The sequence below is a fragment of the Cupriavidus necator A5-1 genome, from assembly GCF_000744095.1.
Classification (GTDB): domain Bacteria; phylum Pseudomonadota; class Gammaproteobacteria; order Burkholderiales; family Burkholderiaceae; genus Cupriavidus; species Cupriavidus necator_A.
Window position 1 is genome coordinate 4,639,445 of sequence record NZ_JQLI01000001.1, and the last position, 46,246, is coordinate 4,685,690.

Consider the following 46,246-nt stretch of genomic DNA (forward strand, 5'->3'; position numbering starts at 1 on the left):
ATCCGGATCAGTGGCTTTTTCCCAACCGCGCTGGCGGCCAGATGACCCGCTCCGGCGTGACAGACAGACTTAGGCTCGCCGCAGCCAGCGCTTCGACGCGCTGTCCGCAGCTTAAGACGAGACGCGTCTCTCCGCACATCATGAGGCACGCCACTGCCATGCATATGCTTCAGGCTGGCGTAGACCTCACGTTGATTGCGTTGTGGCTTGGCCATGAAAGCCCCGCCACCACCCATATGTACGTGGAAGCCGATCTGGCCATGAAACAGCGGGCACTAAACGCCATCCAGGCGCCGCAGTTCAAACAGCGTCGGTATCGTCCTTCAAACAACATTCTGGCCTTCCTCGATGGCCTATGATTATGCTTGCCCCGGGAGTCGCGTTCATCCGCCGCTTCCCATGGGCGTACTGTATTCCTGAACCCCTCTGGTAGCGCACGCTCGGCCCCGACTCGCCGCGGCCGGGCGCGCGACCGGCGGTAAAACACAGAAAGCAAAACTCTGCATAATTCTGTCACGTGGATAAGAAAGACTATGGATTCGAATCCATAGTCTTTCGATGATGTTGTTGTCCAGCGCCGCTCGCCCGTCGGTAACGTAGCGGCTCAGGTACTCCCACTGGTTACGCGTGTAGGCAATCGCCTTGCCCAGCAGGCTCTCGGGCAATACCAGCGGCGCATGTTCGTCCAGCCATGTCTTGAACGCCGCAAGTAGCGGTACGCTGTGCTGTTGGCGCAGTTGGTACGTGTAGTCGACACGCGTTTGACCTTCGGGCAGATCTGCTTTGGCGAGCGCCTCGACCTGGTACAGGGCCTTGAAGTATTCGAGGGCCTGAGCTACACGGCCGCCGGGCTTCTTCTGCCCCTTGAGCGCATCGACAAACGCTCGCCTGGCATGGGCAATGCAACCAAAGTGCTTCGGGCACTCAAGGGTACGCCAGGCGCTGTAGCCGTCGGTCATCAGCATGCCGGCGTAGCCGGCCAGGAATGCCTGCGGGTATTCCTGGCCGCGTCCGGGCTGGTAGTCGAACAGCACAACCGGCTCGTCGCTATCCTCGGCGCTTCGATAGCACCACATGTACGACTTGCTCTGCGCGGCCTTGCCTTCCTCCTTGAGCACCTGCACCGTCGTCTCGTCCGCATGGATCAGTGGTTGCGACAGCAGCGTGCGGCGCAATGCGTCGTACAGCCGGCTGTAGTGCAGTTGCGCGGGCCGGATGATCCAGTTGGCCAGTGTGCCACGGCCGACTGCAATGCCGGCGCGACCCAGCGCGTCTTCCATCCGGTACAGCGGCGTGCCGTCCACGTACTTGCCGGTGGTCACCGTCGCCAGCATTGCCGCGCTCGCATTGCTGCCCGGCAGTGGTTGCGTCGGCATTGGCGCGATCAACACCGGCGTGCGTTCGGCATTGCGCTCGCATTGCCGGCACGCGTATTTGAAGCGGACATGCTGCAGCACGGAGACTTTTGTTTCGATGTGCAACTGCTCGCTAACTTCCTCGCCCAAGCGGTGCATCGCTCCTTGGCAGCACGTGCAGATCTTCTGGTCTTCGGTCAGGTCGTACTCGATGCGCTGGCGTGGCAACTCCGCCGGCAGCGGCTTGCGGCCACGTTTGCGGCCTGCGGGCTTATCAGGCTCTGGCAGCCCCGTGTCCAGCGGCGTGAGCGCGCCATCCTCATCGTCGTCGGCCAGCGCCGCGGTAGCCATCTGCTCCGCCTCATCGAACACGCGGTCCTTGAGCTTCTCGCTGCTTGGTGCGAAGCGCTTGGACTGCGCGAGGCGGAATTGTTCCTCAAGGAGCTTGATGCGCTCGGTCAGCTCAGCGATGTGCTGGGCGTTGGTGGTAGCCTGCGCTTCGAGCTCGCGGATATAGGCCTGGGCGGCCAGCGGCAATCGGGAGAAGTCGTGTTCGTTCATGCTGAACACGATAGTGCAGCCGCGGCGCAATTAGGTATACGTCACACCGAACAACAATCAAGCCGTGTGCTGATATTTGCGCGACGGGTGCCGCTGCATGGCGTCCACGTCGATACCGTCCAGCAGCCAGTGCAACTGCTCGGTCGTCAGTTCGACCACCGTCTGCTGACGCCGTGGCCACACGAAGCGGTCTTCCTCGAGGCGCTTGAGCAGCAACCAGAACCCGTTGCGGTCCCATAGCAACAGCTTGATGCGATTGCGCCGACGGTTATGAAAGGCGTAGACGGCGCGGGCAAAGGGATCAAGCTGCATTGACTGCTCCACCAGGGCAACCAACCCATTGATCCCCAGGCGGAAATCCACCGCATTGCGGTGCAGGTAGACCTGCAGGTCAGCGTCGAGCCGGAACATCAACGCGCTCCCAACGCTTCGATCAGTGCCTTTACCAGCGCAACGTCCTGCCCGCCGCATTCTAGCTCGACCGTCACGCCGTTAGGCAACCGCGCCGTCAGTAGCGCCGGCTGCAGTGGCAGACGCGGCGATGGCTGAGGGGCAGCAGGCGCTTGGGTCCGCAGACGTTCCAGCGCCACCGCCGACTCCGGGACGCGCGTTACGCCGCTAATCTCGACGACCGGTGCGAACGCTGGCAACGCAGATTCAGCACTACCGGCCGCGGCGGCTTCATTTGCCACTTGGTGTAGCTGGATCCACTTGCGCAACTGGTTCGTATTGATGCCGAGCTTGAGGGCCATCCCTGACACCGAGACCCCTGGCCGCAGACACGCCTCGACCAAGCGGCGCTTATCCCCCGGGTCAAAGTCGCGTTTTCCGTTGGAGCGAACACGGATCACCCTCAGCGGCGGAACTTCCCATTCGTTGTCCATCATGCTTGCGTCCGCAAATAGTGGTTGCGGACGCAAGCCTGCCCGCTCTCAGCCGCAAACGCTAGGTGCGGCTAATTTCGCGCTTACAAAGGCTGGGTCATACAACGCCATTGGCATGGCCAGACCGGCAAGCACCCAGGCCGCATAGACGGTCCAGACATTCGTCGCTGACGCCAGCGCAAGCAGGGCCGCTGCGGCGACGACAGAGCCAGCACAGAGAATCCGTTTTCCTCCAAATCGGTCAATCGCCTTGCCCACATTGGGGGAGGTCAGGGAGGACGTCAGCAGGGCTAATGTGAACGCGCCAAAAAGTACCGGCTGGCTAAGCTGCAGTTCGGTTTGTATTGGCTTGGAGAGCACAGCGAAAGCGTAGTACAAACTCCCCCAGGACGCTATTTGAGCGACTCCGAGTGCCGGAATCGTATAGACCAAGCGGGCCGACGAGTCTGACCTCTCCAGCACTTTCCGGTCTCAAGCGCTTCACTCATATAGAAGCGCCCGGTCTGTGGCCGGGCGTTAAGGGTTCGAGTTTCTTACTGCGGTGTCATGCACGGCGCCAGCCTTAATGGCCAAGACGCTGATGAGAGCATCCGCTCTACCGTCTGGTGGCGCTAGCGCCCTTGGCACTTCACGGAGTCCGGCATCGTCATGCTCGGCAATTGCTTCACGACGACGCGCTGCGTCATTTTGTGCCCTGCTCAACTACAGCATCGGTCGCGCTCCTCGGCAAGCTATGCAAGCGCTCGAACCAAAGGAACATGACAACGGCAAGGGCGCCACCCACCAGTTGGCTGAGGATGAATCCAGGTGCATCGACTGGTCGGATGCCTGCAAACGTGTCGGTGAGCGAGCGTGCGATAGTGACCGTGGGGTTAGCGAATGACGTCGATGCCGTGAACCAGTAAGCCGCCGTGATATAGCCGCCGACCGCAACTGGGACAAACTCCAGGCGCCGCTTCGCGACGTTCAGAATGACCGTAAGCAAGCCGAACGAGGCCACAACCTCACTCCACCACTGTGATGGGCCGGTGCGCACATGCCCCGACACTTCTATCAGCGGCAGGTCAAACATGCCATGAGCGGCCACCACGCCGGCAATCGCCCCGAGGCCTTGTGCGACGACATAGGCTCCAGCGTGCTTCCAGCGCAGCTTACCAAGGCAAACCTCGGCAAGCGTCACGATGGGATTGAAGTGTGCGCCTGAGATATTAATGAAGGTGGCGATGAGCGCCACGAGTCCCGCGCCGGTCGCCAGGGTATTGGCGAGCAGTGCAATTCCGACATTGCCGCCGGCGAGCCGCTCGCCCATGATGCCGGAACCGACGACGGTCGCGAGGAGGAGCGCGGAGCCCAGGAACTCCGCGACTACGGCGTGGCGCAATCTCATGGTTTTGCTTTCCCGATGTTGGTCACTTCCTTCTTCACCGCAAGCCGGTCGAGAGATGCGAGGGGCAAGCTCTTGAAGAGGTCAAGCCTCTTGCGAAGTGTGGCTGCGGCGTCTTTGAATGCACGCTTCTTTGTTTCATCCGAGCCCTCAACAGCGGCAGGGTCTGGAACCCCCCAGTGCGCGGTGATGGGTTGCCCTGGCCAGATGGGGCACTGCTCGCCTGCGGCCTGGTCACACACGGTGAACACGAAGTCCATCACGGGCGCATCCGACGTGGCAAACTCACTCCACGACTTGCTTCGAAGGCCCACGGTGGGAAGTCCCATCTGTGTCAGGAGTTGCAGCGTCAAGGGATGGATTTCTCCCTTCGAGTGACTGCCAGCCGAGTAGGCCCTGAATCGCCCGCCCCCGAGGGCATTCAACTGAACCTCGGCCAGCACGCTGCGCGCTGAATTGCCGGTGCAAAGAAACAAAACGTTGTAAACCTTATCACTCATGTCGAACACCGCGTGGGTAGGCAAGTCCCGGTTATCAGGTCGCACCGATGGCAGTGACATCGATGTCGCCAACCCGTTGCAGCTCAGCGCGAATGGCAGTCTCATCGAGGTCCTCAAGTGGCACCTTGAGGAATGCCTCGACGCGGTACTTAATCTGCTGGAATACCTGCTCGAAGGCGGCACGCTTCGCTTCATCAGTGCCCTCGACCGCGGCGGGGTCATAGAAACCCCAATGCGCGGATGATGGGTGTCCAGGCCAGAGCGGGCAGACTTCCCCTGCAGCTTGGTCGCAAACCGTGATGATGAAGTCCATGTGCGGCGCATCGGCCTTGGCGAACTCGTCCCATGACTTGCTGCGCAGATTCGACAGGTCGTACCATGTCTTCTGGACCTGCTCGACAGCGAACGGATTCACCTTGCCCGACGGCTGGCTGCCCGCACTGAACGTCTTGAAGCGGCCATTGCCCATAGTTGCCAGAAGGGCTTCGGCCATGATGCTGCGTGACGTATTGCCAGTGCAGAGGAAGAGGACGTTATAAGTGTCTTTGCTCATTTGTCGCGAGTGCGAAAGGTGATGGTGGCTGGCGTAGGAGCGCAGCAAGCCGAAGCGGATGCGTCGGGGCGCGATTCGCCGAACGTAGGGATTGAGTCAAGCGTGTGGTACGACTCCCACGCGATGCCTTGGGGGTCTACAGTCCAATACTTGTCCGACTTGGCATAGCAACAGTTGGTGCCAATCTGCGCTTCCATCGGAAGCTCCGCATTGGCGAGTCGCGTCTGCATTTCGTTGAGTTCCTCTTCGGACTCGACCTGGACACCGAGGTGGTCCACGCCAGCCTTGCGGCCACGCATGGAAATCGCGAAGTTGACGCGCGGGTCCTCCAGCATCCATTTCGCGTAGTCGTCCTTAGTCACGGTTGGCTCGCTCGCGAAAAGCGCTGAGTAGAAGCGGATGCTCTCCGCCAAGTTATCGACGGATACATGGACGTGCAGTCTCTTCATCATTTGTCCCCACAGGTCGCGCAATCACTATCCGGTATCGCGGCACAGGGCTCCCCCTGGCAGCAGTTCTCGGTCAGAAATGCAATGAGTTCATTCATGGTCGCGTAGTTGGCCGAATAAATAACGTACCGGCTTTCCTGCCGAGAGGTCACCAAGCCCGCATGCGCCAACTCCTTCAGGTGGAAGGAAAGCGATGACGGCGGTGTATCCATCGCTTCGGCGATGCGCCCCGCAGACATTCCCTCAGGCCCAGCACGCATAAGGAGGCGGTAGACCTCAAGACGCGACGCAGCGGCAAGTGCTGCAAGCGCCGCAATAGCTTCGCTCGTTTCCATATTTCCACGATATACGAAATGAAGAGCGGTCGCAAGAGAAGGTTTGATGACGACTCCCGGTAAGAAGTGTTGCCCGAGCGGCCAAGATAGTTGTCGTTCGACCGGTCAAAGTAGTTGACGCTCTACAGGCTCCGAAGCCGCTCAGTGAGCGAGAACTGTGAAGTCATGCGCAGCCGAATTATCACTCGACCTTGAAATGCTCGACGGACTGGCCTGCATTCACCGCGCGCTGTAGCCAGTCGGGTAGCTTTCCGTTGCCATCCCAGACGTGGCCGGCGGCGTCCCTATAGCGAACGCAAGCAGCGGTATTTGCGTCGGAGCGCGAGGGCCGCTCTGAAAAGCATCCGGCCGCGACCAGGTCATCAATGGAGATACCGTTGCGGGCCATTTGCGACTTTACCCAAAGAATGGCGTCCGCACGCTGCCGTAGCTGCTGCATCTCGGAGCCATAGGGAAAGGCGTGAAAGGGTTGGGTGGCGACTTCAGCCACAGGTAAGCGCTTCGTCATTGACTAAAAAGCGTGGACGGCGTGCCTTGATGTGATGGCCCTATCGTAGCGGGCTACCGCTCGCAAAGCCACGGCATGAGAACCTCAAGGCGCCGTGACCCAGCGTGGTTTGGAGTGTGAGAAACCAACGCCGGTTCCGAGCCGCCTTTGCGCTTCGTGTGAAAAAAGCAAGCGAGCAGCGCGCGACTGACGCTGCTCGGCTATCGAATTCGCTGTGGGGGGCGCAGCGAATTCGGTGTATCGGTTTTGGCATCCGCTTAAAGTACGAATCCTGTACGAAAGGGCTGCTTCTTACTCACAGCGGCCTAACGCCTAGAAAGCTTCCGCTTCACTTTGTCAAGCACGTGCTGGTGCTTGTCCGCGGCTTCCTCCCATGTGAGCGAGTCGAACGTCTTGTTAATCGCGCGAGCCCGCAAACTTGTCCGGAACATTGGCGGCTTGTCGTCGTGCTTGCTGGCCCATCCCGAGAAGCAGGTCCAGACCTCGGCATTGTATTCGGGCAGCAAATCCTTTATTTGGTAGGCGTTGCTCTGCCAGGAACTCCAGCGCGCGTGAACGCCATAGTCATAGACGCGAACCGGCCGGCCGACGTCGTCGAGTATGTAGTACCGGTCGTAATCCGGGTCGATGGGACAGGCCTCGTAGCCGCCCGGCGGTGCTGGCGGATGCGGAGGGACTTCCAGTCGTGGCATGGTCGTAGTCGATACTGTACAAATGTACAGTATAACGGCGCCGACACAGGCCGGCAAACTTGGTTCTCCGGATGAGGGCGGGTTCCGTAGGCTGCTCGCATACAAGGCCGAGAAATCGACGATACCCCTAAGTCACGATTTGGCAACGGCGCATGCCGCGCTTTTCCTCGCGGACCGGACCGTATAGCCTCATTCAAGCCTGCGATGTTGTGTGGGGGAGAGAACTGACGATGAAGGCTCTTAAGCGTTCGGCTGGCTTGGTGGTGCTGCGTCGCTTTGCCGACCACTGGCACTGCCTGGTTCTACGCGCGTTTCGGAATTGGGACCTGCCCAAAGGCTTGCCAGAGCTCGAAGAAGGGCCGCTGCAGGCCGCGTTGCGTGAGACCAAAGAGGAGACTGGGTTGTCTGCGCTCGAGCTTCGTTGGGGTGAAGACTATCGGGAAACCGAACCCTATGGCCACGTTAAGATTGCGCGCTTTTATCTTGCCTTGTCGCCAAGCGGAGATGTGAGTTTGCCGATTAGCGCTGAACTCGGCCGTCCAGAGCACCACGAATTTCGCTGGGTTACTTTTGCCGAAGCCCGGCAGCTTCTGCCGGCCCGGTTCGAACCGATTCTCGAATGGGCGCAGAGTACGGTCGGTATGTCGAACTGAGAGGGTGCCCAAGCGTACCCCACCGCCGAAGTCTTCGGTCACCGAACAGGCAAACGCGGGCAAATGAAAGCTGAGGAGACCATTCATGTCGCCACCGGTGGGCCTGCACCACAAAGGCCCGCCGAGACTAATTGAGGTGTGGGCTGGGAGGCATTGCCGGCCGCGCGGCACAGCTATCGGGCCACGGCCAGACGTTCGCATCTACTCTTTCCCTCCGCCGCTATACGCCTGTCCAAAAGGTTAAAGACGGAAGGGCTAAACACAGCGCCTCTCTTCTCAACGTCGTAGAGCAACTCCCGCACCTGTCTCGCATTAAAGTCGTCCCTGGATAGCCGGTTTTGAATACTGGCCATATCGTTAAGCAACGCGGCGAGCCGCTCCCGTTGCTGATTGACTGCATTAGGCCGCAACCAGCGGACGAGCGTAACTGTTGCCATCACCGCCCAAAAGCCGAGACCGCGCTCCGGGTCGATAGCGGAAGCCAGATACGCTGTAAGAAACAACGCCAAGCCCTCTAACAAGACTCGTTTCATTACTTGCCACAACGACTGTTTTACCGCCAGCAACGGTTTGCTCTTTGGCAGCCAAGGAAGCGAACGTGCGAAGGCGATATGTTTGGCTTCGGCGGGCCGGAGGTCATCGGCGCCTTAAGTCTCTCTTGCTGACAGACCCGCAAGCCCGATGGGGCCGACTAGCCAGCGTAGTGCTAGCTATCGGTGTGCTCTATGATCAATATCTGGGTGTTGGCGCAGCGATGTCTCTGGGCCGGATGAGCGATGTCCCAACACGACTTGTGCCGTATATTCTGTAATAAAATCAGTTACTTACTGTTGATATAGAACGACTCAATTGGGCTGATAAAAAACTTTTTCGTCGAATGAACAGATTCATCCTTGCTTGTCTATCTAGTAGTAGATAGTATTCAGGCCATGGACAGCGACGCAGCCGCCACACTAACGGCAGCAACGCAAAGCGGTCCACGCAATACCAAGCACTTTGTCAGTACCGGAGGCGGTCATTTTTTAGGTCTTTGCATCTATCTACTAGAAGATAGATGCATGCGAGGGCGAGGAGAGGACTGCTTACTACGCAGTACAGATATTGGCCCTCGATCAGCTACCCAAACCAGCATCGCCCGGCCCCAACGCAAGGAAAAAATCATGAACGCCAAGACCATCCTGACCGCCGCTGCTATTGCCGCCGCTTTCGTAACGGGCGTTGCCCAGGCTACCCCGCAAAAGGCCGGCGAAGCGTACAGCTACACCTATCGCGTCAACGATCAGCGCAGCTCCTTTACGGATGGCGCTCGCATCACCAGCCGTGACGTCTACACCGACGGCGCCCGCATTAGCAATCGCGACGGCCTGACCGCGAGCATCGGCAACCGTGACGTCTACACCGACGGCGCCCGCATTAGCAATCGCGACGGCCTGACCGCGAGCATCGGCAACCGTGACGTCTACACCGACGGCGCCCGCATCAGCAATCGCGATGGCCTGACAGCGAGCATCGGCAACCGTGACGTCTACACCGACGGCGCCCGCATTAGCAATCGCGACGGCCTGACCGCGAGCATCGGCAACCGTGACGTCTACACCGACGGCGCCCGCATCAGCAATCGCGATGGCCTGACAGCGAGCATCAGCAACCGTGACGTCTACACCGACGGCGCCCGCATCAGCAATCGCGACGGCCTGACAGCGAGCATCGGCAACCGTAACGTCTACACCGACGGCGCGCTGGCCTGATACCGGCTCCGGTCGCCATGGCTTGGCGATGAGCGTATCGCAGACGGTGTCCAATACGAGCACCGCTGCCTATCCACAGGCGAGCCACCGTGAAATCGATCCGGCAGCCTTGAACGGGCCGCTTTATTGCACTCGCTTTCCCAACTACATTCCTACTGTCGGATGCGCGAGGTGGATGCGGGGCACGACACAGGCGACGAGTAAGAGAACCCTCATAGGAGAGCACCATGGGCAAGCTCACGGGTAAGGCAGCGGTCGTCACTGGGGCGTCAAAAGGCATCGGCGCTGCGATAGCGAAGGCGCTCGCGGCCGAAGGCGCGACCGTCGTCGTGAATTACTCCAGGGGAAAGGCAGATGCCGATAAAGTCGTTGCCGCTATCACGGCCGCAGGCGGGAAGGCGGTCGCAGTCGGCGGCGACGTAACTAAACGTGCTGACGCGGAAGCCATAGTCGACACTGCGATCAAGCATTTCGGTCGCCTCGACATCGTCGTCAACAATGCCGGAATTTATGAATTTGCCACGATAGAGGAAGTGACGGAAGAGCATTTTCATAAACATTTCGATATTAACGTGTTGGGCACGCTGCTCGTGACCCAGGCGGCAGCCAGGCATCTTGGAGAGGGCGGCAGCATCATCAACATGGGTTCCGTTGTGAGCCGTACTACTCCTGCGGCAAGTGCCGTCTACAGCGGCACGAAGGGCGCAGTCGATGCGATCACGGGCGCGCTTGCGCGCGAGCTAGGGCCGCGCAAGATTCGCGTCAATTCCATCAATCCTGGGGTGGTCGTGACCGAAGGTACACATAGTGCGGGAATCATCGGTTCCGACTTTGATGCTGCAGCCGTTAGCCAGACACCGCTAGGCCGGCTCGGACAGCCGGATGACGTTGCGGCGGTGGCGGTGTTCCTCGCATCGGATGATGCGCGGTGGCTCACCGGCGAACATTTGATCACAAGCGGCGGCCTTCGCTAGCAAGCGAGTTTCAAGCTCTCAAGTCGCGAACGCCCTGTCACGGGGCCACTTCGCGAGTTCAATGAGCAGTTGTCCAGCCGTTGAGCTTTTCAAATGTGTACCAAAGAAGATTGGCAAACCGCAAAAAAAAATATGCCCAATTTGACTCGATGGCCCGAGTCACGTTCAGCGAGTGCCTGATGTCCGTCGGACGTCACGGTGGTGCCGTTTTGTCATACGGCGGCCTTGCGTACCCGCTATCGATGACCTGAATGAGTCTCATGAATGCTCCATAGGGGCAATGTGGCCGGATAGACGCGCTCGTCAGCAACGCCAGTATTCTTCATTCCGCCATTGATCGAATACACCGAGGACGAAGTCGATCACCTCGTCAACACGAACCAGCGGGCCTTTGTTTAGATCAGAATAACGTCCTCAATTCAAGGCTGGGAGCTATTTCATAGCTCCGGCGAGCGCCGGTCGATGCCATACATTCGACGAAATCACAGATGACGCGTCACGGGCTTGCAGTTGACTCTGATCCAGGGATGTGACGGGCATGTGCGCCCGGTTCAAGGACGCCGAGGGACATAACCTGGATGGGATGGCGACTTGCCGGCATGCCCGCATCATGCGGAAATCAATGCGCCTGTTACTAACTTAACGAGGCATTTTCGCGTCGACTTCCGTTGGTCTGCACGTCATCAACAGCCGAATTAGCGGGACTGAACACCGCTGGCTGTGCAAGAGCCTGGAACAGGGAAGCATCACACGCGGGCCGCCCGCGAATCACGCCGAATGAAGCACACGTCGCAAGCGGGTGCGGGCAAACGCCGTCTCTCTTTTTGATATTGACTAAAACGTCAGGATGACGATAATGTCGGTAAAACATCGGGTGCCACCTATGGCGGCGCCCGGCCATTCAGGAGACGCCATGACCCGCCCGCCCCGCAGCGTGCTGCGCACGCCGCCGGCTTTCCCCGAAAGCGCGCTGCCCGCCTTCGTCCAGAAGCTCGACCGGCCCGAAGCCCTGGTCAAGGCCCAGACGCTTGCCTTCCTGATGTTCGAGAAGCGCGACCTGCGCGCGACGGAGACCTTCCTGACCGATTTCGGCATGCGCCGCGTGTCGCGCACCGGCAGCCGGCTGTTGATGCGGGGCGCCGGCCCCCAGCCGTGCCTGATGCTGGCGACGCAAGGCCAGCGCTCGCGCTATATCGGCGCGGCCTTTTCGGTGCGCAGCGAGGCAGACCTGCTCCACCTCGAGGCCAACGCGAATGCGCGCCGCCTGCCGGCCGACGAGATTCCGGGCGGCGGCGCCGGTGTTGAACTGACCGACCCCGCCGGGAACTTGCTGTGGCTGGTGACCGGCCAACAGCCGTTCGACCCGCTGCCATTGCGGGACCCGCTGCATTCGCTCACCAATGACCCGGGACAGCTTCGGCGGGTGAACGCTACGGTCCGGCCGCCGCTGGAGCCCGCAGCCGTGGTCAAGCTCGGCCACGTCGTGCTCCAGACCGTCGACTTTCCCGGCATGGCGCGCTGGTATATGCGTCATCTCGGCCTGATCCCGACCGATGTCCAGTATCTGGAGGACGGATCACCCAATCTCTGCTTCTTCCGCCTGGACCTCGGCAGCACGCCCGCGGACCATCACGCCTTCGTGCTCGCCGGCGGCATCGAGGAGAAATACGAGCACAGCGCATACGAAGTGCTTGACCTCGACGCGCTCGGCCAGGGCCACAACGTGCTGCGCGCGAACGGCCACCGCCATATGTGGGGTATTGGGCGCCATGTGCTCGGCAGCCAGCTGTTCGATTACTGGTTCGATCCGGACGGCATGGAATTCGAGCACTACGCCGACGGCGATGTCTTCACCGCCGACCGGGAAACCCACTACGTGCCGCTGGAAATGTCCGGCATCTGGGCATGGGGCGACGACGTCCCCGCCAGCATGGGCGTCAAGCGCAATCTCGCCACGGTGTTCCGGGTTGCGCGGCTGCTGCGCGCCGGCCGGCTCTCGGCCGCGCGGCTGAAGTTGCTTGGGCGCGCGATGATCCAGGCGCGGCCCTGGCTCTGAGCCTGCGCTCCCGCTCCCGTACGAACCCCCCTCACGTCAAGGAAAGCAAATGTCCGTCAAAGTCGTCCGATATCTCCACGGCGGCGAGCCCTGCTGGGGTGTGGTCCACGACCGCCGCATCGCGCCCCTGTCTTGCGGCTCCACCAGCACCGCCGACTTCGTCGCGAACGGCCTCGAAGCTGCGTGGCGCAGCACCCCCGACCAGGCCACGCTGCCGCTCGACGCCGTCACGCTGCTGCCGCCGGTCACGTCTGACCGCCAGTTCCTGTGCCAGGGCATCAACTACGCCAGCCACGTGCGCGAGTCCGGCATGGACCCCGACAAGATCGGCTTCAACACCCTGTTCACCAAGGCGCCGTCCTGCCTTTCGCCCGCCGACGCCGACGTGGTGCGGCCGGCGCATGTGCATCTGCTCGACTACGAAATCGAGCTCGGCCTGGTGGTGCGCAAGCCGCTGAGCGGCGCGGTCCACGTCGGCCCGGACCAGCTGCACGAGTTCCTTGCTGGCGTGACCATCGTCAACGACATTTCGGCGCGCGACGTCCAGCTGCCGCAGGCCCAGTTCTACAAGGGCAAGAGCTACCGCAGCTTCGGCCCGGTCGGGCCCTTCCTGGTGCTGTTGGACGCCGAGGAATGGCGGCGCTGGCCCGAGTTCCGTATGCAGCTGCATGTTAACGGGCAGCCCCGCCAGGACGCCTATTGCGGCGACATGATTTTCAAGCCGCACCAGACGCTTACTGAGATGTCCGCCCTGCACGACCTGCAAGCCGGCGACCTGATCGCCACCGGCACTCCGGCCGGCTGCGCCGCCCGTGCGCCTGGCAAGCTGGCAATGTGGGTGTTCCGGCATGTGCTGTCCGAGAGCGTGAAGTGGCGCCTCTTCATCAAGAAGGGCCTGTCGAACCCGGCTTACCTGCGGCCGGGCGACATCATGACCGCTTCGATCCGCACCGACGACGGCGCCATCGACCTGGGTGAACAGCGCAATCGGGTGGTGGCGTCATGAGCCACAGCTATATCGCCGCCATCGACGGCTTTGGTGATGCCTTCACGTTGCGGCTGCGCGCGGCGCCCTGCCCGCAGCCGCGCCCAGGCGAGATAGTGGTGCAAGTGGAGGCCGCGGCGGTCAATCCCATCGATGTGCGCCGCCGCGGCGGCTACGGCCGCAGACTTTTCTCTCTCATGGGCGCGGCGCGCATGCCGCTTGTGCTCGGTAACGATTTTGTCGGAACGGTTTGCGCGGTGGGTCGGGGTGTGACCGGACTGCGCGAAGGCGATGCCGTGTTCGGCGCCAAGCCGCCATCGAGTGCGGGCACGCATGCTGCCCATGTCACCATGCGCGCCGAACACGCTCGCCTGAGGCCGTCGTCCATCCCGGCCGCCCCCCTGGCGACGCTACCGTACAACTTCCTGACCGTGACGCGCGCGTTCGCCGACGCCGGGATCTGCCGCGAGACCGTGAACGGGCGTCCCGTGCTCGTGCACGGCGCGACCGGTGGCCTGGGCCAGATTGCGGTCTGGTTGCTGCACAGGCTGGGAGCGAGTGTTACCGCCGTCGGCGGAGGTAAAGGGCTCGGTGCTTGCCTGGCCGCTGGCGCTGACGTACTCGTCGATCGTCACCGCCAGTCGCTGGCGAGCCTGCCGCGGCATTTCGCCACCACCCTGAATTTCGCCAGTTGGGACGACGAAGCGGACCTGCTGTACCGGCTGGCGCCCGACGCGGCCGGTCACGCGACCACGGTCCATCCGCTGCTCGGCAACTTCGACCGGCTGGGACTGCTCAGAGGCGGGGTGGCCACGCTGGTCGGCAAGCGTGGCAAACGCGGCCTGATACCGAAGGGCGCGCGCTATGGGTGGACGACCTTCCGCCCGAACCCTTCGGCCTTGCAGGCACTGGCCGATTGCGCCGCGGCGCTGGCGCCTCCCGCGGTGAAGACCTTTACGCTCAGCCAGGCCGGGCAGGCGTTCCTGCACGTCGGGCAAGGCCAACCCGGGCGGGCCGTCCTGCTGCCAGGGGAACTCTAGAAAAAGACAGGGCCACCACAAGGAGACAAGCATGCCCGATAACACAAACGACCGCGGGACGCGTACCGGCGGCATCCGGACCCAGGCCGATATCGACGACTTCGAACGCACGCCCTGGCAGGAAAAGCTGCCGGCGCAGAACACTTACGAACTGCTGTGCCGTGCCTGCGACAGTCATCCGGACAAGACCGCGTTGCGCTTCGTCATGACCGGGGAGGCTGACGCGCCAGACTTTGTCGTCGATTACGCAACCCTCAAGGCGCGCGTGACGCAAGCGGCCAACGCCTTCCACCGCGCCGGCATTACAACCGGCACGGCGGTGGCGTTGCTGCTGCCCAATCTGCCCCAGACCCATTACGCCTTGCTGGGCGCGCAGGCTGCCGGCATCGCCAGTCCCATCAACCCGATGCTGGAGGTCGACTATATCGCCGCCATCGTCAATGAGACAGGGGCGCAAGCGCTGGTCGCCTGCGCCCCTGTCTCTGACAGCGCGCTGTGGGACAAAGCCGTCGCCGTGGCCGACCGTTGCCCATCGGTGCGGACCCTGTTCGTCGTCAGCGCTGCGCCGTACCTTCCTGAAGCGGAGCGTGCGCGGGTTGACGCGGCCTTCGACACGGCGTCAAGGCCGTGCCGCGCGGACGTGAAGATGGTCGGCTTCGACCAGGCGCTGGCGGCCGAGCCGTCGGACACGCTGGTTTCGAAGCGCCGCATCCTGGCGACTGACCTCTGCTCGCATTTCCATACCGGCGGCACGACCGGCCTGCCCAAAGTCGCGACCCACACGCATCTCAATGAAGCCTTCGTCGCGTCGATGCTTCAGGCGCTGATCCCGTCGCCAAACACGATCCTGTGCGGCCTGCCGCTGTTCCACGTGAACGGCGCGATGATCACCGGCCTTGCCGCGTTCCATGGCGGCTGGGAGGTCGTGATGCTTACGCCCGCCGGCTATCGGGGCCCAGGCGTGATGCCGAACTTCTGGAAGCTGGTCGAACGATTCCGCGCCACCAGCTTCAGCGGCGTGCCGACGATCTACGCCGCGCTAGCCGATCTGCCGCGGGAAGGCGCCGACATTGCGTCGTTGCGCTTCGCCTTTTGCGGCGCCGCGCCGCTGCCGGCCGAGGTCGCGCGGCGCTTCGAAGCCGCCGCCGGCATTCCGCTGTACGAGGGCTACGGTCTGACCGAAGGCGCGTGCGTCTCGGCCCTCAATCCGCCGCAGGGCGAACGTCGCCTCGGCACGGTCGGCCTGCGCCTGCCGCACCAGGCAATCGGCGCCTGGAAGGTCGACGGCTCCGGCCGCGCCACCGAGCCGTGCGCGCCGGGCGAAACCGGCGTCATCGGCATCAACGGTCCGAATGTGTTTCCCGGCTATCTGCGCGAGCAAGATAATCGAGGCATCTGGCTCAATCCGGGATGGCTCAATACCGGCGACCTCGGCCATCTCGATGCCGACGGCTATCTGCATCTGACCGGCCGCGCCAAGGAGCTGATCATCCGCGGCGGTCACAACATCGATCCGGCGATGATCGAGGACGCGCTGCTGCAGCATCCGGCCGTGGCGATGGCGGCCGCGGTCGGCCAGCCGGATGCGCACAGCGGGGAATTGCCAGTCGCCTACGTCACGCTCAAGCCAGGCTTCACCCCGGCTGCCGACGAACTGCTGGCGGCGGCGCGCAACCTCGTGCCGGAACGCGCCGCAGTGCCAGTGCGCATCGACATCCTGCAGGAGATGCCGCTGACCTCCATCGGCAAGGTGGCCCGGGCCGAGCTTCGCATGCGCGCTGCCGAGCAAGTGTTCCGAGAGATTTTGGCGCAGGCCGGCATGGCCGCCAGCGTGCGCGTGGGGCCGGATATCCGGCGCGGCACCGTCGCTTTCGTCCAATGCCCCGCCGCGGACGTGGCGCGCGTGCAGGATCTGCTCGGACCGTTTCCGTTTCCTCTCGACTTCAACGGCCCGGTGTGAACGCGCCGAGTCCCCTCCCGTAGAGAAACCGCTCATGAATACCACATTGCCCGAGCAGGTCGACGTCCTCCTAGTGGGCCTGGGTCCGGTCGGCGCCACCGCGGCCAACCTGCTGGGACGCTACGGCGTCCGTACCCTGGCCATCGACAAGGCCGCGGATATTTTCACCGCGCCCCGGGCCATCGCGCTCGATAACGAAGCGCTGCGCATCCTGCAGATGGCAGGGCTCGAGGAAGGCGCGTTCGATACGCTGGCCATTGCCAAGGTGCAGATGCATTCGCCGCTGTTCGGCAGATACGCGCGTGCCAACACAGCGGGCACCATGGACTGCCACCCGCGCCTGGTCACGTTCTATCAGCCAGATCTCGAACGCGCCTTGCGCGCCCGCTTGATCCGCTATCCCAGCGTGAGCATCGCTCTCGGCGCCGACCTCACCGGTTTCGACGACGATGGCGAAGCGGTGCGGGCCACGATGTGCCTTCCCGGCGGTGACACGGCCACCGTGCGCGCGCGCTATATCGTAGGCGCGGACGGCGCCAATTCTTTCGTGCGGCGCCACGCCGGCCTCGCCTTCGAAGGCAAGACCTTCACGCAGGACTGGCTAATCGTCGACGCCTTGAACGTGCCCAACCCAATCGACCATGTCGAATTCCTGTGCGACCCGCGCCGGCCTACGCCGCACATGGTTGCCCCGGGCGGCAGGCAACGCTGGGAGTTCATGCTGCAGCCCGGCGAGACGCGTGAACAGATGGAATCGCCGGACAAGATCCGCGAACTGCTCGCCCCCTGGTGCAAGCCGGAGGACATCACGATCGAGCGCACAGCGGTCTACCGGTTCCATGCGCGCATCGTCGATCGCTTCTCCAAGGGCCGGGCCTTCCTGGTGGGCGACGCCGCGCATATCACGCCACCCTTCGTCGGCCAGGGGCTCGTTGCCGGGCTGCGCGACGTGGCCAACCTGTGCTGGAAGCTCGCCTGGGTCGTGCAGGGAAGGGCGACGCCCGCCATTCTCGAAACCTACGACACCGAGCGGCGCCCACATGCCCGCTCCATCATCAATCTGGCGCTCCTGATGGGCCGGCTGGTGATGCCGCGCAACAGGCTGGCGGCATTCGCCGTCCATGGTGCAATGGCGCTGATGCAGCGCATGCCCTGGGCTCGAGCCTTCTTCGAGGATCTGAAGATCAAGCCTCCCGCGCGTTTCAGGTGCGGCCTGTTCCAGCGCGGCAAGACGCGCGCGAGGCTGCTGCGCGGCGGTCTGCTGCCGCAAGGGCTTGTGCGCCGCGGGCCGGGCGCACCCATCGTGCCGAGCGACGATGCGCTCGGGGCGCGGCTCGTGCTGGCGGGATTCGGCTGCGATCCCGCGCCGCTGCTGGACCGTAGCCTTCTGGCGGCATGGCGACAGGCAGGCGGCGCCATCGTGCAGCTGCGCCATTGCGGGCAAGGCGAGCATGGGCCGCAGGAGGCGCACGAACCGCAGGACGGACATTCCTGGGAGGACATGTCGGACCAGCTCGTGCCCGGGGCCGCACCTGTCGGCTGGATCGCGGTCGTGCGCCCCGATCGCACCGTGCTGCACGATGGCCCGCTCGAGGCCCTCGACGACATCGTGCGCGAATCGCTTGCGATGCTCGGCGCGGACAGCCCTCTGGCCGAAGGCTTGCCTCGCACTTTGCAGGCCGCCGGCTGAGACCGGCTTGCCCTGATCGCTTGGGCGTGCGCCCCCGCGCGCCAGCGATGCGCTGGCGAAGGTACGCCGCCCGACCAGAGGCATCCCGCGATAACCGCGGGCGAACACACCGGCCCCGGTCGAGGCAAGCGTCGGTCCCGGGTCGTCAAAAAAAGCAAAACGGCTTTGATACCGGAGGAGACAAAGATGGCAAGGAGAACAGCGGACGCGCTTCGCTCCGTCGTTTCATGGACCATGCTTGCGTGGTCTTGCACGGGATTGGGGGCGGAGGGCTTCGAGCCACGCTACAACCTTGCCGGAAGCCTGGGCGGCGAGATGTTTGCGCCGCCCAACCAGACCGGTTTTATCAGCGCGCTCGCCGCCACCCACGTCAGTGTTAGCAAGGTGACCGGGGATGATGGTGGGCAGCTGACCCAAGGCATTCCCGGAGGCACGGTTGCCTTGCCCAAGCCGACGCCTTCGGCCCTGTATCCGACCTACTCGCGCAGCACGGCAGAGATTCCAGCCTCCGGCACCATGACGCGCTGGGACCTCGTGCTCGGCTATATCACCAGCGAGCAGTTTGGCGGCGGGCGGCTGGCGTTCGCCGTCGACGTTCCGTTCGCCAGGAAATCGCAATCGATCAGCACAAGCGGCGCCACACCGGTGCTCAACTGGAATCCCGCGGTTCCAGCCGACGTGCAGAGCGCCGTGCAAGGGCAATTCAGCAGCCAGTACCAGGGCGCGCTCAAGGCGCAGGGCGCGAGCGAAAGCGGCGACGTCAGCGGTATCGGGGACGTCGAGCTCATCGCCGGCTGGCACTACCTGGGCGACAAGCTGCGGGTGCTGGGCAGCGCTGCGCTGGTGGTGCCGACGGGGAAGTACAGCGCCGACGCCGGCCCGGATATCGGGAACGGCAACTTCTACACGGTGCGCCCTGCCATCCAGGTGGCCTATCTGCCCACATCGAACCTGGCCTTCGCGGCCAAGGTATCCGCGGGCCTGAACAGCCGCAACAGGGACAACGATGTACGCAGCGGCAACTGGTTCGGCGTGGAGCTCGCTGCCGGGTATAAAACGCCGATCGGGGTGTTGGGCGTGCATGGGATCCGGATCCAGCAGTATCAGGACGACGAGAACAATCCGCTGGGCGCAAGCCGTTTCCGTTCCAACAACCTGGGGGCGTTCTTCACGACGATGATCCCGGTGGTCGATGTGGCATTGACCGTGCAGTACATGGCGACGACATCGTCGCGCAATGCCAAGCACGCAAAGTTCACCCAGGTCCGGCTGATCCGGATGTTCTGACTGCCGCCAAGTGGTTGGGAGCGCCTGCCCGCAGGCACTGCTCAACCGCCTGCGCGAACATGACGAAATCGAAGGGGCCGGGCAAGTAGCCAGCCTCCTGGGGAGGAAAGAGGCTGGCCGCCGAAGGCGCAGGTCAATCCGGCTGGATGCCGGCGGCTTTGATCACCTCAGCCCATTTCACGGTCTCGCCGCGCACGAACGCTGCCAGCTCTTCTGGCGTCGATGGGGAGGGTTGGCCTCCTGTCCGGCTGAAGTGTTCGGTAGCCGCCGGGCTCGTCAGCCCTTGTCGAATCAGATCGCTCATCCGCGCGACGATCGGCTTTGGCGTATTGGCAGGGAAGAAGGCAGCCACCCAGGCCGTCATCTCGTACCCTGGCAGGCCGCTTTCCGCCATGGTCGGGACATTGCCGAGCAGGGGATTGCGCCTGGACGTGGTCACGGCGACTGCGCGCAGCTTGCCGTTCTGGATCAGGGGCAGGGCCGGATTGATATCGGAAATCATGAAGTCGACCTGGTGGCCCATCAAGTCGGTCAGGCCCTGCGGCACGCCCTTGTAGGGCACATGCAGTGCCGGTGCGCCGCTCATCATCTTGTAGAGCTCACTGGCGACCCGGGTGGAGGAACTGCCGCTGGCGAAGGTCATCTTGCCTTGCCGGTATTTCGCCAGCGTGGTCAGTTCTGACACCTTCTGCACCGGGCTGTCGGATGGCACCACCAGGACCAATCCGCTCTTGGCGATCAGCGAAACTGGCGCGTAGTCCTTGATGGGATCATAGGGCAGCTTCCTGAACAGGGACGCATTGGCTGCGTGGGTGGTATTTGTCGTGATGAGCATCGTGTACCCATCTCCGGGCGCTGTCGCGACCGCCGTGGCCGCGATGAACCCGTTGGCACCGGGTCGGTTTTCCACGACGACGGACTGTCCGGTCTGGGCAGTGATGGTCCGCGCGATGTAGCGCGCGATGTTGTCCGTGCCACTGCCTGCAGGGAACGGCACGACGACACGGATCGGTTTGTCCGGATACTCGTTCAGGCCCGCTGCCCACACCAATTGCGGGGCCGCGGCAGCAGCGGCCAGTCCGGACAGCAGGGCGAGCATGCGTCGCCGGGGAAATCGCTGGATCATCTTGTCTCCTCCCGCATCTCGGGATCTGATTGATTGACTTGGCCGAGCTTGCGTCAGGACAGCGGATCGTGTGCGCGAATGACAATCAGCTCGCACGTCCCGTCCGCCGATTCGAAGCTGAGCTCCGCACCGTCGGGAATGTAGACCCACTCCCCAGTCCCGGCGGCGAAGCGCTCGCCTTCGATGCGACCGTGAATCGTGCCGCCACGCACGAAGAGCACCTGCTCGGTCTCGCCAAGCCTGTGCGGCTCGGCGCCGCCATCTGGATCGAGGTCGACCATGTAGATGTCGAGAAAGCGGGAATCGACGGTCTGGCGTGTGATGACCGGCCTGGCGAGCGCGCCACGGTAGTGCGGCAGCGCGATCGGTTCGGTGCTGGCGGGAACGTCGCGGACCTCGGCGGCACCGGCCTGAAGGCGCGGGTCGTCCGGGCCGGTCGCGGTCACTGCTGCGTTCGGGTTTTCGCTGTACGGCGGCGCGTAGACCACCATCACCTGTACCGGTTCGTCGCTGATGACCTCGAAGCGATGGAAGACGCCGGCCGCATTGAAGCTCCAGTCCCCTGCACGCAAGATGCGCTGCTTTCCCGGTAGTTCGCCGAGACCCTCGCCGGCGAGCAGGAGCGATGCCTGCTCGAGGTCCGGGTGTGCATGCGGCAATGCGCCGTGGCCCCGCGAAATCGTGCCCAGCAGGACCTCGAGCCGGCGCGCGCCGACAGTCTCCTTGCCGATGATGCGCTGGTTCGCCGTTCCCGTATGGTTGGCCGGTGCGTACGCGGGCACTTCGGTGGCCCTCCGTACAAAGGATGATGTCATTCGGATGTCTCCTCGCTTGAATGGTGAAGTCTGTCGCGCTCAGCGACGGCTGTCGGGGATGGCGAGCGCGGGGTAGTGTTCGGTCAGCTTGGCTGGCATCTCCACATCCAGGATGAACCGGTCGCCGCGATACCAGAACTCCCCTGCCAGCAGCACATTGCCGTCGACGTCCAGCGTCGACCGGACGATCCTGGCGATTGGCGCCCCGAAGCCATAAGCGAGGTCGCGTGCCAGGATATAGTCGGCCGGCTCAACCGTCATGGTCTGCTGCATCATGCCAAGGCGATCGCCTTCGACCTGGCGCAGCAGGTGACCGAGCTTGTGGTGCTTTTCGCCACCGCGGGGAAAGCGGGCAAAGACTGACGAGGCCACATACACCTCGATCAGGCAGAATGGCGTGCCGCCATGCAAATGCAGTTTGCGGACCATCACATAGCTGTCCAGCGGCGTGCCGCGGCGGGCCAGCCCCGGCCGCAGCGCCACGCCCTCGCGCATTTCTAGGATGCGGATTTCCAGCTCGCTGCCATGGGCCGATTCGTCATTGATGGCGGAGCGCAGGCCTTCTCCGGGTGCTGGCGGCTGCTTCATGACGTGGGTGCCACGACCGCGCTGGCTGCTGACCAGCCCCTCTTCCGTCAGCGCGGCAAAGGCCTGGCGCACGGTGACCTTGGCGATCCCGTAGGTTTGCGCGAGGCTGTCCACGGTTGGCAGCTGCATGCCCACAGGGTACTCGCCCGAAACGATCTTGTGCCGGATGACGCTGGCCAGTTGTCGATATCGCGTCACGCCGCCGATGCCGTCGTCGGCGAGGATGACGCCCTCGTTGGCAGCTGCGTTGGACGCATTGCTCGTCATGACAACAACCCCCGCGGTATGCGCACCGGCATGGTAAGCAGGATCTGCGCCATGCCCTTGCCAAGCGGATCATTGCGCAGCGACGCCATGCCACCGCCATCCAGGGCCGACTCGCAGACAAAGTTCATGGCGTCGAAGCCGGGCAGGTCGTAGCATGTCACCGGCCCCTTCACCAGGTACCCAAGCCAGTCCGCCACGCGCGCCACCGTCACTTCGGCCCGCAGCACGGGCAGGTACGCCGGCCGGCGGGCGATCAGACCGATGTTGGAAGTATCCCCCTTGTCGCCGCTACGGCCATAGGCAAGCCGTATCAGCGGAACTTCGACGGTATCGTGTTCCGCAGGGCCGGCGCCCGTTTGTTCAGCAACTGCAGGTGCCGCGGGCGCGACCGGTGCCGCCGGGCTGCCCGAAGGAACGGTGACGCCGCTGCGTACGCCGTCCATCACCACCGCCGGGGTCAGGGCGCTCTTGTCAAGCAGGAATGCATACTGGCGGATCGATGGCGAGGGACTGGAACGCCCGCCAGCCGAGCCCGTCGTGCCCGGCGCCCAACTGGTCCCCGCCGCGGCAATTTCCCGCGCGAACAGTTCCAGGGCCGCCTTCTCGGGATGCATCACCGCCAGCCGCATCACCGCCTCGCGGGTGTGTCGGACGGCAGCATGTGGCCCAAAGCAGGACTCCGCTCCCAGCACCTCTATGCGGGTGCGACTGTAGTCTCCCCACCCGTTCTCCCCGAACAGCTTACGCGTGCGCGCAAGGATCGCCTCCGCCGTCCGTTCCGCCTTGGCGACCGCGTCGACGCCGACGATGGAAAGCTGCGCGTTGCAGCGAAAGCCGTCGACATAGGTGGCACAGACTTTGTAGGCTTTGCCTGGGGCCCGTCCGCGTGCGCCGCTGACTTCCACCAGGTCCGGTGCGGCCTGCCGAAGGTTTACCTGCGTGAAATCGCAGGTGACGTCTGGCAGCAGGTAGGTGGCCGGGTCGCCGATCTCGTACAGAACCTGCTCGCCGACCGTGGCGGTATTGACCAGTCCGCCGGTAGCGGGCGGCTTGCCGACAAGGAAGGTGCCGTCGGCACGGCACTCGACCACCGGATAGCCGATGTCGTGCCAGTCCGGGACGCTTTCCCAGTCGGTATGCAAGCCTCCCGTGGCCTGGCACCCACACTCGATGATGTGCCCGGCCAGACTGCCTTGCGCCAGGCGGTCATAGTCGTCCGCCTGCCAATCGAACTCGTGCATCAGCACGCCGAGCGTCACGGCACTGTCCACGCAGCGTCCGGTGATGACGATCTGGGCGCCCTGGTCCAGCGCTTGTTTGATCGGCAAGGCCCCCAGGTACGCGTTGGCGCTGACCACTTTCTCCGGCAGGGGGCGGCCTTTCTGCATGTCCTGCACACCGGCTTCGCGCAGCTGTGGAAGCAGGGGCATCACGTCATCGCCTTCCACCACGGCGATGCGCAGCGTCAGGCCCTGTTCCGCGGCCAGGGCGGCAATTGCCTGCGCACACCCGTGCGGGTTCATGCCGCCGGCATTGCTGACCACGCGAATCCCACGCTCGGCAATCTCTCCGAGCAGGGCCTTCATTGTCACCGTCACGAAATCGGTGGCGTAGCCCAGTTCCGGCTTGCGCAATCGGGCGGCGGCGAGAATCGACATGGTCAGTTCGGCCAGGTAGTCGAACACCAGGTAATCGATATCGCCGTGGCGCACAAGCTGTGGCGCACCAACGCTGCTGTCGCCCCAGAACCCGGAAGCCCCGCCAATGCGGACCGTTTTCACGTCCATTCCCATCTCCCTATCTGCCAGTCCACTTGGGCTGGCGCTTCTCGCGGAATGCCAGCTGGCCTTCGCGCGCGTCCTCGGTCAGTGCAAACAGCCCGATCTGGCTTTCCGTGAACGCCATGGACTGCTCGAACGACATGGCTTCCATATGCTTGAGCGTGTACAGCCCCCGCCGGATGGCGGCGGGCGAATTATTCAGCAAGCGGGTCAGCAGCAAGTCCAGCCTGGCGTCGAGATCGTCGCTGACATCGTTGACGAGTCCCGCGGCCAGCGCTTCCCTCGCGGACAGTGGCTCGCCGCACAGGCACAATTCGGTGAGCGTGCGACGTGGCACCAGGTTCTGCAGCACGCTCAGGACCTGCGCCGGGAACAAGCCCAGCTTGACCTCCGGCAGGCCGAAGCGGGCGCCTTCGCTGGCTATCGCCAGATCGCACATCGCCATCAGCCCCATGCCACCCGCCATACAGGCGCCGTTGACACGGGCGATCAGCGGCACCGTCGACTGCCTGGCGCAGCGGAAAAGGTCCGCCATCCCCAGGTAGGGCTCGGCGTAATCGAAGGCAAAGGATTTGCCGGTCTGCAGATCGGCGCCGGCGCAGAACGCCTGCTCGCCCGTTCCGGTAATGACCACGGCGCGGATGTCGGCATCGCGATCGGCGCGCACGATGCCGTCGCGAAGTCCCTGCACCACTCCCGGCGTGATGGCATTGCGGCGCTCCGGGCGGTTGATGGTCAGGTAGAGCACTGCGCCCCGGACCTCGCTCAGCAATTCTTCACTCATGGCTGGATTCTCCTTTGGCGTGGCGCGCTTTCGGCCCATCCCCTAAGATGCCCGACGCGTACAGCGCATCGATGGCGGCGTCGTCGTAGCCGGCCTCACGCAGTACCTCACGGCTGTGCTCACCCAGGCCGGGTGCATGGCGGCGGCTTGTCGGTGGGGTGCCATGCCATTCGCTGGGCACGGCCATCTCCCGGATACGCCCGACGGCCGGGTGGTCCGATTCGCTGAAGAAACCGATGTCCTGCAAATGGGGATCGTCCAGCAGCGACTCGAACGTGTGCATCGGAAAGACCGGAACATCGGCCTCCTTGAGCAGGGTGCGCCATTCCTCGGTGCTGCGCTTGGCCATTTCGTCGCTGACCATGGCATACAGGTCGGTGATGTTGGCGGTGCGGGTGTTGATGTTGGCGAAGCGCGGATCGGTGTCGTACAACTCCGGCTTGCCAACGACCCGGAGGAAGGCCCGCCAATGATGATCGTGATAGATCAGGCAGCAGACATGTCCGTCCTTCGTCTTGTACGGTCGCCGCTCGGGCGAGAGCAGGCGCGGATAGCCGAAGCCGCCCTTTGGCGGGACGAAGGTCTCGCCATACAGGTGGTCTCCCATCACATAGGGAACCATGGTCTCGAACATCGGGACATCAACGCGCTGGCCCTTGCCGGTGCTCGTGCGCGAATACAAGGCGGCACAGATCACGCCGAAAGCATAGAGCCCAACCGAGCGATCCGCGATGGTGATTGGCAGATACCGGGGGCTGTCGCCGCTGCCCAGCGAAACGGCCAGCGGCAGGCCGGTTGCGGCCTGGATCAGGTCATCGAAGGCAGCCTGCGGCGCGTAGCGTCCCCGCTGCGAAAAGCCGAACATGCCGACATAGACTAGGCGCGGATTGATGGCCGACAGCGTTTCATAGTCCAGCCCCAGCCGCTGCATCGCCTGCGGGCGCACGTTGTAGGCCAGTACGTCGGCATCCCGTACCAGGCAAAGCAGGGCCTCCCGCCCCTCGGGCGCTTTCAGGTCAAGCACGATGCTGCGTTTGTTGCGGTTCAGGCCAAGGAATAGCGGGCCCATCTTTTCATCGCCGCAGGGACCTATGCCGCGCGTACTGTCTCCGCTCGGAGGCTCGACCTTGATCACGTCGGCGCCCAGGTCAGCCAGCATCTGGGTGGCAGAAGGCCCCATGAACACTGACGTGATGTCGACGACTTTCACGCCGGCGAGCGGCCCCGTTGTCTGCTCTTTCTTCATTTCCTTTTCATCCCGTTGGGGCAATGTATGACGGCTGGCCCGGAGGCCGCCGTTCCCGGCCGATCGGCCGCGACATCGGGCTTGCAACAACGCATCGGTCATCGGTCGGGCTCCGGCTGGATTAGCTACAGTTGAATTCGTCCACCATCATCGGCTGCAAGCATTCGTCGATCGGTGTCGTGCGTCGTGCGGTCAGCGACCAGGATCTTGTTGACGTGGACCGCGGTCGAGCGCAAGACGTTCTGGTATCGGCCTCTTGATTTTCGAGATGGTGTGGGTCTTCACCTGGCGCGCCCACGGCCCATCGATGGTGCGCAGATTCTTGCCCACAAGATGGGCCAGGCCAAGCTCGTCACTGAGCTGCGAAATGGCCGTCTCGACATCGAGCGAGAGGTTGGTGACAAGAATGTCGTCGCCATGGAAGACGAGGCTGTTCGACCAGAGGAAGCCGATCGGCGTCCCGTTGTGATCGATGCCACCGAAATCGCCGAGCTTGGCAATCACCCGGCCCTGCGTCGGCTCGAGCACGAGAATCTCGTTGGACTGGTTGCACGCGATCCAGAGGTTGTCGTGCTCGTCGATGATCAGGCCGTCGGGTCCGCCGCCGATCCGGTTGACGAAGACTTCCGGCGTGCCGGGCTCGAACGTCGGGCCGGTCACCGGTATCCTGACAACGATGTCGTTCGCCGTATTGGCAACGAACAAGGCCGTCTTCTTGTTGTTGAACGCCAGGCCATTGGCGCCGATGGTCGGTGGTATCCGCGTGGGCTTCAGCAGCGGGGTGGTGACCCATGCCGACGCTTCGCCGCCATCGGGTCCGACTTTCCAGATGATGCCCTGGTGGGCGTCGGTCACGTAGACGTTTCCGGCGGGGTCGAACGTCAACCCGTCGAGGCCGGGGTTCTTGCCGGTGACCGTCATGAACACGGACGAGGCACCCGTCCTGGGATCGACGCTCAGGACCTTCGCGCCCTTGTAGTCGACGACGAGCAACTGGCCCGTCCGGGGATGGAAGCCGAGGTCAAGCAACAATCTGCTCGAGCCCTTGATGGTGACAGTGCGCAGGTGCTTGCCCCGCGGATCGAACACAAGTAGCGTGCCCTCGCTCGTCCTGGGTTTGTTCGCCGCTACCGTGACGACGTAGACGTTGCCCTCGCGGTCCACGGTGATCCCCTCGGGATGCGCCTCACCGGCGGGCAACGTGGCGAATGTCTCAACCTTGCCGCGCTCCCAGGCTCTTGCGGCTAGCGGCGTCGCCAGCAATACGAGCAACATCAGCATCGGCAGTATCGACATCCTCTCGGCTTTGATCATTCTCATCTTGCACTCTCTCAATCTCGCGGATTGATGGATCGTCACTGATTGATCTGATCGGTGTCGTACACGCTGGCCTGTAAGGAGCAGAGGAACGGCACCGCGCAGGCCGGCGAGCGGCCTGCCTTGGTGTCTGTCGCTTTTTATCCCTCGATAACGTCGGCGCCGTTGCCGCGGACATAGGGCACCGGACCGATGCCGCGCGCCGCCGCGAGAGTCTGGATGGCGTACTGGATCGAGAGCGCGTCATTGAGCGAGTGGAAGGTGCCGTCCTCGTTGAAGCTGACTTGCGCGCCTTCGATCCAGGCGATGGTGATGGTGTCCTCGGTGTTGTCCTCGGGGGTGTAGAAGGTGTGCACCGAGCCGCCGGGCTCGTACAGGTAGGAGCCGGCCGTCTGCGGCTGGTCGGGGTACTCGCGATACTTCCAGCAGCCCTGGATGGTCCACACCTGCGCCGTCCCGGTGTGGTAGTGAATCGGCAGGGAACAACCGGGTTCCACGATGGCCATGAAGACCCACTCTCCGCGCTCCGGGTCCAGGCGCAGCGGCTTGATGTGGATGCCCGGAAAGACGTCCTTGATCAGCGGGATCTGCTCGATGTTGACGGTCAGGAGCTTGTCCTGCGGCAGGGCGGGCAGCGGCAGCTTGGCGCCGGTGGACGTGGTGGGCTGCTCGAGAATTCTTGCAGTCATGAGTTGTCTCCGTTTGTTAGAGGATATGAATCAGTGGAAGGAAGCCGTCCTTTGACGACACAGAAGAGGCACGCCGGTCCGGCGGGAAACCCAGAGCTACGGCGGCAACGCGCCGGAGGAATAGAAGCGTCCAGCGCAACGATGAAGCCTGGCTAACCGCCGTCGGGCCTGCATGTCACTGGATACTGCTAAAGTTCTAATGTTGGAATGTTAGGGGCTAAGAAAGGATTTTTCATCCCTTGTTTACCCTAAAGGGCCCTTTAACCTTGCTTGCGCTCGCTAACTGCCCGGCGTTGGGGTTCGGTGATGGCGGGCACCGCCTTCAATGCGCACGCGGGGATGCCGATCTCTGAGACGTAGCGGTCACCCCGATACCATGTGACGCCTGCGTACAGCACGCCATCTAGCGTTTGTAGAGGCCGGTCAGGGTAGCCGTGGCGAGTGTGTTCTGGGAGATGAAGAAGCGCACCACAGCATTGGTCGGGTTGGCCGGCAACTCCAGTTCGGGAACGCCCAGCGCGTGCAAGGTGAAGATGTAGCGGTGCGCGGGCAAGCTCTTGGGCGGGCAGGGACCGCCGTAGCCGATGGCGCCGTAGTCGTTGGCGGCCTGAGTGCCGCTGGCGCCCAGGTCAGTGCCGTTGCTGGAGCCCAGGCCTGCGGCGAGCTGGGTGACGGACGAATTGATGTCGAACAGGATCCAGTGCCAGAAGCCACTGCCGGTGGGCGCGTCCGGGTCGTACAGCGTGAGCGCGAAACTCTTGGTGCCTTCCGGCGCGCCCTGCCATTGCAGCGCGGGCGAACGGTTCTGGCCGGTGCCGTCGTAGCCGTCGAACTCATGCACCAGTTGCAACGGATCCTGATCCTTGAATTCAGGCGATGTTAATGTGAAGTTGCTCATGCCATTTCCTTTCACTTGATTTAGTCACATCCTGCCGACAGGTGCGCCGTAGCCCGGGCATAGGCAGCGCCCATTTCCGTGATTGTCGGATTGCGGCGTAGCGTCAGGCCGCCACTGACCTGCAGGTCCTGTCCTGTCATGAAGCACGCTTCGCTTGCCAACCACAGCGCCGCTTCGGCGACGACGTCCACAGTGCCAATACGTCCGAGCGGATAGCAGGCCACGAAGGCCTGCAATATTTCGGGGGATGTTCAGGGCGTCACCCGACATCGGCGTGCGAGTGATGCCAGGAGAGATCGAATTGGCGCGAATTCCGAATTGGCCGAACTCGTTGGCCACACAGCGCACGACATGGTCGGTGCCAGCCTTGGTGCCCATATAGGCGGCATGGTTCTCGAGCATGATCGTCGCGGTCGCCGACGAGATCATGATGATCGAGCCCCCCGGCGTCGGATTTTCCCTCATGGCTTTCACGAGCGCCTGCATGAACTGAAACGGCGCCTTGAACTGGAGGCCCATGATCGCGTGTAGCTCTTCCTCACTCGTGTCTTCGAACGGCCGGAGAAGTCCCCAGCCTGTGGCGTTGATGCCGACATCGACGCGGCCGTAGCGCTCGCGCGCGAACGCGACTAGCGCATCGATGTCTTCCTTGCGCGTGAAGTCGCAAAGCCGGCTGGCGCCTCCGATTTCGCTGGCCAATTGTGCCAACGGCTCCGCGTGTCGCCCAGCCACAACCACGCTGGCGCCCTCGTCGGCGAAGCGCCGGGCAATGCACTGCCCCATGTTGTCTTTGCCTGCCGCGCCGACCACGATCACGACCTTACCAACCCTCAAACCTTTTCATGAAACTCTCCACTTGGCTGTGTTCATTCTCATGTCGAGAGCAGACGCAGCACGCTTTCGCGCAGGCCGCGCTCGGCGCTCGAGCCAGTAGTCCGCGCCGAAGCCAGCGCAGACCGCCCCGACGGCGTGGCAGTGTCTGCAGCAAGCGGTGGACCGGCTCCCGCACGATGTGTCCGAGGTACGTTGAAGCTGACTTTGACAGAGGTCATGAGCATAGATCCTTGTTCGGGCAGACCAGATACTTCGCGGCAGTGGCGCGCTTGCTGTAGATGGCGATCTCTTCGCGGCTTAACGCCTGCGCCAGCGACACGTCCTTGGTGTACGCGCTCGCGAAGGTCGTCTTCAGGTTCGACGCCACGCGCTGCTTCAGGCGCTGCACGGTCTCGGCGCCCGCCTTTTCCAGGAAATACGTGAGCAGCCAGCCGCAGAAGCTCCAGGCCATGCCGAAGCGGCCGCGCTCCAGGACGGCCGGGCCGCCGTCCAGCAGCCCGTACGAATAGACCTGCTTGTGTCGCGGCGAGCCATAGGGGCTGAAGGCCGTCATCTTGCGCGCGAGCGAGGCTTCCATCGCGGACAGGATCTGCCCGGCGAGCCGGCCGCCGCCCACGGCGTCGAATGCGATCGTCGCTCCGGTGGCGTCGATGGCGGCGAGCAGGGCTTCTTCGAAGTCCGGCGCGCTCGTGTCGACGACGAGCTTCGCGCCCTGCGAACGTAGCAGCGCGGCCTGCTCGGGCTTGCGCACGACGTTGACGAGATCGATGCCGTCTTCGAGGCAGATGCGGTTGAGCATCTGGCCCAGGCTCGACGCCGCCGCGGTGTGCACGAGCGCGCGATGCCCTTCGCTGCGCATCGTCTCGACCAAGCCGAGCGCGGTGAGCGGGTTGACGAAGCTCGAGGCGCCGTCGGCGGGCTCGGTGCCGTCGGGCAGCACCAGGCACATCTCGACGGGCACCGTCCGGTATTGCGAGAACATCGAGCCGCCGATCACGGCCACCGTCTTGCCGAGCAGGGCCTGCGCGGCCGGCGAATGGCCGGCAGCCACGACCACTCCGCAACCCTCGTTGCCGATCGGCAGCGATAGGCCGAGACGCGCGGCCATGTTGCCCAGCGCGCCGGTCGGCACCTGCGCGGTGACCACGGGCCGCGACGCGCTGCCGGTGGCGCGCAACGTATTCAGGTCAAGATCGGCACTGGCGAACAGCAGGACTTGATCGGATGGGTTGATCGGCGCGGCTTCGACGCGCACGAGCACCTCGCCGTCGGCAGGTTGCGGAACCTCGAACTCGGCCAGGGACAGCTCGAGTTCGCCATTCGTCTTCAGGAGCGAGCAGATCTGCAACGCTGTGTGCGGAACGGCTTTCATTCTGTTCTCTCTCATTTTGTTTTCCAAAGGAGGTCCGGACCTTCCGGTATCCGCTTCTTGATTTTCGAGACCGTGTGGACCTTCACCTGCTGAGCCCACGGTCCATCGATCGTCCCCAGATTCATGGTCTTGAGATGCGGCATGCCAAACTCGTCGGCAAGCTCCCTAGCGACTGTGCCAAGATCCATCGACAGGTTGGTGACAAGAATGTCGTCACCGTGCAATGCGAAGGTATTCGGCCAGAGAAGGCCTTTGGGTGCCCCCTTACGATCGATGCCTGCGAAGTCGCCGAGCTTGGCAATCACCCGGCCCTTGGTCGGCTCGAGCACGACAATCTCGTTGGACTGGTTGCACGCAACCCAGAGGTTGTCGCGCTCGTCGATGTGCAGACCGTCGGGCCCGGCGCCGACGCGGTTGACGAAGACTTCCGGCGTGCCGGGTTCGAGCGTCGGGCCGGTCAGCGGTATCTTGACGATGGTGTCATTCGCCGTATTGGCGACGAACAACGCCGTCTTCTTGTTGTTGAACACCAGGCCGTTCGCGCCGATCGCCCCCGCCCTCGGCTTGAGCAGCGGGCTCGTGACCCATGCCGCCCCTTCGCCGCCGTCCGGCCCGACCTTCCAGATGATGCCTTGGTGGGAGTCGGTCACGTACGCGTTGTCGGCGGCGTCGAACGTGATTGAGTTGAGGCCCGGGTTCACGCCCGTCACCGTCATGAACACTGAGGAGTCACCCGTCTTGGTATCAACGCTCAGGACTTTGCCGGCAATGTAATCGGCCACGAGCAACTTGCCCGTCCTGGGGTGGAAGTGGGTGTCGAGCAGCGATCTGCCCGAGCCCTTGACGCCCACAGTGCGCAGGTGCCTGCCCTTGCGGTCGAACACAACGAGCGTTCCCTCGCTCGACTCCGGTTTGTGCAGCGCCACCGTGGTGACGTAGACGTTGCCCTCGCGGTCCACGGTGATGCCCTCGGGATGCGCCTCTCCAGCAGGCAAGGTGGCGAAAGTTTCGACTTTGCCGCGCTCCCAGGCCGTGCTGACGAGTGGCGTCGCCAACAGGGGCAGCAGGACCAGCATCGTCCGGGTGATGTTCATTTTCATTTCGGAGTCTCCAATCTTTGTAGTGGTGGAGCGAGTTCCTGTGTCACCGGCGCGAACAGCACGAGGACGTGCCCGGCTCGCCGACGCTCGCGTAGTGCAGCCCGATGCCGTTCGGCAACGACACGTACTGATCGAGCTCGATATGCTGGCTCTTCAAGAAGCGGTTGCCAGCTTGCCTCCCGGATCGGTCGCAAACGGATCGCCCAGTCCGCCGTCCCCCAACACGGCGTCGAAGCGGGCCTGAACGGCGGGCAGCATCTCCGGGTGCGTGAACACGTAGAAGCGCTCGGTGCGGATCGCATCGAAGGTCAGTTGAGCAACCTCGGCCGCGGTAATCTTGTTGGAAGAGACATCCTTCTCAAACTGCGCCTTGGCCGCCAACTGCAACGCGCTCGGCGCCGCTGCGTTGGCAAGATCGGCCGGGCGATTGCGCTCCGACTGTGCGATCCCCGTGGGCACGAAGCCCGGGCAAAGCACCGACACGCCGATGCTGCTCTTGGCGAGCCGCAGGTCGTGATGCAGCGTTTCGGTCAGCGCCACGACGCCGTGCTTGCTGACGTTGTAGACGCCCAGCAGCGGCGGGCATAGCAAGCCGGCCACCGATGCGGTGTTGACGATATGGCCGGGCTCGCCCTGCGCATTCGCAGCGAGCATGCGCGGCACGAAGTGGCGGACGCCGTTCACCACGCCCGTGAGGTTCACGCTCATTACCCATTGCCAGTCGGCTTCAGTGGTTTCCCACAGCAGTCCGGAGCCGCCGACGCCGGCGTTGTTGAACAGCAGATGCACATTGCCGAACTCGCCGAAAGCGACGTCGGCGAGGCGCTGCACTTGCTCGCTCTTGGCAACATCCACTACCTCGGCGATCGCCCGCGTGCCGGCGGCTTGCATCTCCGCTGCCGTCGCATCGAGAGCATCGCGCTGCACATCGGCGAGCACGAGGTTCATGCCCAGTTGGCTGCCGATGCGCGCGAGTTCGCGGCCGAAGCCGCTGCCCGCGCCGGTGATCACCGCGACCTTACCTGCGAAGTCGTCCATGACTGTTCTCTCTTTCCGGTCAGGAACCGGCCACGTCGGCGCCGTTGCCGCGGACGTAGGGCACCGGACCGATGCCGCGCGCCGCCGCGAGAGTCTGGATGGCGTACTGGATCGAGAGCGCGTCATTGAGCGAGTGGAAGGTGCCGTCCTCGTTGAAGCTGACTTGCGCGCCTTCGATCCAGGCGATGGTGATGGTGTCCTCGGTGTTGTCCTCGGGGGTGTAGAAGGTGTGCACCGAGCCGCCGGGCTCGTACAGGTAGGAGCCGGCCGTCTGCGGCTGGTCGGGGTACTCGCGATACTTCCAGCAGCCCTGGATGGTCCACACCTGCGCCGTCCCGGTGTGGTAGTGAATCGGCAGGGAACAACCGGGTTCCACGATGGCCATGAAGACCCACTCTCCGCGCTCCGGGTCCAGGCGCAGCGGCTTGATGTGGATGCCCGGAAAGACGTCCTTGATCAGCGGGATCTGCTCGATGTTGACGGTCAGGAGCTTGTCCTGCGGCAGGGCGGGCAGCGGCAGCTTGGCGCCGGTGGACGTGGTGGGCTGCTCGAGAATTCTTGCAGTCATGAGTTGTCTCCGTTTGTTAGAGGATGTGAAACAGTGGAAGGAAGCTGCCCTTTGATGAGGAAGCCGGACGCAGGTCGCTCCTGCTGAGAGCGCAGGGAGGCGGCGGCCACGCGCGGAAGAAACAGGAAATCGCCAGGGGCGAGACCGAAGTCCTGCCCGTCGACACGCGCGTCGATCCGTCCGTCTTCGACGTAGAGAACCTGCTCGGCGGCAGGCTCGGTAGTGCAGACCGATGCGCTGCCGGCAGGCATGCGCAGCGCCGAGATGTCGACCCAGCGCGCGCCGGCGGTCTCGCGGTCGATGAGGGGAACCGTGCCGGTGCCGGCGTCGCCGGCGGCATGCACGCGCACCCGGCCTTGAGCGGGCAGGCGGCAGCGCCGTCGGGTTCCGTGATCGTGTGGGCCGGGTTCTCGCCATGAGGCGGCGCATAGACGACCAGCAGTCGCCCGGCTGGTCGCTGGTCACGCGAAACGAATGGAACGCGCCTCTGTCACTGCGTATCTCCTAAAATTCTAATGTTGGAATATTAGTGTCTCAAGAACGATTTTTCTGCCCCTTGTTTACCCTAGAGGCTGGACGAGGGGGCCTTTAGCTCTGCTTGCGCTCGCTAGCGGCCCGGCGTTGAGGTTCGGTAATGGCGGGCACCGCCTTCAATGCTGACGCGGGGATGTCGATTTCGGAGACGTAGCGGTCACCCCGATACCATGTGACGCCTGCGTACAGCACGCAGCCTTTGCCATCAAGAAGACGTCGCGACATCTTCGCGACGGGTGTGGCGAACGGGATTTTCAGCATGTCGCACAGGGGAAAATCCGCCGGCATCACGGTCATGCGTTGTCGCACACGTTTGCCCCGCGAGCCCAGTTCATCGAGCAGCGCGGCGAGCAGCTTTTTCTTCCTGGCGGTGTCCTTGGGCAACGAGTCGAAGACCGGGGTCAACACATAGATCTCCGCGTAGCAGAACGGCTCCCCGGAATAGGTGTGCAGCTTGCGGACACAGACGTATTCGTCGTCCGACCGGTCGCCCGGTCCGAGCAGTTCCTGCGGCACCCCGGTGCGGCGCCGGACTTCGAGTACCTCAAAGGCGAGCGCTTCAGGCGCGGCGAACGGATCGTTGATCGCCAGTTCGAGGTCGCCCGTGGCGGCGGGCAGGGCCGCCACGTGGGTCCCGATGCCTCGCTGGCTACGAATCAGCCCTTCCTTGGAAAGCAGCTCATACGCCTGCCGGACGGTAACGACGGCCACGCCCAAGTCAGCCGCGAGCTGGGTGATTGGCGGCAGCAGCATGCCGAGCGGATACTCGCCTTTTGCGATGCGGTACCTCAGCAACGAAGCCAGCCGCTGATATTGCGCAACGCCCCGTTCAGCCGACAGCTCCGCCCGCTCAATCCCCGTAGTTCGATCGTCCATCATTCCAGTTGCCTGACACTCAGAACATTGGAGTATGCACCAGAAGAACGGACAGGCGCTTAGCTTGCAGCAGTCAGTCGGCTGGAACCGGTAGCGTCGAGACGTGGCGCGGTGGCACCAGGTGCGGCGCGTTTCACTCTAGCGGTTTAGCGATTGCACGCCGACCGCTATATCGGCCGCGGTGGCCGCAAGGATCTCCCGATACGCCTTCACCACGCCCTCCACCTGCCCGGGCGCGGGCACCTCTGCTTCGGTGCGGCCGCTCAGGACCTTCCCGTCCGGCAGCCGCCGCACAGTCCAGGCGATGGTCGCCGCTGCCCGCTTGCCCACGTCGGCGTCGAGGGCTACCACGTCGGTCGTCACGCGGAATGCCGGCTGCGTCGCCGACAGGCCGCGCTGGTAGACATCCACCGCATCGAGGCTCGCCTGCAGTTGCTGCGACAGCGCATCGCGCAGTTCGTTGGGTAATGGCGACGTCCAGCGCGAGGTGTCGTACAGCCTGAGGCCACCGCTGTTGCCGTCACGCACCACCAGCTGAATGCGGTTCAGGCGCTCGGGCACGCGCACCGGCGTGACTTCGATCCATAAGGGGTCGCCGCTACGGCTGGCGCGCCCGGTCACGGGCGGCGCGGCGTCGGAGCGACTGGCCGCCAGCGTGTAGTAGCGCGCCTCGGGCGACGCGCAGCCGTTCATCAGGGTCGTGGCCGCGGCGGCCAGCGTAAGGAGCATCGTCAGGCGTTTCATCATTTCTCTTCCCTCTTGCCTTGCAGGAGCGCTTCGGGATGCCGCTCGAGATAATCGGTGAGCATGCGCAGCGAGACGGCTGTTTGCGTAAGTTCCTGCATCATCCTGCGCGTATCCTGTTGCAGCGATGCGTCGGGGGCCAGCGCGCCATTGGCCGTGGCGAGTGTGCGGCGCATATCCTGCAGCGCGGCGACCACCTGTGGTGCCACATCGCCATTGACCTGTGCCACGAGCTTGTCCGCCTTGACGAGCATCTTGTTCATCGACACCATCGCCGTGCGCGCGTCCTGCCCGATCTGGTCGAACGGCACCTTGCCGATCTTGGTGACGATGTCGCCAAGCTTGGCCTGCAGCTCGTCGAAGGTGCCCGGTGTGGTAGGGAGCTCAGGCACCGGCGCGTTCAGTTCCAGATCAACCGGCGAGGTCGCTTTCGGAAAGAAATCAAGTGCCACATACATCTGGCCGGTCAGCAGGTTGCCGGTGCGCAACTGCGCACGCATGCCGCGCTGTACCATGCTATGCACGATGGCGCGCTTGCGCGTGTCGTCAGCCACGTCCTTCTCGCGCAGACCCATGCGAGACGGATAGAGCTCCACCACGACGGGCATGCGGAAGGCCTTCTTGTCACGCTGGTATTCGATACCGATCGAGCGCACCTGCCCGACGGTCACGCCGCGGAAATCGACCGGCGCACCGGGCGACAGGCCGCGCACGGACTGATCGAAGTTGAGCACTGCCAGCGCGGGGGCGAGCTCGTCCGGTTCCTTCATGGCTTCGGACTGGTCCGCTGCCAGCAGGTACTCGGTGTTCTCCGCGGCCGGGGCATGCGCGGTGGAGTGCTCCGGGGCCTGGAAGGCTACGCCGCCAAGCATCACGGTGGCCAGCGACTGCGTGGACAACTTCAGTCCGTTCGCGTCGAGCTTGAGGTCGACACCGCTGGCGTGCCAGAAGCGCGTATCGGCGGAAACGAGCTTGTCATAGGGCTTGTCGACGAAGACCCGCAGCGTGATGTCGCGGCCGTTCGGTTCGAGCTGGTACGCCACCACATGGCCAACCCGCACGCGACGATAGTAGACCGGTGAGCCGATGTCGAGCGAGCCCAGGTCCTGCGCACGCAGCACGAACTGCCTGCCGGAGGCGTCAGTGGTGATGACCGGCGGATTCTCGAGCCCGGTGAAGCTGTGCGTGGTCTCGCCTGACTTGCCGGCATCCACGCCGATATATGCGCCCGATAGCAGCGTCTCCAGTCCGGACACGCCGCTCATGGCAAAGCGGGGCCGTACCACCCAGAAGCGTGTGTCGGCCACGGCGAAGTTTTTGGCGTCCTTGGTCAGCGCAATCGTCGCGATCACATGCGAACGGTCCGCTGCCAGCCGTGCCGTCTTGACCAGTCCGATATCGACGTCCTTGTAGCGCACGGCGGTCTTGCCTGGCGTCAGGCCTTCGGCAGTGCGGAATGTGACGGTGATCTCGGGCCCGCGCGACGCAAGCGTGCTGACCAGCAGCGAGAGTCCGACCACCGCGGCAACGATCGGGATCACCCAGACGAGGGAGGGTAGCCAGCGCGCGCGGGGCTTGCGTCCTGGCTGCGGTATATCGTTGGGCGGAGGATGGTTAACGTGTTCGGGCATTATCGGAGTGCTGTAATTCGATGGGGGAGGGCGACGTCTCGAGCGCATCCCACAGCAGACGGGGATCAAAGCTCAGTGACGCGAGCATGGTCAGTACGACAACCGAGGCAAAGGCCAGGGCTCCGGCACCGGGCGTAATCGTGGCCAGCGCCCCTGCACGCACCAGCGATGCCAGCAGTGCCACCACGAAGATATCGAGCATGGACCACCGGCCGATGACTTCGACCAGGGTGTAGAGCCTGGTCTGCTCGCGGATGCGCCAGGTCGATCCGCGGCGCACCGATAGCAGCAGCAAGGTCAGGATCATCATCTTCAGCAACGGGACGACGATGCTGGCGATCAGCACCACGATTGCCAGCATGTATGAGCCGGACAACCACAGATAGATCACGCCCGACATGATGGTGTCGCGCTGCGTGCCGAAAATTGACTGCGTCACCATGATCGGCAGCAGATTGGCCGGGATATACAGCAGGTAGGCGGCCAGCAGGAAGGCGCAGGCGCGCGCCAGGCTGGCCGGCTTGCGATGATGCAGTACGGTGCCGCAGCGCGGACACGGTTCGGCCTCGAGCGTCATGGGACTGAGGCGGTCACAGGTGTGGCACGACAGCAGTCCGCGCGAGGTGGCGGTGGGGTGGGGCGAGTGAGGCGCGGTCATGACGCGGCATCCCGCGAGCAGGCCGGTACGTCGGCTGCATCGTGCGCATCGAGGTGGTGCCAGAGTTCACGCGGGTCGAACGACAGGATGACGGCCAGTACGACCACCAGGGCACCGAACGACCAGAGCGCGACGCCAGGCACCACCTGCGCTATGGTCGACAGCTTCACCACCGTAACCAGCACGCCGATCATGAACACTTCGATCATGCCCCACGGCCGCGTCCGGCAAATGCCGCGCAAGATGCGCTCGAACCCGGGTGGCGTGCGCCGCTGCGCCATCGGCACGAGCAGGTAGCACATCATCAGCAACTCGGCCAGCGGAAACAGGATTGTCGTGGCGAACACGAGCATCGCCACCGGCGCCATGTCGTCCGCGTAGAGTGCCTGTACCGCGCTCCATAGCGTGGTCTCCATGCGCGAACCCTTGAGGTCCATGGCGACAATGGGGTACGCGTTGGAAATCAGAAGCAGAATCAAGGCGGTAACCACGAGCGGCAGCAAGCGGCGATAGGCTCGCGAACTGTCGCGATACAGCGCGCCGCCGCAGCGCAGGCACGTGGCACGCTCGTCCTGTTTCAGCGCCGCGCGCGTATGGAGTGCGTCGCAATGCTCGCATGCCACCAGCTTGTCCGGATCCTGCATGGCAACTGGCAGCGAGGCGTGGTTCTGATGCACATGTGTCCTGGGGAAAATGATCGGCCTCGTTGCGTGAGGCAAGCAGCGCGTGCGCGCACCGGAATCTTTCATGAGTTCCGTATTCTTTCACAAAATGACTGACGTGTCATCATGACACGTAGTATGTTATAAGAAGAGCACGGGCGCCGCTGCCGCCAACATGGCGTACGCCATGTTGGCGGCGTTGAAGCGGCGTATTGATATAATCGCCTCGTCACATAAGGTCCTCTAACTGAAGATGCCTGCCGATCCTGATCCCAAAGACCATCGCCCTCGCGTTGCCGCAGAACGTCGTGAACGGATGCGCAAGCGTCTCATTGAAAGCGCGATGATCGTTTTTGCGCAAAGGGGTGTCGGAGCCAGCGTGATCCCGGAAGTCATCGCGTCAGCTGGCGTCTCGCAAGGTTCCTTCTACAACTACTTCCGTACTAACGACGATCTGCTGGCGGCTGTCGGCGACGCGCTCAGTCACGACATGGTGCAAATGATCGAGAGCGTGGTCGGCGATATCGAAGACCCGGCGTTGCGTGTTGCAACGGGTATGCGCTTATACCTGCACCTTGCGCGCTCCTATCCTGTCGTGGCGCAATTTCTTTCCGGTACGGGCCTGCTTTTGGTCGGCAAGAAGAGTGCTGCCGTCTACGAATACCTTCCCTCGGATATCAAGGAAGGCCTGAAGACGGGCACGTTTGACGAGGCTTCGGCCGACGTTGCATTGGACATGGTTGCCGGCGCCGGGCTGATCGCTGTTCACCGCATGGCCAAGGGAAGAACGACCAGGGATTATCCCGAACGGATTGTCCGGGCGGTGTTGCGGTCGCTCGGCGTGCCTGCAGCGAGTGCGGTACGGTTGACCTCCGCGCCTTTGCCAAAGCTGGTGGCTCCGCCGGAGTCATTGCTCGAAAAGGCCCAGGAGAAGCTTGCCGCCAAGGCCGAGCCCTCCAACTAGCAGCCAGCGCTATGGCACATCGCTGATCGTTTCCGCGAGCAAGCCGTCGAATAGCGCTTCGCCCGCATGCAGCGGCGACCTGGATATCGCATCGGCCGCTGATTCCTCCACGCCCAAGGCGCGCAATGCCACGGCAGCGGCGAGCTCCGAAAAATCTTCGCGACATTCGGTGTCAAGCATGCTCTGCATGGCGCTCATTGCGGCTCCGGCAACGATATTGAACCCAAGGGCGATCGGCATGCGCTTGAAGCGATTGCGACGAACACCTTCCTCTATATCCCTGCGGACAAACTCCAGCATATTCGGTGCCTGGTAGCCCGCCCATCCGAGCCGGCCAAGGATGCCAGCCACACCCGGCTGGTGTACCGTAAGTATCGACGCCAGCCGTATTCCCCTGGCGATGTGCTCTGCGGGGTCGTCATGACCGCGCACAATGGGGTCGGCCGCCCGCACCCACTGTTCAGCAATCTTCCCCACAAGCTCCCGCACGATCGCGTCAGACGACGGAAAGTACTTGTAGAACGTTCCGCGTGAAACCCGTGCTGCCGAAATGATGTCGTCGATGGACGGCGTCGCGGCGCTGTTCTCCATCATCAAGCTCATCGCGCTGTTCAGCAACAGCGAGCGCATACGCTGCCGCCGCTTTGCCGCAACTCGCTGACGGTGGTCGCTAGTCTTCCACGGTTCTGTTTCAGCTGCGAATCTCGTCTGCTTCGGGGACATCGATCTGTTCTCTCCTCATGGTCAATGCGTCGACAACGCCGCGCGCGGAGCCTCCCGCGTCTACAGCCTAGGTCCGCCGCATCACTCCGCGCATAGCCATTGTCGTTGCGCACCACATCCTGCCGGCGCGCGCGCTTTCTTCGTCTCATGCGGTCCGGCACGAAAGAAGTAGCCCCGTCCTCACACACAAAATAAATTGTACGTCATCCTGACGTATAAGTCATTATGATGTATATTTCGGGCTCTCAGGAAGGGCGAAAGCCCGAACAGGCCTGCCGTCAATGACGCCAGCACGAGTCCGATTAGAGCGGCTCCGTGGCGTGGATCGCTGATGACTCGCAGGCGAGCGACGGACCTTAGTGGAGCGCAGAAATTGAACAGGAACCTTCGAGCGGCAGCTCTTACTATCATTGCGGCGCACCTGCTGGCCGCGTGTACACCGGGTCCAGAACCCGAACGCAAGGATGTGAGGCCGGTGCGGACAGTGGTCGCCGGACGCACCGCCGAGTCGGTCGGTGCGACCTATTCAGGCGAGATTCGTGCGCGTTACGAAAGTCAGTTGGGCTTCCGCACGGCCGGCAAGATCGTCGCGCGCATGGTGGAAGTCGGGAGCCATGTCAAGCGCGGCCAGCCGTTGTTCCAACTCGATCCCACGCAGGAAACGTTGCAGGTAGCCGCAGCGGGTGCGGAGGCTGATGCGGCAAGAGGCCGGGTAGCCCAGGCGCGGGTGGACGTTAAGCGTACCGAGCAACTGCTCGCCCAGAACTTTGCCTCGCAAGCCGAGCTGGACCAGCAGCGGCTGGCGCTTAACCAGGCGGAAGCACAACTGCGTTCGGCACTGGCGCGCCAGCAGCTGAATGCCAACATGCGCGGATTTACCACGCTCGTATCCGACCGCGATGGCGTGGTCAGCGCAATCAACGCGGAAGCTGGCCAAGTGGTTGCAGCCGGGCAGACGGTCGCCACCGTCGCGGCTGACGGCGAACGCGAGGTCTCGATCAGTATTCCGGAGTCGCGAGTCGACGAACTACGTAAGGCGCCGACGCTGACGATCACGGTATGGGCGCATCCGGACAGGGCATGGACGGGCAAGCTCCGGGAGCTTGCGCCGGACGCGGACAGCGTCACGCGGACGTACTCGGCGCGCATCTCCATTCAGGAGTCGGATCCGGAATTGCTGCGGTTAGGCATGACGGCGTCGGTCATCGCCCCCGACGTGGATGGCACTGGCGTAGTCCGCGTGCCGCTGACCGCCATCGTCGATCATGAACGTGGCCGCCACGTATGGGTGGTCGACCCGAAGACGTCGCGGGTGATCGCGCGTGAAGTCAAGCTGGGCGCCGCGCAGAACGACAGCGTGATCGTGGTTGGGGGACTGGCGGGCGGAGAGACCGTGGTGAGTGCCGGCGTGCACATGCTGCAGGCTGGCCAGCAGGTGAAGGTGGCCGAGGCGGTAACTGTTGCCAAGGCGGGAGGGGTGAAGTGAAAGGTATCAACCTGTCCGAATGGGCGCTGAAGCACCAGCAGATGATCGCGTTCCTGCTGTTGTTGTTGTCCGTGGCCGGCGTGCTGGCCTACAGCAGCCTGGGCCAGAAGGAAGACCCCGAGTTCACGATCAAGACCATGGTTGTGCAGGCGTACTGGCCGGGAAGCTCCGCGCAGCAGATGGCCGACCAGGTCACCGACAAGATCGAGCGCAAGCTGCAAGAGGTCGCGGAGATCGACTATACGTCCACCTATGTGAAGCCGGGCGAAACGCAGGTCAAGGTCAACCTGCGCGAGGACGTACCACCGGGCGCCGTGCCGGATGTGTGGTACCAGGTCCGCAAGAAGATGGGCGACATCCAGCATACCTTGCCACAGGGCACGCAGGGCCCATTCTTCAATGACGAGTTTGGGGACACCTTCGGTAACCTCTATGCCATCACGGGCGACGGCTTCGACTATGACGACCTGAGACGGATTGCGGACGCCGCGCGTAATGAGTTCCTTCGTGTCGGCGACGTCAACAAGGTCGACCTCGTAGGCAAGCAGGAACAGAAGATCTATGTGGAAGTCTCCACCGCCAAGCTCGCCTCGCTGGGGATCGACCCGGCACTGATCGCGTCGACGCTCGCACAAACCAATGCCGTGACATCGGGCGGGACGGTGCAAACCACCGCGGAACAAGTACGGTTGGCTGTCAGTGGCGAGTTTGACTCGGTCGAGAAAATTCGCGCCATCGGCATCCGTGCCGGCCAGCGTACCTTTCGCCTTGGCGATATCGCAGACGTCCGTCGCGGCTTTGTGGAGCCTGCCACCTCGAGGATGCGCTTCAACGGCAACGAGGCGATTGGACTTGCGGTGAGCATGCGCAAGGGCGGTGATGTGATCCGGCTTGGCACAAAGCTTGACGAAGCGGTAAAGCGCGTCGAGTCCAATCTGCCGGTGGGCGTGCAGATCCATGCGGTCAGCGACCAGCCACGTATCGTCGAGCATTCCGTTTTCGAGTTCAAGAAGAGTCTGGCCGAGGCGGTGGTCATTGTGCTCGTTGTGAGCTTCCTCTCGCTGGGCTTGCGGACCGGGCTGGTCGTCGCGCTCAGCATCCCGCTCGTGCTGGCCATGACATTCCTGGCGATGTACGTGATAGGCATCGACTTGCAACGCATCTCGCTGGGCGCGCTGATCATTGCGCTCGGACTGTTGGTGGACGACGCCATCATTGCCGTCGAAATGATGGCGCTGAAACTCGAGCAGGGCTGGGACAAGTTCCGCGCCGCCACATACGCCTACACGGCCACCGCATTCCCGATGCTCACCGGGACGCTGATTACTGCGGCAGGCTTTCTTCCGGTCGGCTTTGCGAAGTCGGGAACGGGCGAATATGTGTACTCCCTGTTCCAGGTGGTGGGCATTTCGCTGGTGTTGTCCTGGATCGTGGCCGTCCTCTTTACACCTTACATCGGCTTCAAGCTGTTGAAGGAGCATGCGCACGCATCGCATGACGAGGATGCGGTCTACCAGCGCGGCTTCTATGTCAAGTTCCGACACTTCATCGACTTCTGCCTGAAGCAGCGCGTGTGGGTGATCGGCATCACGCTCGCTGCGTTCATGGGCTCACTGTTGCTGTTCAAGGCAATACCCCAGCAATTCTTTCCGGCATCTGACCGGCCTGAACTCATTGTGGACCTGTGGATGCCGAAGGCGTCGACCTTCGAGGCGAGTCAGCGCGAGGTCCAGAACCTGGAAGGTCTGCTCAAGGGCGATCCGGACATTGCGGCGGTGACCAGCTTTGTTGGCAACGGTGCGCCGCGATTCTACCTGCCTCTTGATGTGCAGACGCCCAATCTGAATCTGGGCGAGATGCTGGTGATGACCAAGGGCGGTGAGGCGCGGGAGCGGGTAAAGGAAAAGCTCGAGAAGCTGTTCGACGGAAGATTCCCGAATGTGCGGGGCCGCGTCAATCACCTGGAGAACGGTCCGCCTGTCGGTTACCCGGTGCAGTTCCGCGTGTACGGGCAGGACAACGCAAAGGTTCGTGCAATCGGGCAGCAGGTGGCGAACATCATGCGTGAACAGCCGCACGTTCGCCAGGTCGACCAGGATTGGGGTGAACGCATCAAGCGTGTGCAGGTCGACGTCGACCAAGACAAGGCGCGTGCACTGGGTGTCAGCTCAGGCCAGATCAAAGAGGCCCTTGAGGCCTCGCTGTCGGGCACGCCGATCACGCAGTACCGCGAGGAAGACCAGGGCATCGACGTGGTCTCGCGCCTTGTCGCGGCGGAACGCACGGACTTGAACAACCTGAAGGACGCAAAGATCTATGTGCGCGACGGCAAGTTTGTACCGGTTTCGCAAGTAGCCCGACTCAACGCTTGACAGCGAGGACAGCGAACTGTGGCGGCGTAACCGTGTACCCACGCTGACGGTTCGCGCCGATATCGCGGGGGCGCAGGCACCCGACGTCACGCGTGCACTGCAGCCGAAGCTCGACGCACTGGAAAAGGATCTTCCGCTCGGCTATGGCATCGAGATTGGCGGCGCTTACGAATCGAGTGCAAAGGCCCAGCGTTCTGTTTTCGCGGTGATGCCTGTGACGATCATCGCGGTGCTCCTGCTGCTGATGATTCAACTGCAGGACATGAGAAAGATGGCGATGGTCCTGCTGACAGCGCCGCTCGGGCTGATCGGGGTCAGCATCATCATGGCTGCGTTCCGGATTCCATTTGGTTTTGTCGCCATGTTGGGCGTGATCGCCCTCGCTGGAATGATCATCCGCAACTCGGTGATCCTGGTCGTGCAGATCGATCAGGACGTGGCCGCGGGTGTCGCAATTGTGGACGGCCATCCGTCGAGGCCGCGGTGCGACGGCTGCGTCCCATCGTACTGACTGCCCTGGCGGCGATTCTGGCGATGGTGCCGCTTACCCACTCCGTGTTCTGGGGCCCCATGGCGTGGCAATCATGGGAGGCTCGCCGTTGCCAACGGTACTGACCCTCGTCTTCCTTCCCGCCCTGTATGCGACCTGGTACCGGGCCAAGCGTCCTGCGACCGTCTGATCGCAAATGTGACGATGAGAGTTATTTCGATGAAAAGATTGAGTATGGCCCTGCGGGCCGGGCAGGTGGCTTTGGGCTGCATGCTTTCCTGAACGCTGGCGAGTCGGGCGCTATCGATCTCCGTGGCGGCCTATCAGCAGGCATTGGCGCATGATCCGACGAGCCTCGCTGCAAATGATGCGCTCACGGCGGGGCGGGAGAAGGCAGTGCAGGGCGACGCCTTGCTGCGTCCCCGCGTAAGCCTCCAGGCGACACTGGACCGGATCAACAATCGTTCGTCCGGCAACCCGCCGGCCGACGTCGCGCCGTTGGTATCCAGCGATAGTTCGGGAACTGCGCGGCAGGCCGGCGTGGTGCTGGTTCAGCCGCTGTACGACAGGACCGCGGTAGCCACGAGGAAGCAGTTCCGCGAGCAATCAAACCTGGCGCAGACACAATTCGACCAGTCTCGCCAGGATCTGGCCTTGCGGGTGGCCGAGGCATACTTCGGCGTGGTATTGGGCGAGGAAACACTCCGTGTGGTGCAAGCCGAGAAGGCGGCCTTGCGGCAGCAACGCGACCGCGCGAAGGCGCGCTTTGACATCGGCCAGGGCAAGATCACCGATCTTCATGAAGCCCAGGCGCGCCTGGATGGGGTGGAGAGTCGCGAAGTCACGGCGCAGTCTGCGCTGGAGCAACGACGCACGCGATTCCAGGAAACCGTCGGCATGCCGCCCGATCAGCTCAGCGGGCTGGCCAATTCGCGCCGCGGCCGCCGGAACCGGACAATCTCACGACGTGGCAGGCAAAGGGTGAAGAACAGAGCTACCTCGTCAAGACCAGGCAGTCGGAGCTCGACATTGCCGGCGCGGAGATCGACAAGTACCGCGTCAGCAGTCG

Annotated in this window: 44 protein-coding genes and 3 pseudogenes (1 of these 47 only partly in view); 14 read left to right on the forward strand and 33 right to left on the reverse strand. The window is 63.3% G+C overall.

Features of this window, described 5'->3' with window-relative positions; all coding sequences use genetic code 11:
- Window positions 1-359: the final stretch of a tyrosine-type recombinase/integrase gene (locus tag K307_RS20670; protein WP_042875952.1), read on the forward strand. The gene continues 649 nt to the left of window position 1, outside the view; only the last 359 of its 1,008 coding nucleotides appear in the window; its start codon lies off the left edge, out of view; the stop codon is at window positions 357-359.
- Window positions 360-551: 192 nt separating this feature from the next.
- On the opposite strand, the pseudogene tnpC reads toward K307_RS20670, so the two are convergent.
- The 11 genes and pseudogenes from tnpC to K307_RS20725 all read right to left on the reverse strand — a co-directional run.
- Window positions 552-1,916: pseudogene (gene tnpC, locus K307_RS20675) on the reverse strand (IS66 family transposase); the annotation flags it as partial.
- 57 nt (window positions 1,917-1,973) lie between these two features.
- A complete protein-coding gene (tnpB, locus tag K307_RS20680) occupies window positions 1,974-2,327 on the reverse strand; it encodes an IS66 family insertion sequence element accessory protein TnpB (RefSeq protein ID WP_042875947.1) in 354 nt (117 codons plus the stop codon).
- On the reverse strand, window positions 2,327-2,803 hold the full coding sequence (tnpA, locus tag K307_RS20685; protein ID WP_042880890.1) for an IS66-like element accessory protein TnpA: 477 nt from the start codon (window positions 2,801-2,803) through the stop codon (window positions 2,327-2,329). The genes tnpB and tnpA overlap by 1 nt, the downstream gene beginning before the upstream one ends.
- A gap of 45 nt (window positions 2,804-2,848) precedes the next feature.
- Window positions 2,849-3,262: an MFS transporter gene (locus K307_RS20690; RefSeq protein WP_042880893.1), complete on the reverse strand. Its 414-nt coding sequence runs from the start codon at window positions 3,260-3,262 to the stop codon at window positions 2,849-2,851.
- Window positions 3,263-3,482: 220 nt separating this feature from the next.
- Complete coding sequence (locus K307_RS20695) at window positions 3,483-4,187, reverse strand: aquaporin (RefSeq protein WP_042880894.1); 705 nt, start codon at window positions 4,185-4,187, stop codon at window positions 3,483-3,485.
- Entirely contained in the window at window positions 4,184-4,684 is a 501-nt protein-coding gene (locus K307_RS20700) for an arsenate reductase ArsC (RefSeq protein ID WP_042882397.1), read from the reverse strand. The genes K307_RS20695 and K307_RS20700 overlap by 4 nt, the downstream gene beginning before the upstream one ends.
- 34 nt (window positions 4,685-4,718) lie before the next feature.
- Window positions 4,719-5,237, reverse strand: coding sequence for an arsenate reductase ArsC (locus tag K307_RS20705; RefSeq protein WP_042880896.1), 519 nt, complete (start codon window positions 5,235-5,237; stop codon window positions 4,719-4,721).
- The gene (locus K307_RS20710) at window positions 5,234-5,686 is read right to left on the reverse strand and encodes an ArsI/CadI family heavy metal resistance metalloenzyme (RefSeq protein WP_042882399.1); all 453 of its coding nucleotides are present in this window, start codon (window positions 5,684-5,686) and stop codon (window positions 5,234-5,236) included. The genes K307_RS20705 and K307_RS20710 overlap by 4 nt, the downstream gene beginning before the upstream one ends.
- Complete coding sequence (locus K307_RS20715; protein ID WP_042880899.1) at window positions 5,686-6,021, reverse strand: ArsR/SmtB family transcription factor; 336 nt, start codon at window positions 6,019-6,021, stop codon at window positions 5,686-5,688. Before K307_RS20715 ends, K307_RS20710 begins: the two co-directional genes overlap by 1 nt.
- 181 nt (window positions 6,022-6,202) lie before the next feature.
- Window positions 6,203-6,511 (reverse strand): H-NS family nucleoid-associated regulatory protein, encoded by a 309-nt coding sequence (locus K307_RS20720; protein ID WP_419187130.1) that lies wholly within the window; start codon window positions 6,509-6,511, stop codon window positions 6,203-6,205.
- A 323-nt stretch (window positions 6,512-6,834) separates the two neighbouring features.
- Window positions 6,835-7,221, reverse strand: a complete 387-nt coding sequence (locus K307_RS20725; protein WP_155301187.1) for a hypothetical protein — start codon at window positions 7,219-7,221, stop codon at window positions 6,835-6,837.
- A 152-nt stretch (window positions 7,222-7,373) separates the two neighbouring features.
- Between K307_RS20725 and K307_RS20730 the strand changes: the two genes are divergently transcribed.
- From K307_RS20730 to K307_RS20775, 9 genes are all read left to right on the forward strand, one after another.
- Window positions 7,374-7,874, forward strand: coding sequence for an NUDIX domain-containing protein (locus K307_RS20730; RefSeq protein ID WP_230625788.1), 501 nt, complete (start codon window positions 7,374-7,376; stop codon window positions 7,872-7,874).
- Window positions 7,875-9,034: 1,160 nt separating this feature from the next.
- Complete coding sequence (locus K307_RS20740; protein WP_042880904.1) at window positions 9,035-9,622, forward strand: hypothetical protein; 588 nt, start codon at window positions 9,035-9,037, stop codon at window positions 9,620-9,622.
- Window positions 9,623-9,849: 227 nt separating this feature from the next.
- The gene (locus tag K307_RS20745; protein ID WP_042880906.1) at window positions 9,850-10,596 is read left to right on the forward strand and encodes an SDR family NAD(P)-dependent oxidoreductase; all 747 of its coding nucleotides are present in this window, start codon (window positions 9,850-9,852) and stop codon (window positions 10,594-10,596) included.
- 913 nt (window positions 10,597-11,509) lie between these two features.
- Entirely contained in the window at window positions 11,510-12,652 is a 1,143-nt protein-coding gene (locus K307_RS20750; RefSeq protein WP_042880909.1) for a VOC family protein, read from the forward strand.
- Between the two features lie 49 nt (window positions 12,653-12,701).
- The gene (locus tag K307_RS20755) at window positions 12,702-13,658 is read left to right on the forward strand and encodes a fumarylacetoacetate hydrolase family protein (RefSeq protein WP_042880911.1); all 957 of its coding nucleotides are present in this window, start codon (window positions 12,702-12,704) and stop codon (window positions 13,656-13,658) included.
- Window positions 13,655-14,677, forward strand: a complete 1,023-nt coding sequence (locus K307_RS20760; protein WP_042880913.1) for an alcohol dehydrogenase catalytic domain-containing protein — start codon at window positions 13,655-13,657, stop codon at window positions 14,675-14,677. The genes K307_RS20755 and K307_RS20760 overlap by 4 nt, the downstream gene beginning before the upstream one ends.
- Before the next feature lie 31 nt (window positions 14,678-14,708).
- Window positions 14,709-16,637 carry an acyl-CoA synthetase gene (locus K307_RS20765; RefSeq protein ID WP_051974989.1) on the forward strand — a complete coding sequence of 643 codons (1,929 nt, stop codon included), beginning with the start codon at window positions 14,709-14,711 and terminating at the stop codon, window positions 16,635-16,637.
- Between the two features lie 34 nt (window positions 16,638-16,671).
- A complete protein-coding gene (locus K307_RS20770; RefSeq protein WP_042880914.1) occupies window positions 16,672-18,327 on the forward strand; it encodes a bifunctional 3-(3-hydroxy-phenyl)propionate/3-hydroxycinnamic acid hydroxylase in 1,656 nt (551 codons plus the stop codon).
- A gap of 186 nt (window positions 18,328-18,513) precedes the next feature.
- Entirely contained in the window at window positions 18,514-19,614 is a 1,101-nt protein-coding gene (locus K307_RS20775; protein WP_042880915.1) for a transporter, read from the forward strand.
- A gap of 133 nt (window positions 19,615-19,747) precedes the next feature.
- On the opposite strand, the gene K307_RS20780 is transcribed toward K307_RS20775, so the two are convergent.
- The 21 genes and pseudogenes from K307_RS20780 to K307_RS20875 form a co-directional block, all read right to left on the reverse strand.
- The gene (locus K307_RS20780) at window positions 19,748-20,740 is read right to left on the reverse strand and encodes a Bug family tripartite tricarboxylate transporter substrate binding protein (protein ID WP_042880917.1); all 993 of its coding nucleotides are present in this window, start codon (window positions 20,738-20,740) and stop codon (window positions 19,748-19,750) included.
- 53 nt (window positions 20,741-20,793) lie between these two features.
- Window positions 20,794-21,555 carry a cupin domain-containing protein gene (locus K307_RS20785; RefSeq protein ID WP_042880918.1) on the reverse strand — a complete coding sequence of 254 codons (762 nt, stop codon included), beginning with the start codon at window positions 21,553-21,555 and terminating at the stop codon, window positions 20,794-20,796.
- A gap of 39 nt (window positions 21,556-21,594) precedes the next feature.
- The gene (locus tag K307_RS20790) at window positions 21,595-22,410 is read right to left on the reverse strand and encodes a GntR family transcriptional regulator (RefSeq protein ID WP_042880920.1); all 816 of its coding nucleotides are present in this window, start codon (window positions 22,408-22,410) and stop codon (window positions 21,595-21,597) included.
- The gene (locus tag K307_RS20795) at window positions 22,407-24,197 is read right to left on the reverse strand and encodes an acyclic terpene utilization AtuA family protein (protein ID WP_042880921.1); all 1,791 of its coding nucleotides are present in this window, start codon (window positions 24,195-24,197) and stop codon (window positions 22,407-22,409) included. The genes K307_RS20790 and K307_RS20795 overlap by 4 nt, the downstream gene beginning before the upstream one ends.
- 10 nt (window positions 24,198-24,207) lie before the next feature.
- The gene (locus K307_RS20800; protein ID WP_042880923.1) at window positions 24,208-24,975 is read right to left on the reverse strand and encodes an enoyl-CoA hydratase/isomerase family protein; all 768 of its coding nucleotides are present in this window, start codon (window positions 24,973-24,975) and stop codon (window positions 24,208-24,210) included.
- Entirely contained in the window at window positions 24,968-26,221 is a 1,254-nt protein-coding gene (locus tag K307_RS20805) for a CaiB/BaiF CoA transferase family protein (protein ID WP_042880925.1), read from the reverse strand. Before K307_RS20805 ends, K307_RS20800 begins: the two co-directional genes overlap by 8 nt.
- Window positions 26,222-26,413: 192 nt before the next feature.
- Entirely contained in the window at window positions 26,414-27,535 is a 1,122-nt protein-coding gene (locus tag K307_RS20810; RefSeq protein WP_230625790.1) for an SMP-30/gluconolactonase/LRE family protein, read from the reverse strand.
- Window positions 27,536-27,678: 143 nt separating this feature from the next.
- Window positions 27,679-28,227: a 2,4'-dihydroxyacetophenone dioxygenase family protein gene (locus K307_RS20815; protein ID WP_042880926.1), complete on the reverse strand. Its 549-nt coding sequence runs from the start codon at window positions 28,225-28,227 to the stop codon at window positions 27,679-27,681.
- A gap of 403 nt (window positions 28,228-28,630) precedes the next feature.
- Complete coding sequence (locus tag K307_RS20820; protein ID WP_042880929.1) at window positions 28,631-29,125, reverse strand: YbhB/YbcL family Raf kinase inhibitor-like protein; 495 nt, start codon at window positions 29,123-29,125, stop codon at window positions 28,631-28,633.
- Between the two features lie 20 nt (window positions 29,126-29,145).
- Complete coding sequence (locus K307_RS50390; RefSeq protein WP_329955907.1) at window positions 29,146-29,349, reverse strand: SDR family oxidoreductase; 204 nt, start codon at window positions 29,347-29,349, stop codon at window positions 29,146-29,148.
- 91 nt (window positions 29,350-29,440) lie between these two features.
- A pseudogene (locus K307_RS50395) lies at window positions 29,441-29,908 on the reverse strand (SDR family NAD(P)-dependent oxidoreductase); the annotation flags it as partial.
- Between the two features lie 265 nt (window positions 29,909-30,173).
- Entirely contained in the window at window positions 30,174-31,331 is a 1,158-nt protein-coding gene (locus tag K307_RS20830) for a zinc-binding dehydrogenase (protein ID WP_042880930.1), read from the reverse strand.
- 11 nt (window positions 31,332-31,342) lie between these two features.
- Complete coding sequence (locus tag K307_RS20835; RefSeq protein ID WP_230625792.1) at window positions 31,343-32,431, reverse strand: SMP-30/gluconolactonase/LRE family protein; 1,089 nt, start codon at window positions 32,429-32,431, stop codon at window positions 31,343-31,345.
- Window positions 32,432-32,584: 153 nt separating this feature from the next.
- Entirely contained in the window at window positions 32,585-33,469 is an 885-nt protein-coding gene (locus K307_RS20840) for an SDR family oxidoreductase (RefSeq protein ID WP_042880931.1), read from the reverse strand.
- 19 nt (window positions 33,470-33,488) lie between these two features.
- Complete coding sequence (locus K307_RS20845) at window positions 33,489-34,037, reverse strand: 2,4'-dihydroxyacetophenone dioxygenase family protein (protein ID WP_042880933.1); 549 nt, start codon at window positions 34,035-34,037, stop codon at window positions 33,489-33,491.
- Window positions 34,034-34,381, reverse strand: coding sequence for a hypothetical protein (locus K307_RS20850; protein ID WP_155301188.1), 348 nt, complete (start codon window positions 34,379-34,381; stop codon window positions 34,034-34,036). Before K307_RS20850 ends, K307_RS20845 begins: the two co-directional genes overlap by 4 nt.
- 244 nt (window positions 34,382-34,625) lie before the next feature.
- On the reverse strand, window positions 34,626-35,450 hold the full coding sequence (locus K307_RS20855; RefSeq protein WP_042880937.1) for a GntR family transcriptional regulator: 825 nt from the start codon (window positions 35,448-35,450) through the stop codon (window positions 34,626-34,628).
- 135 nt (window positions 35,451-35,585) lie between these two features.
- The gene (locus tag K307_RS20860; protein ID WP_042880938.1) at window positions 35,586-36,194 is read right to left on the reverse strand and encodes a PqiC family protein; all 609 of its coding nucleotides are present in this window, start codon (window positions 36,192-36,194) and stop codon (window positions 35,586-35,588) included.
- The gene (locus K307_RS20865) at window positions 36,191-37,822 is read right to left on the reverse strand and encodes an intermembrane transport protein PqiB (protein ID WP_042880941.1); all 1,632 of its coding nucleotides are present in this window, start codon (window positions 37,820-37,822) and stop codon (window positions 36,191-36,193) included. The genes K307_RS20860 and K307_RS20865 overlap by 4 nt, the downstream gene beginning before the upstream one ends.
- A complete protein-coding gene (locus tag K307_RS20870) occupies window positions 37,806-38,480 on the reverse strand; it encodes a paraquat-inducible protein A (RefSeq protein ID WP_042880942.1) in 675 nt (224 codons plus the stop codon). The genes K307_RS20865 and K307_RS20870 overlap by 17 nt, the downstream gene beginning before the upstream one ends.
- Window positions 38,477-39,124 carry a paraquat-inducible protein A gene (locus tag K307_RS20875; protein ID WP_042880943.1) on the reverse strand — a complete coding sequence of 216 codons (648 nt, stop codon included), beginning with the start codon at window positions 39,122-39,124 and terminating at the stop codon, window positions 38,477-38,479. Before K307_RS20875 ends, K307_RS20870 begins: the two co-directional genes overlap by 4 nt.
- 334 nt (window positions 39,125-39,458) lie before the next feature.
- On the opposite strand from K307_RS20875, the gene K307_RS20880 reads away from it, so the two are divergent.
- A complete protein-coding gene (locus K307_RS20880) occupies window positions 39,459-40,106 on the forward strand; it encodes a TetR/AcrR family transcriptional regulator (protein WP_042880945.1) in 648 nt (215 codons plus the stop codon).
- Window positions 40,107-40,115: 9 nt separating this feature from the next.
- Here K307_RS20880 and K307_RS20885 read toward each other — a convergent pair whose 3' ends face one another.
- Window positions 40,116-40,736: a TetR/AcrR family transcriptional regulator gene (locus tag K307_RS20885; RefSeq protein WP_230625793.1), complete on the reverse strand. Its 621-nt coding sequence runs from the start codon at window positions 40,734-40,736 to the stop codon at window positions 40,116-40,118.
- Between the two features lie 466 nt (window positions 40,737-41,202).
- Between K307_RS20885 and K307_RS20890 the strand changes: the two genes are divergently transcribed.
- The 3 genes and pseudogenes from K307_RS20890 to K307_RS20900 all read left to right on the forward strand — a co-directional run.
- Entirely contained in the window at window positions 41,203-42,315 is a 1,113-nt protein-coding gene (locus K307_RS20890) for an efflux RND transporter periplasmic adaptor subunit (RefSeq protein WP_042880947.1), read from the forward strand.
- A 41-nt stretch (window positions 42,316-42,356) separates the two neighbouring features.
- A pseudogene (locus K307_RS20895) lies at window positions 42,357-45,367 on the forward strand (efflux RND transporter permease subunit).
- A gap of 122 nt (window positions 45,368-45,489) precedes the next feature.
- The coding region (locus K307_RS20900) for a TolC family protein (RefSeq protein WP_042880948.1) at window positions 45,490-46,246 on the forward strand (757 nt) is incomplete at its 3' end.

What these genes read in the sequence shown, in the direction of transcription:
- K307_RS20855 (WP_042880937.1), bottom strand. Translation starts at nt 35,450, where the DNA reads ATGATGGACGATCGAACTACGGGGATTGAGCGGGCGGAGCTGTCGGCT.
- K307_RS20705 (WP_042880896.1), bottom strand. Translation starts at nt 5,237, where the DNA reads ATGAGCAAAGACACTTATAACGTCCTCTTCCTCTGCACTGGCAATACG.
- K307_RS20740 (WP_042880904.1), top strand. Translation starts at nt 9,035, where the DNA reads ATGAACGCCAAGACCATCCTGACCGCCGCTGCTATTGCCGCCGCTTTC.
- K307_RS20870 (WP_042880942.1), bottom strand. Translation starts at nt 38,480, where the DNA reads ATGACCGCGCCTCACTCGCCCCACCCCACCGCCACCTCGCGCGGACTG.
- K307_RS20775 (WP_042880915.1), top strand. Translation starts at nt 18,514, where the DNA reads ATGGCAAGGAGAACAGCGGACGCGCTTCGCTCCGTCGTTTCATGGACC.
- K307_RS20780 (WP_042880917.1), bottom strand. Translation starts at nt 20,740, where the DNA reads ATGATCCAGCGATTTCCCCGGCGACGCATGCTCGCCCTGCTGTCCGGA.
- K307_RS20755 (WP_042880911.1), top strand. Translation starts at nt 12,702, where the DNA reads ATGTCCGTCAAAGTCGTCCGATATCTCCACGGCGGCGAGCCCTGCTGG.
- K307_RS20820 (WP_042880929.1), bottom strand. Translation starts at nt 29,125, where the DNA reads ATGAGCAACTTCACATTAACATCGCCTGAATTCAAGGATCAGGATCCG.
- K307_RS20810 (WP_230625790.1), bottom strand. Translation starts at nt 27,535, where the DNA reads ATGATCAAAGCCGAGAGGATGTCGATACTGCCGATGCTGATGTTGCTC.
- K307_RS20875 (WP_042880943.1), bottom strand. Translation starts at nt 39,124, where the DNA reads ATGCAGGATCCGGACAAGCTGGTGGCATGCGAGCATTGCGACGCACTC.
- tnpB (WP_042875947.1), bottom strand. Translation starts at nt 2,327, where the DNA reads ATGTTCCGGCTCGACGCTGACCTGCAGGTCTACCTGCACCGCAATGCG.
- K307_RS20845 (WP_042880933.1), bottom strand. Translation starts at nt 34,037, where the DNA reads ATGACTGCAAGAATTCTCGAGCAGCCCACCACGTCCACCGGCGCCAAG.
- K307_RS20815 (WP_042880926.1), bottom strand. Translation starts at nt 28,227, where the DNA reads ATGACTGCAAGAATTCTCGAGCAGCCCACCACGTCCACCGGCGCCAAG.
- K307_RS20700 (WP_042882397.1), bottom strand. Translation starts at nt 4,684, where the DNA reads ATGAGTGATAAGGTTTACAACGTTTTGTTTCTTTGCACCGGCAATTCA.
- tnpA (WP_042880890.1), bottom strand. Translation starts at nt 2,803, where the DNA reads ATGATGGACAACGAATGGGAAGTTCCGCCGCTGAGGGTGATCCGTGTT.
- K307_RS20785 (WP_042880918.1), bottom strand. Translation starts at nt 21,555, where the DNA reads ATGACATCATCCTTTGTACGGAGGGCCACCGAAGTGCCCGCGTACGCA.
- K307_RS20750 (WP_042880909.1), top strand. Translation starts at nt 11,510, where the DNA reads ATGACCCGCCCGCCCCGCAGCGTGCTGCGCACGCCGCCGGCTTTCCCC.
- K307_RS20860 (WP_042880938.1), bottom strand. Translation starts at nt 36,194, where the DNA reads ATGATGAAACGCCTGACGATGCTCCTTACGCTGGCCGCCGCGGCCACG.
- K307_RS20830 (WP_042880930.1), bottom strand. Translation starts at nt 31,331, where the DNA reads ATGAAAGCCGTTCCGCACACAGCGTTGCAGATCTGCTCGCTCCTGAAG.
- K307_RS20715 (WP_042880899.1), bottom strand. Translation starts at nt 6,021, where the DNA reads ATGGAAACGAGCGAAGCTATTGCGGCGCTTGCAGCACTTGCCGCTGCG.
- K307_RS20770 (WP_042880914.1), top strand. Translation starts at nt 16,672, where the DNA reads ATGAATACCACATTGCCCGAGCAGGTCGACGTCCTCCTAGTGGGCCTG.
- K307_RS20885 (WP_230625793.1), bottom strand. Translation starts at nt 40,736, where the DNA reads ATGCGCTCGCTGTTGCTGAACAGCGCGATGAGCTTGATGATGGAGAAC.
- K307_RS20835 (WP_230625792.1), bottom strand. Translation starts at nt 32,431, where the DNA reads ATGAAAATGAACATCACCCGGACGATGCTGGTCCTGCTGCCCCTGTTG.
- K307_RS20880 (WP_042880945.1), top strand. Translation starts at nt 39,459, where the DNA reads ATGCGCAAGCGTCTCATTGAAAGCGCGATGATCGTTTTTGCGCAAAGG.
- K307_RS20840 (WP_042880931.1), bottom strand. Translation starts at nt 33,469, where the DNA reads ATGGACGACTTCGCAGGTAAGGTCGCGGTGATCACCGGCGCGGGCAGC.
- K307_RS20765 (WP_051974989.1), top strand. Translation starts at nt 14,709, where the DNA reads ATGCCCGATAACACAAACGACCGCGGGACGCGTACCGGCGGCATCCGG.
- K307_RS20790 (WP_042880920.1), bottom strand. Translation starts at nt 22,410, where the DNA reads ATGACGAGCAATGCGTCCAACGCAGCTGCCAACGAGGGCGTCATCCTC.
- K307_RS20725 (WP_155301187.1), bottom strand. Translation starts at nt 7,221, where the DNA reads ATGCCACGACTGGAAGTCCCTCCGCATCCGCCAGCACCGCCGGGCGGC.
- K307_RS20760 (WP_042880913.1), top strand. Translation starts at nt 13,655, where the DNA reads ATGAGCCACAGCTATATCGCCGCCATCGACGGCTTTGGTGATGCCTTC.
- K307_RS20745 (WP_042880906.1), top strand. Translation starts at nt 9,850, where the DNA reads ATGGGCAAGCTCACGGGTAAGGCAGCGGTCGTCACTGGGGCGTCAAAA.
- K307_RS20695 (WP_042880894.1), bottom strand. Translation starts at nt 4,187, where the DNA reads ATGAGATTGCGCCACGCCGTAGTCGCGGAGTTCCTGGGCTCCGCGCTC.
- K307_RS20800 (WP_042880923.1), bottom strand. Translation starts at nt 24,975, where the DNA reads ATGAGTGAAGAATTGCTGAGCGAGGTCCGGGGCGCAGTGCTCTACCTG.
- K307_RS20710 (WP_042882399.1), bottom strand. Translation starts at nt 5,686, where the DNA reads ATGAAGAGACTGCACGTCCATGTATCCGTCGATAACTTGGCGGAGAGC.
- K307_RS20805 (WP_042880925.1), bottom strand. Translation starts at nt 26,221, where the DNA reads ATGAAGAAAGAGCAGACAACGGGGCCGCTCGCCGGCGTGAAAGTCGTC.
- K307_RS20730 (WP_230625788.1), top strand. Translation starts at nt 7,374, where the DNA reads ATGCCGCGCTTTTCCTCGCGGACCGGACCGTATAGCCTCATTCAAGCC.
- K307_RS20795 (WP_042880921.1), bottom strand. Translation starts at nt 24,197, where the DNA reads ATGGACGTGAAAACGGTCCGCATTGGCGGGGCTTCCGGGTTCTGGGGC.
- K307_RS20865 (WP_042880941.1), bottom strand. Translation starts at nt 37,822, where the DNA reads ATGCCCGAACACGTTAACCATCCTCCGCCCAACGATATACCGCAGCCA.